The following is a 47,741-nucleotide window of genomic DNA, read 5'->3' on the forward strand; positions in this document are numbered from 1 at the left end:
ACCGGCACGGTCGCGGGTTCGGGCTTCTTGCGCGCGAGCGCAGCCCGGCGGGCGACGGCCAGACGGTCGGTGGTCGCGGCAGGCAGGTCGGCCGCGCGCTCGTCCAGCGCGCGGCGCACCTTCAGCGCGAATTCGTGTTCTCGATTTGCGGGAGAGGAGCTCATAGCGTGATTCCTTTGGCCTTGAGCGCGTGCGCCAGCGTGTGGGTGGCCCGTGAGCAGTGCGTCTTCACGCTGCCCTCGGAGCACCCCATTGCGGCGGCCGTCTCGGCGACATCCATATCTTCCCAATAACGCATCAGGAACGCTTCCCGTTGACGCGCCGGAAGCTTCTGGATTTCTTCGTCGATCAGGGCCAGAACCTGCTCTCGTTCGAGGCGGTGCTCGCTGCTCTCGACGCCCGCGTTGTCGTCCGCGGATTCGAGTGTTTCGAGGGGGTCGAAATCGTCGTCGTCGCTGTTGTTCAGCGACGAGAAGAGCGTGACCCACGTGTTGCGGACCTTCTGCCGGCGGAACCAGTCGTGGATCGCGTTCTGCAGGATCCGCTGAAAAAGCAGCGGCAGTTCTGCCGCCGGCCGGTCGCCGTACTTCTCCGCAAGCTTGATCATCGCGTCCTGCACGATGTCGAGCGACGCATCGTCGTCACGCACGGCGTACGCAGCCTGCTTGAACGCGCGCCTTTCGACGCCCGCCAGAAAGTCGGCGAGTTCCTTGTCTGATGCCATTCCGTGAAGGTATGCGCTGCGGGCCGCTGCGTGGTGTAAAAGGTCGAAAAATTTCGTAAAACCCGCGGATGCTATCAAATTTTCGCGCCGCTTGGCACCGGGTTGGGCGCCGTACGTTGCGCGCGAGCCGCGGCGGCGGGGTGCCGGACGGCGCGCATGATGCGCTGCGGGATATTTTGCTTGACGACCCAATCACGACCCGCTATCGTCAATGATTCGCAACATGAAGTGATGGTCTCATTTGAGGTTGGCCCAAGAAGCCAGCCCTTCAAACTGGACGCGCCGCTTGAACCCGAGCCACAAGCCCGGCAGAGAGCACCCGATCAATTTTTTGCCGAAAATTCGAAAGGTCAAAATGAACATGCCCAGCGCGGAATTCTCCACGTCGGAACCCCTTTCCCCTCCCGATAGCGACTCCATCGGCGGTACCGTGCTCATGAAGGCACTGGCCGATGAAAACGTCGAATTCATCTGGGGCTACCCCGGCGGCTCGGTACTCTACATCTACGACGAGCTTTACAAGCAGGACAAGATTCAGCACGTGCTGGTGCGCCATGAACAGGCGGCCGTGCACGCAGCCGATGCGTATGCGCGTTCCACCGGCAATGTCGGCGTCTGTCTCGTGACGTCGGGCCCCGGTGTCACCAATGCGGTGACCGGCATCGCCACGGCGTACATGGATTCGATCCCGATGGTCGTGATCAGCGGCCAGGTGCCCACGGCCGCGATCGGCCAGGATGCATTCCAGGAGTGCGACACCGTCGGCATCACGCGTCCGTGCGTGAAGCACAACTTCCTCGTGAAGGACGTGCGCGACCTCGCGGAAACCGTCAAGAAGGCGTTCTATATCGCCCGCACCGGCCGTCCGGGCCCGGTGCTGATCGACATCCCGAAGGACATCTCGAAGACGCCGTGCGAGTACGAGCCCGTCAAGAGCGTGTCGCTGCGTTCGTACAACCCGGTCACGAAGGGTCATTCGGGCCAGATCCGCAAGGCCGTGTCGCTGCTGCTGACGGCGAAGCGTCCGTACATCTACACGGGTGGCGGCATCATCCTCGCCGACGCGTCGCGTGAACTGAACCAGTTCGCGGACCTGCTCGGCTACCCGGTCACCAACACGCTGATGGGCCTCGGCGGCTATCGCGCGTCGGACAAGAAATTCCTCGGCATGCTCGGCATGCACGGCACCTACGAAGCGAACATGGCGATGCAGCACTGCGACGTGCTGATCGCGATCGGTGCCCGCTTCGACGACCGCGTGATCGGCGACCCGGCGCACTTCGCGTCGCGTCCGCGCAAGATCATCCACATCGACATCGACCCGTCGTCGATCTCGAAGCGCGTGAAGGTCGACATCCCGATCGTCGGCGACGTGAAGGAAGTGCTGAAGGAGCTGATCGAGCAACTGCAGACGGCCGAGCATGGCCCCGACACCGAGGCGCTCGCGCAATGGTGGAAGGACATCGAGGGCTGGCGCTCGAAGGACTGCCTGAAATACGACCGCGAAAGCGAGATCATCAAGCCGCAATACGTGGTGGAGAAGGCGTGGGAGCTGACGGACGGCAATGCGTTCGTGTGCTCGGACGTCGGCCAGCACCAGATGTGGGCGGCGCAGTTCTACCGTTTCAACAAGCCGCGTCGCTGGATCAACTCCGGCGGCCTCGGCACGATGGGCTTCGGCCTGCCGGCAGCGATGGGCGTCAAGATGGCGCACCCGGACGACGACGTGCTGTGCATCACGGGCGAAGGCTCGATCCAGATGTGCATCCAGGAACTGTCGACCTGCCTGCAGTACGACACGCCCGTGAAGATCATTTCGCTGAACAACCGCTATCTCGGCATGGTTCGCCAGTGGCAGCAGATCGAATACAGCAAGCGCTATTCGCATTCGTACATGGATGCGCTGCCTGATTTCGTGAAGCTTGCCGAAGCGTACGGCCATGTCGGCTTGCGGATCGAAAAGACCTCGGATGTGGAGCCGGCGCTGAAGGAAGCGCTGCGCCTGAAGGATCGCACCGTGTTTCTCGACTTCCAGACTGATCCGACCGAAAACGTCTGGCCGATGGTACAGGCCGGCAAGGGCATCACCGAGATGCTGCTCGGATCGGAAGATCTGTAACGGCGCGACGCGCGCCTGAGCCCGATGCGGCCGCCTTCAAAAAGGGCGGTGCGGCACGCGGCAGCGCGCGGCGCGAGTGAATCGACACGGACACATTCTGGAAGAAGCGAACATGAGACACATCATTTCCGTCCTGCTGGAGAACGAACCGGGCGCGCTGTCGCGCGTGGTCGGTCTGTTTTCCGCACGCGGCTACAACATCGAAACCTTGACGGTGGCGCCGACCGAAGACCAATCGCTGTCGCGGCTCACCATCGTTTCCATTGGCTCCGACGACGTGATCGAACAGATCACGAAGCATCTGAACCGCCTGATCGAGGTGGTGAAAGTGGTGGACCTGACCGACGGTGCACACATCGAACGCGAGCTGATGCTGATCAAGGTACGTGCAGTGGGCAAGGAGCGCGAAGAAATGAAGCGGATGGCGGACATTTTCCGCGGCCGCATCATCGACGTGACCGAAAAGACCTACACGATCGAATTGACGGGCGCGAGCGACAAGCTCGACGCATTCATCCAGGGGCTGGACGCGGGCGCGATCCTAGAGACCGTGCGCACCGGCAGCTCCGGCATCGGACGCGGCGAGCGCATCCTGAAGGTGTGATGCCAGACAGGCACGCCGGGTGCGCCGTCATGTCCCGGCCCGCAGTACTCCATCCGAACGAATTGTTGAATTTTTGAATTAGCGAAGGAACCATCATGAACGTTTTCTACGACAAAGACGCTGACCTCTCCCTCATCAAGGGCAAGCAAGTCACGATCATCGGCTACGGCTCGCAAGGCCATGCACATGCGCTGAACCTGAAGGACAGCGGCGTGAACGTGACGGTCGGCCTGCGCAAGGGCGGCGCGTCGTGGAGCAAGGCCGAAAACGCCGGCCTGTCGGTCAAGGAAGTCGCGGAAGCGGTGAAGAGCGCAGACGTCGTGATGATGCTGCTGCCGGACGAGCAGATCGCCGACGTGTACGCGAAGGAAGTCCACGCGAACATCAAGCAGGGCGCAGCGCTGGCATTCGCGCACGGCTTCAACGTCCACTACGGCGCGGTGATCCCGCGCGCCGACCTCGACGTGATCATGATCGCGCCGAAGGCACCGGGCCACACGGTTCGCGGCACGTACTCGCAAGGTGGCGGCGTGCCGCACCTGATCGCGGTTGCGCAGAACAAGTCGGGCGCGGCACGCGACATCGCGCTGTCGTACGCGGCAGCGAACGGCGGCGGCCGTGCGGGCATCATCGAAACCAACTTCCGTGAAGAAACCGAAACCGACCTGTTCGGCGAGCAGGCCGTGCTGTGCGGCGGTACCGTCGAGCTGATCAAGGCTGGCTTCGAGACGCTGGTCGAAGCAGGCTACGCGCCGGAAATGGCGTACTTCGAGTGCCTGCACGAACTGAAGCTGATCGTCGACCTGATCTACGAAGGCGGCATCGCGAACATGAACTACTCGATCTCGAACAACGCCGAGTACGGCGAGTACGTGACGGGCCCGCGCATCGTCACGGAAGAGACGAAGAAGGCGATGAAGCAGTGCCTGACCGACATCCAGACGGGCGAGTACGCGAAGAGCTTCATTCTCGAGAACAAGGCAGGCGCACCGACGCTGCAGTCGCGCCGCCGCCTGACGGCCGAGCACCAGATCGAGCAAGTGGGTGCGAAGCTGCGCGCGATGATGCCGTGGATCGCGAAGAACAAGCTCGTCGACCAGTCGAAGAACTAAGCACCGCGTGCTGTTCCGGCCCCTCGAATAGAGGGCCGGTACCAAAAAGCCGCCCGAAGGCAGCAGTGCCCCGGGCGGCTTTTGCTATCCTACGGGCTTTGCAATTCACCGAACACAGAACGAATCCATGAACTATCCTCATCCGATCATCGCGCGCGAAGGCTGGCCGTTCATCGCGATTGCAGCCGTCATCGCGCTGTTGATCCATGCTGTCGGGGGCTTCGGCTTCGCGTGGCCGTTCTGGCTGCTGCTCGTCTTCGTCGTCCAGTTCTTCCGCGATCCGCAGCGCCCGATCCCGGCGCAGCCGAACGCGGTGCTGTGCCCGGCGGACGGCCGCATCGTCGCGGTCGAGACTGCGCAAGACCCGTACGCGAATCGCGAAGCGCTGAAGATCAGTGTGTTCATGAATGTCTTCAACGTCCATTCGCAGCGTTCGCCGGTCGATGGCGCGATCTCCAAGGTCGAGTACTTCCCGGGCGCGTTCCTGAACGCGGCGATCGACAAGGCGTCGACCGAGAACGAGCGTAACGCGGTCGTGATCCAGACGGCGAGCGGCAAGACCGTGACCGCCGTGCAGATCGCCGGCCTCGTCGCACGCCGGATCCTCTGCTACGTGCGCGCTGGCGAACCGCTGTCGCGCGGCCAGCGCTACGGTTTCATCCGCTTCGGTTCGCGCGTCGACGTGTACCTGCCGCTCGGCAGCCGCGCGAAGGTGTCGATCGGCGAGAAGGTCTACGCGTCGTCGACGATCCTCGCCGAGCTCGAACAGTAAGCGGCGGGGCGCACGATGGCCGCATTCAAACCGCGTCGGCCGCGCAACGGCGCCGGCCAGACGCCACGCCCGTTCCGCCGCAACAAGGTGATGGCACCGGATTCGGTGCCCATCGAGAGCCGCCGCGCCGCGCGCCAGCGGTTCCTGAAGACGCGCGGCATCTACCTGCTGCCGAACGCATTCACGACCGCCGCGCTGTTCTGCGGCTTCTTCGCGGTCGTGCAGGCGATGAACGTGCGCTTCGAGATCGCCGCGATCGCGATTTTCGTCGCGATGGTGCTCGACGGGATGGACGGGCGCGTTGCCCGCATGACGCATACGCAGAGCGCGTTCGGCGAGCAGTTCGACAGCCTGTCGGACATGGTGTCGTTCGGCGTCGCGCCCGCGCTCGTGATGTACGAGTGGGTGCTGAAGGATCTCGGCCGCTGGGGCTGGCTTGCCGCGTTCGTCTATTGCTCGGGCGCCGCGCTGCGGCTCGCGCGTTTCAACACGAACATCGGCAGCGTCGACAAGCGTTTCTTCCAGGGGCTGCCGAGCCCGGCGGCCGCGGCGCTGATTGCCGGCTTCGTGTGGCTCGCCACCGACAACCGCGTGCCGATGAAGCTCGGCTGGCTGCCGTGGGTCGCGTTCGTGCTGACGATCTACGCGGGCGTGACGATGGTGTCCAACGCGCCGTTCTACAGCGGCAAGGCGCTGGACGTGCGGCACCGTGTGCCGTTCGCGGCGATCCTGCTGGTCGTCGTCGCGTTCGTGCTCGTGTCGTCCGATCCGCCGCTGATGCTGTTCTGCCTGTTCGTGCTGTACGGGCTGTCCGGCTATGTGTTCTGGGCCTACATGGCCATCCGCGGGCGCGCGAATCCGGCGCGCTCGTCGCAGCGCGATCACTGACGCGCATTTTTTGCCCGAAAACGGCGGCCTCCGGGCCGCCGTTTTTATTTGCCCCTTTTTCGAACCGGGCCGCCCGAGGCCCCGGGTGCCGTCCGATTGCGCACCCAACGGAATGCCGCTATAGTCGTCGGCATGACTGCATTTTCCCGCCTCTCCCTCCTTCTAGCCGGTGCGCCGCTACGCGCGCTAGCTTTGGCGCGCCTGCCGCGCTGACCGTTCTCGCCCCCCCGTCAAGCCTCGTCTGTTGTTGAGCGTCGCCAGCGGTGGCGCGATCTCGTTACGTTTGACTTCCGTATAAAGAGCCCTGGAGCCCCCCATGACAGACAAGCTGATCATTTTCGATACGACGTTGCGTGACGGCGAACAATCGCCCGGTGCGTCGATGACGAAGGAAGAGAAAATCCGCATCGCGAAGCACCTCGAGCGGATGAAGGTCGATGTGATCGAGGCCGGCTTCGCGGCCAGCTCGAACGGCGATTTCGACGCGATCCACACGATCGCCGGTCTCATCAAGGACAGCACGATCTGCTCGCTGGCGCGCGCCAACGACAAGGACATCCAGCGCGCGGCCGACGCGCTGAAGCCGGCCGAGAGCTTCCGGATCCACACGTTCATCGCGACGTCGCCGCTGCACATGGAGAAGAAGCTGCGGATGACGCCCGACCAGGTGTTCGAGCAGGCGCGCCTCGCGGTGCGTTTCGCGCGCAAGTTCACCGACAACGTCGAGTTCTCGCCGGAAGACGGCAGCCGCTCCGACATGGATTTCCTGTGCCGCGTGCTGGAAGCCGTGATCGCCGAAGGGGCGACGACGATCAACATCGCCGACACGGTCGGCTATGGCGTGCCGGAGCTGTACGGCAACCTCGTGAAGACGCTGCGCGAACGCATTCCGAATTCGGACAAGGCGATCTTCTCGGTGCATTGCCATAACGACCTCGGGATGGCGGTCGCAAACTCGCTCGCCGGCGTGAAGATCGGCGGCGCGCGTCAGATCGAGTGCACGATCAACGGTCTCGGCGAGCGCGCGGGCAACACGTCGCTCGAAGAAATCGTGATGGCCGTGAAGACGCGCAAGGACTACTTCGGTCTCGACGTCGGCATCGACACGTCGCAGATCGTGCCGACGTCGAAGCTCGTGTCGCAGATCACCGGTTTCGTCGTGCAGCCGAACAAGGCGGTGGTCGGTGCGAACGCATTCGCGCACGCGTCGGGCATCCACCAGGACGGCGTGCTGAAGGCGCGCGACACCTACGAGATCATGCGCGCGGAAGACGTGGGCTGGACCGCGAACAAGATCGTGCTCGGCAAGCTGTCGGGCCGTAACGCATTCAAGCAGCGCCTGCAGGAGCTCGGCGTGTCGCTCGACAGCGAGACCGAACTGAATGCCGCGTTCATGCGCTTCAAGGATCTGGCCGACCGCAAGGCCGAGATCTTCGACGAAGACATCATCGCGATCGTGTCCGAGGAATCGGCACTTGCGCACGAGCAGGAGCACTTCAAGTTCGTGTCGCTGTCGCAGCACTCGGAAACGGGCGAGCAGCCGCACGCGAAGGTCGTGTTCGGGGTCGAAGGCAAGGAAGTGACCGGCGAGGCACGCGGCAACGGTCCGGTCGATGCGACGTTCAACGCGATCGAGAGCGAAGTCGGCAGCGGTTCCGAGCTGCTGCTGTACTCGGTGAACGCGATCACGACCGGCACGCAGGCGCAGGGCGAAGTGACGGTCCGGTTGTCGAAGAGCGGGCGGATCGTCAATGGCGTCGGCACCGATCCGGACATCGTCGCTGCATCCGCGAAGGCCTACATCTCCGCACTGAACAAGCTGCATTCGAAGGACGACAAGGTCAATCCGCAGCGCTCGTAAGCGCCGCGTACTGCGCATCGCTGAAACGCCCCGTGCGGCCCCGTGCCGCCGGGGCGTTTTTTCATGCGCCGTTCATTCGGCGGCCGGCGCGCGGAACAGCCAGCGACGCGTGGCCGTGCGCGGCGCCGGGCTGCGCCGCCGGAACTCGACTGCGATGCCGCGTCGCGGTGCATCGGCGACGAACGCGTCGAGCAGTTCGAGCACGTCGTGGTCGATGTAGTCGGCGCGCGTCGCGTCGATGATTACCGCGGCCCGGTCGGGAATGTGCCGCAGGTGATGCTTGACCTGCACCTTGCCGAGGAACGACACATCCTTGCGGAACGACAGCAGGAAGTGGTCGTCGTGCTGCGCGAGCGTGACGGGGCTCTTCAGGTTCGCGACGGCGACCGCCAGCACGCTGCAGGCAAGGCCGAGCGCGATGCCGAACAGCAGGTCGATCGCAAGCACACCGGCAATCGTCGCGGCGAACGGCACGAACGCGGCTGGCCCCTGTTTCATCACCGAGCGGAACAGCGCCGGTTTCGCAAGCTTGAAGCCCGTGTGGATCAGGATCGCGGCCAGGCTCGCGAGCGGGATCAGGTTGATCAGGCCGGTGAGCGCGAACACGCTCGCGAGCAGCAGCATCCCGTGCACGATCGCCGACATCCGGCTTTGCGCGCCCGCATTGACGTTCACCGAGCTGCGCACGATCACCGACGTGATCGGCAATCCGCCGACCGCGCCCGCCACGAGATTGCCGACGCCTTGGGCCTTGAGCTCGCGGTCGGGCTGGGTCGGCCGGCGCTTCGGGTCGATCTGCTCGACTGCTTCGAGGCTCAGCAGCGTCTCGAGGCTTGCAACGACCGCAAGCGTGATTGCGACGCGCCACACGTCCGGATTCACGAGCTGCGCGAAGTTCGGGCCGAGCTCCGCATGCTTGAGCGACGCTGCGAAGGCCGCGAACGATCCGAGCTCGGGCAGCGTGACGCGATGGGCGGCACCTGGCGCAATCGACGGCGCGACGACGCCCAGCACGAGCGTGGCGCCGATACCCAGCACGACCACGGCGAGCGGAGCCGGCACCGAGCGCACCAGCGCGAAGCGGCGCAGCGCGGGCGTGTCCCACGCGACCAGCAGCGCGAGCGAGGCGAGCGCGATGGCCGTGGCGGCCCACGCGACCGGCAGGCCCGGCCAATTCGCAAACGATTGCGCGGCCGAGCCGCCGAGACCGAATGCGAACGGAATCTGCTTCACGATCAGCAGGAGGCCGATCGCGGCGAGCATGCCCTTGATGACGGGCGACGGCACATAGGCGGCGAAGCGGCCGGCGCGCAGCATGCCGAACCCGAACTGCAGTACGCCGGACAGCAGCACCGCGAGCAGGAACGCGGAGAAGCTGCCGAGTTGGGCAATCCCTTCGACGACGATCACGACGAGGCCGGCGGCCGGTCCGCTGACGGACAGCGACGAGCCGCTCAGCAGCGCGACGACGATACCGCCGACGATGCCGGACACGAGCCCGGCGAATGGCTCGACGCCGGATGCATTGGCGATGCCGAGACACAGCGGCAGCGCGACGAGGAAAACGACGACGCCGGCGACGATGTCGCGCGGCAGGGTGGACAGGCGCTCGTTCAGTTTCATGGTTGGGGCGATTTCATTAGCTTGGGGGCGGGGTAGATCAGCCGAGCGCACCGGCCGTCGCGGCCTGCATGGTTTCGACGTCGACGGGCGGGTTGGTGTAGCCGGAGTCGAGTTCCTGCAGGCGGCCGTCGGCGAGCGAGAAGATCCAGCCGTGCACGAGCGGTGGCCGTTCGCGGCCCCGCACGATCGGCGACACGCGCAGCAGCCGCACCTGTTCGAGTACGTTGAGCTCGGCGAGGCGGTCGGCGGCGGTCGTGTCGTCGAGTCCGTCCAGCGCGTCGCGATGGCGCCGCGCGAGCGCGCAGAGCGGCGCGATGCGGCGCGCGACGTGCGGCAGGTCGGACGGCGGCGGCAGCAGCGACGCGCGTACGCCGCCGCACCCGTAGTGCCCGCACACGATCACGTGGTCGACCTGCAGCACGCGTACCGCGTACTCGAGCACGCTGGCGGAATTGTCGTCGTCGGGATGGAACAGGTTCGCGATGTTGCGATGGACGAACAGCTCGCCGGGCGCGCAGTGCGTGATGGTTTCGGCCGGCACGCGGCTGTCGGCACAGCCGATCCACAGCACGCGCGGGTTCTGGCCGCGCGCGAGCGCGTCGAAGAAACCGGGTGTGTATTCGCGCGTTTCGCGGGCCCAGGCGATGTTGGCAACCAGCATGCTCTTGGGGCGATTCATGAGGACTCCTTTGTGATAAAGGCAAACGAATATCGGCAGAAATGACGCAACGGCATTCTTTCTAAATTGAAAGGTTTGGTTTCGACTGATATTAGGGGTATGCCCTAGCGCTTCGGGTGGGTTGAAACAATTTGTTTCAAATTGATTTGGCGTAGTGCATTGCGTGCACCAATTCGCCGCATGACATGCACTGTGCATGCCTGTTTCCGCGCAAAGGCCCGCATGACGGGGATGTCAGCGTGGTGCCATCGGTCTGTCATCGATCGGAAAAGATTTCCGTCGAATTTGCCGAATTAATAAGAAAGCGGAAAAAAGGAAATGGCCATTCACGCAATGATTCGTGAATGGCCATCGTGAAAATTGCGCGTAAATGCGTAATCGGTCAGAACAGGTTGCGGCGGTCGGGATCGTGCAGCGGGTCGGGCGTTTTCTGCGTGATGCGCAGGATGCCCTGCGGATCGAAGTAGAAGCTGTACATCATGTACCAGACGTTGTCCTCGAGATACCGATAGGTCCACACCTCGCGCTTCATCAGCGGGAAGTAGGACGTCTCGACGGGGCGTCCGAAGTTGACGAGCACATCGGTCTTCGTCCATTTGCCGATCTCTGCGCGATAGAACTCGTTCGGCTGCAGGACCTGGCGCACGTTGACGATCTTGTGGGCCGCGTCGACGTCGGCCGCGATGGTGATTTCGCCCATCGGCTGGGTCGGCCACATCAGGCGCTTGCCGCCGCCGGGCAGGTCGTAGATCTCGCGCGGCGGGCCCATGCGTGCGACGATCGCCGACTCGTCCTGGCCGGCCTGGTATTGCTGCCACGGTTGCGCGCAACCGGCCAGCAGCGCGGCGGCGCTGGCGAACAGCACCGGCAGGCGCGCGGAAATGCGAATGCGCATGGGGATTCTCCAGAACACGGAAACAAGTCCCGTTTTATCACGGACGGCGCACGGCCGCGCGCCGCGAGGAAAAAATCGGTGCGGATCGCCGGGCGCGCCGCGCTTGCGGGCGGCGGGCGCGCCGGCCTATGATCCGCGCTTCTCGGGCAGATTGAAGGGCAGGTGGCCGATGCAGGGGTGGAAGCGGTGTGCGCTCGCGTTGAGCGCGGGGTGGATGCTGGTGTCGTCCGCATTTGCGGGCGGCGAGCCGGTGCGGATCGCGCTGATCGAAGGGATGTCGGGCCCGTTCGCGAATGCGGGCGCGGCGGTCGAACGCAACCTGCGCTTCGGCGTCGAGCAGGTCAACGCGGCAGGCGGCGTGAAGCTGCGCGACGGCGCGCATCCGCTCGAACTGGTGGTGCTCGACAGCAAGGGCAGCCCCGAGGAGGCACTCGTGCAGTTGCGCGCGGCCGCGGACCGCCATATCGGGTTCGTCGCGCAGGGCAACAGCTCGGCCGTCGCGGCCGCGCTCGTCGCGGCGCTCGACAAGCTGAACGCGCGCGATCCGGACAACCGGATGCTGTTCCTCAACTATTCGGCCGACGATCCGGCGCTGACCGGCGCACGCTGCAGTTTCTGGCATTTTCGCTTCGATGCGCACGCTGGCATGCGGATGGCTGCGCTCGCGGACGTGATGGCGCGCGACCGTGCGCTCCGCAAGGTTTATCTGCTGAACCAGGACTACAGTTTCGGCCACGATGTCAGCACGCTCGCCCGGCAGGCGCTGGCCGCGCGGCGCCCGGACGTGACGATCGCCGGCGACGAATTCCACCCGATCGGGCGGATCAAGGACTTCTCGCCGTACATCGCGAAGATCCGCGCGAGCGGCGCCGACGCGGTCGTGACCGGCAACTGGGGCAACGACCTCACGCTGCTCGTGAAGGCGGCGCGCGAGCAGGGGCTGAATGCGAAGTTCTATACCTTCTACGGCAACAGCCTCGGCGCGCCGGCCGCGCTTGGCGATGCCGGTGTCGGGCGGGTCGTGGCCGTGGCGGACTGGCACCCGAACGCGGGCGGCGCGAAATCCGATGCGTTCTACCGCGCGTTCCGGAACCGTTTTCCGGCGGCCCAGGACGACTATCCGGTGCGACGGATGAGCCTGATGATCGAGATGCTGGCCGCCGCGATGAACCGCGCGGGTTCGGCCGACCCCGTCGCGGTCGCGCGTGCGCTCGAGGGCCTGTCGTTCGACGACGGCTTCCACGCGTCGAAGATGCGCGCGCAGGATCATCAGTTGATCCAGCCCCTTTACGTGATGGAGATGGACAAGGTCGGCACGCCGGGCGTGCGCTTCGACAACGAGGGTTCCGGCTACGGCTTCCGGACGGTGCTCGCGGTGCCGGCGCAGCGCACGGAGATGCTGTCCGCCTGCTCGATGACGCGCCCGTGACAGGAGGCGGTAAGAACGGCGCGGAGTTGTGCTACAATGCGCGCCGGTTGTAAGTCACGGCACGGCCATTCTTCCGTGTCCGCCTGTTCAGTTAGAAAGGAAATCACATGTCTGTTGCAGATATCAAGAAGTCGGAAGTTGTTGCTCAGTTCGCCCGCGGTACCAACGACACGGGGAGCCCCGAAGTCCAGGTCGCACTGCTGACCGCACGTATCGTCGAACTGACGGGTCACTTCAAGACCCACGCGAAGGATCACCACAGCCGCCGCGGCCTGCTGCGCATGGTGAGCCGCCGCCGCAAGCTGCTCGACTACCTCAAGGGCAAGGATGCCGACCGTTACCGCGCACTGATCGAGAAGCTGGGTCTGCGTAAGTAATCGAGGCGATTGCCGCCAGCAAGATGCCTGTGTCAGTCCGCTGATACAGGCATTTTGTTTTTGCGCGGTGCGTAGCGTCACACGCACCGCAGGCTGTCCGGCACGGTTGTGCAGGGCTGCCGCAACGACTGATACCGGGGCAGGATTTGTGTCATTCCAGCGCGTCGCTGCACGAGCGCCGCGCTGGAATGGCATAAAAAACACACCTTGCTCCGGGTGATTCGGTCGGGACGCCGCCGCGCGGGATGGCCGGCGCGGCGAATGAAATGCATGAATTCAAAGGAGCAACCATGTCCATGTTCAACAAGGTCGTGAAGGAATTCCAGTGGGGCCAGCACAAGGTGCGCCTCGAAACCGGTGAAGTCGCTCGCCAGGCAAGCGGCGCCGTGATCGTCGATGTCGAAGACACCGTCGTGCTGGCAACCGTCGTCGGCGCGAAGTCGGCGAAGCCGGGTCAGGATTTCTTCCCGCTGACCGTCGACTACCTCGAGAAGACCTACTCGGCCGGCAAGATCCCGGGCGGCTTCTTCCGTCGCGAAGGCCGTCCGTCGGAACACGAGACGCTGACGTCGCGCCTGATCGACCGTCCGCTGCGCCCGCTGTTCCCGGAAGGCTTCTACAACGAAGTCCAGGTCGTGATCCACGTGCTGTCCGTGAACCCGGAAATTCCGGCGGACATCCCCGCGCTGATCGGTGCATCGGCTGCGCTCGCCGTGTCGGGCCTGCCGTTCAACGGCCCGGTCGGTGCCGCACGCGTGGCCTACATCGACAACGCATACGTGCTGAACCCGACGCGTGACCAGATCAAGGCATCGAGCCTCGACCTCGTCGTCGCAGGTACGGAACGTGCCGTGCTGATGGTCGAATCGGAAGCCGATCAGCTGTCGGAAGACGTGATGCTGGGCGCCGTGGTGTTCGGCCACGAGCAAATGCAGGTCGCGATCGACGCGATCCACGAACTGGTGCGCGAAGGCGGCAAGCCCGAGTGGGACTGGCAGCCGGCCCCGAAGAACGAGCCGCTGATCGCGCGCGTGACCGAGCTGGCACAGAACGACCTGCTCGCGGCTTACCAGCTCCGCGACAAGCAGGCACGCTCGACGAAGCTGAAGGAAGTCTACGCGGCAACCTCGGCGAAGCTCGAGGAAGACGCATCGGCGGCCGGTACGGTCGCAGCGGACAAGGCTACCGTCGGCAACGTGCTGTTCGACATCGAAGCCAAGATCGTCCGTTCGCAGATCCTGAACGGCGAGCCGCGTATCGACGGCCGCGACACGCGCACCGTGCGCCCGATCGAAATCCGTACCGGCGTGCTGCCGCGTACCCACGGCTCGGCGCTGTTCACGCGCGGCGAGACGCAGGCGCTGGTCGTCGCGACGCTCGGCACAAAGGGTGACGAGCAGATCATCGACGCGCTCGAAGGCGAGTACCGCGAGCGCTTCATGCTCCACTACAACATGCCCCCGTTCGCGACCGGCGAAACGGGCCGCGTCGGCTCGCCGAAGCGCCGCGAAATCGGCCACGGCCGCCTCGCGAAGCGTGCACTGGTCAAGTGCCTGCCGAGCGCCGACGAATTCGGCTACTCGATCCGCGTCGTGTCGGAAATCACCGAATCGAACGGTTCGTCGTCGATGGCATCGGTGTGCGGCGGCTGCCTCGCGCTGATGGACGCCGGCGTGCCGATGAAGGCACACGTCGCGGGTATCGCGATGGGCCTGATCCTCGAAGGCAACAAGTTCGCGGTGCTGACCGACATCCTCGGCGACGAAGATCACCTCGGCGACATGGACTTCAAGGTGGCCGGCACGGAACAAGGCGTGACGGCACTGCAGATGGACATCAAGATCCAGGGCATCACGAAGGAAATCATGCAGGTCGCGCTCGCGCAGGCGAAGGAAGGCCGCATGCACATCCTCGGCAAGATGACGTCGGCAGTCTCGGGTGCGAACACGCAACTGTCGGAATTCGCGCCGCGCATGATCACGATCAAGATCAACCCGGAAAAGATCCGCGACGTGATCGGCAAGGGCGGTTCGGTGATCCGCGCGCTGACGGAAGAAACCGGCACGACCATCGACATCTCCGACGACGGCGTCGTGACGATCGCAAGCACGAACAGCGACGGCATGGCCGAAGCGAAGAAGCGCATCGAGAACATCACGGCCGAGATCGAAGTCGGCCAGGTGTACGAAGGCACGGTTCTGAAGCTGCTCGATTTCGGCGCGATCGTGAACCTGCTGCCGGGCAAGGATGGCCTGCTGCACATCTCGGAAATCGTCAACGAGCGTGTGAAGGACATCAACGACTACCTGAAGGAAGGCCAGCAAGTGAAGGTCAAGGTCATCCAGACGGACGAAAAGGGTCGTGTGCGTCTGTCGGCGAAGGCGCTGCTGAATGAAGCAGCGGCGGCGTCGCAGTCGGACACGCCGCCGCAGCAGTAAGCGGGCAGGCGGACCAACGGCCGGCAGTGCGAAAGCGTGCCGGCCGTTTTTTCTGTAGCATCGTTGTGCGGCGCAGCAGCGCCGGCCGGGCGCCCATGCCGCGCGTGGGCGCGCCATCCGATTCCGATCCTGATCCTGGAGCGACCATCACCATGAAAGCCATCGAAATCACCGAATTCGGTGCCCCCGACGTGCTGAAGCTTGCGGAGCGTCCGCGCCCCGAACCGAAGCGCGGCGAAGTGCTGATCAAGGTGGCGGCTTCCGGTGTGAACCGGCCCGACGTGTTCCAGCGCAAGGGCGCGTATGCGCCGCCGCCGGGTGCGTCGGACCTGCCGGGCCTCGAGGTTGCAGGCGAGATCGTCGGCGGCGACCTGTCGGACGCTGCGCTGAACCCGTTCGGCCTGAAGCTCGGCGATCGCGTGTGCGCGTTGCTTGCAGGCGGTGGCTATGCGGAGTACGCGGTCGCACCGCTGCCGCAATGCCTGCCGGTGCCCGACGGGCTCACCGATATCGAGGCCGCGTCGCTGCCCGAAACGTTTTTCACGGTGTGGAGCAACGTGTTCGACCGTGCGCAGCTCGGCGCGGGCGAGGGCGGCGAGCAGGAAACGCTGCTCGTGCAGGGCGGCTCGAGCGGCATCGGCGTGACAGCGATCCAGATCGCGCATGCGCTCGGCTTTCGCGTGTTCGCGACGGCCGGCACGGCCGACAAATGCCGCGCGTGCGAGGCGCTCGGCGCCGAACGCGCGATCAACTACAAGACGGAAGACTTCGTCGAAGTCGTGAAGTCGCTGACGCACGATCGCGGCGTCGACGTGATCCTCGACATGGTGGCGGGCTCGTACGTGCCGCGCGAACTGTCTGCGCTCGCGGATGGCGGTCGTCTCGTGCTGATCGCGCTGCTCGGCGGCGCGAAGGCCGACGTCAACTTGGGCGAGATCCTGCGCCGCCGGCTGACGATCACGGGGTCGACGCTGCGCCCGCGTCCGGTCGAGTTCAAGGCGCAGATCGCCGCCCAGCTGAAGTCGCGCGTGTGGCCGCTGCTTGCCGACGGCCGCATCAAGCCGGTGATCTATCGTGTATTGCCGGCTGCGGACGCCGCGCAGGCACACGCGCTGATGGAAAGCAGTGAGCACACCGGCAAGATCGTGCTCGATTGGGGTACGAACGCCTGACGGCCCGTGCGACCGGGCTTGACATGCGCGGTTTGACCGGTTCAAGCCGCGCGCAGTAAAATCGCCGGTTTGCTTCGCCAGATCAAACCTGACGGCCGGTTTCCGGCACGTTAATGACCAAGCGGTGACGAGACAGACACGATGTCGAAACAGAGAACTAAGCGTGTGATCGGCAACTGGAAGATGCACGGCCGGCTGGCCGGCAACCAGGCGTTGCTGAACGAAGTGGTGCAGGGCGCGGGCGCGGTGGCGGCCGAAACGTCGATCGGCGTATGCGTGCCGTTCCCGTATCTCGCGCAGGTTCAGGCGCAGCTCGACGGCGGCCGTGTCGCCTGGGGCGCGCAGGACGTGTCGGCGCACGAACAGGGCGCGTTCACCGGTGAAGTCGCGGCCGCGATGGTCGCGGAGTTCGGCGCACGCTATGCGATCGTCGGTCACTCGGAGCGCCGCGCGTATCACGGCGAACGCAACGAGACGGTCGCCGCGAAGACGCAGCGCGCGCTCGCAGCGGGGCTCACGCCGGTCGTGTGCGTCGGCGAGACGCTCGACGAGCGCGAGTCGGGTGCGACCGAGCAGGTGGTCGGTGCGCAGCTCGACGCAGTGCTGGCCGTGCTGACGGCTGACGAGGCGACGCGCATCGTCGTCGCATACGAGCCGGTCTGGGCGATCGGCACGGGCAAGAGCGCGACGTCGGCGCAGGCACAGGACGTGCACGCGTTCCTGCGTGCGCGTCTCGCGGCAAAGGGTGCGGCGGACGTGTCCGTGCTGTACGGCGGCAGCGTGAAGCCGGACAACGCGGAAGAGCTGTTTGCGCAGCCGGACATCGACGGCGGCCTGATCGGCGGCGCGTCGCTGAAGGCGGAAGATTTCCTGGCGATCTGCCGGGCCGCGCGTTGAGCGGTCCGGGATCGAATTGAACCATGACGGCGGCCGGTCGTTCCGGTCGCCTGATCCATTCGGGTGGGTGTGATGCTGTTATTCAAGACGCTGATTATTGTGGTGCAGGTGCTGTCTGCACTTGGTGTGATTGGACTCGTGCTGCTGCAGCACGGCAAGGGGGCCGACATGGGCGCTGCGTTCGGCAGCGGCGCGTCGGGCAGCCTGTTCGGTGCAACGGGCTCGGCGAACTTCCTGTCGCGTACGACGGGCATTCTCGCAACGATCTTCTTCGTCACGACGCTCGCGCTGACGTACCTCGGTTCGTACAAGTCGACGCCGTCGGCAGGCGTGCTGGGTGGGGTTGCGACCGCGCCGGCATCGGCACCTGCAGCATCGGCGCCGGCTGTCGCCGCATCCGCTGCCGCGGGTTCGGCTGCAAGTGCGCCGGGCCAGGACGTCCCGAAATAAAAAGTTAAATTTTTTGCGATTGTGCGTTGAACAATTCTGGAACTCGGGTTAGAATTTAATTCTTGAAGCGATTCGCGGGAAACAGGTAGTTACAACCCCGGTTGCATGCAGTGCCGACGTGGTGAAATTGGTAGACACGCTATCTTGAGGGGGTAGTGGCGAAAGCTGTGCGAGTTCGAGTCTCGCCGTCGGCACCAAAGTTACTCAATGCCAGCCGCTTCTAGTGGCTGGCATTTTTCATTTCTGGAGTGTGCTTGCGGTTGTCTTGCGATCGCATGCACTCCGAAATGATCCCTTCCGCCGGATAGTGGTATTCTCCGGACGCTCAGAACCAACCGATAGAGGATTGCCTTGAACCTCGCAGCCTATTACCCCGTCTTGTTGTTCCTCCTCGTGGGCACTGGTTTAGGTATAGCGCTGGTTAGCATCGGCAAGCTCCTTGGTCCCAACAAGCCGGACGTCGAGAAGAACGCACCGTACGAGTGCGGCTTCGAAGCCTTTGAAGACGCCCGGATGAAATTCGACGTCCGGTACTACCTCGTCGCCATCCTGTTCATCATCTTCGATCTCGAAACCGCATTCCTGTTTCCGTGGGGCGTCGCGCTCCGGGATATCGGCTGGCCGGGTTTCATCGCAATGATGATTTTTCTGCTCGAATTCCTGCTGGGCTTTGCCTATATCTGGAAGAAAGGCGGGCTCGACTGGGAGTGATGGGTTAATCGCCGGTTTGCATGGGCGGCCACGCTCGGTCGCTCGTCTGGAGTGGAAAGCAAATGAGTATCGAAGGGGTCTTGAAGGAAGGGTTTGTCACCACGACGGCTGACAAGCTGATCAACTGGACGCGTACCGGCTCGCTGTGGCCGATGACGTTCGGGCTCGCGTGTTGCGCCGTCGAAATGATGCATGCGGGCGCAGCCCGTTATGACCTGGACCGGTTCGGCGTCGTGTTTCGCCCGAGCCCGCGTCAATCGGACGTGATGATCGTCGCTGGCACGCTCTGCAACAAGATGGCACCCGCGCTGCGTCGCGTGTACGACCAGATGGCCGAGCCGCGCTGGGTGATCTCGATGGGATCGTGCGCGAACGGCGGTGGCTACTACCACTACTCGTACTCGGTGGTCCGCGGCTGCGACCGGATCGTGCCGGTCGACGTCTACGTGCCGGGCTGTCCGCCCACGGCCGAGGCGCTGGTCTACGGCGTGATCCAGCTTCAGGCGAAGATCCGCCGCACCAATACCATCGCCCGTCAATAAAGCCCCGAGCGTCCCCTCAATATGGCAAGCAAAATCGAGACCCTCAAGGCAAACCTCGAAGCCGCGCTCGGCGCGCGCGTGGTGAGCCTCACCGAAGCGATCGGTGAACTGACGCTCGTCGTAAAGGCGAGCGATTACCTCGAAGTCGCAAAGATGCTGCGCGACGATCCGAAGCTCCGTTTCGAGCAGTTGCTCGACCTGTGCGGCGTCGACTACCAGACCTTCGGCGACGGTGCCTACGACGGCCCGCGTTTCGCGGCCGTGTCGCACCTGCTGTCGGTCACGAACAACTGGCGCCTGCGCCTGCGCGCATTCGCGCCGGACGACGACCTGCCGATCGTGGCATCGCTGGTCGACATCTGGACCTCCGCGAACTGGTACGAGCGCGAAGCGTTCGACCTGTACGGCATCGTGTTCGAAGGCCACCCCGACCTGCGCCGCATCCTCACCGACTACGGCTTCATCGGCCATCCGTTCCGCAAGGACTTCCCGGTGTCGGGCTATGTCGAAATGCGTTACGACCCGGAAGAGAAGCGGGTCGTGTACCAGCCGGTGACGATCGAGCCGCGCGAAATCACGCCGCGCGTGATCCGCGAGGATCGCTATGGCGGTCTGAAACATTAAGGGGGCGTCATGGCAGAAATCAAGAACTACACGCTCAACTTCGGCCCGCAGCACCCGGCAGCGCACGGCGTGCTGCGCCTCGTGCTCGAGCTCGACGGCGAAGTCATCCAGCGTGCCGATCCGCACATCGGCCTGCTGCACCGCGCGACGGAAAAGCTCGCGGAATCCAAGACGTTCATCCAGTCCGTGCCGTACATGGACCGTCTCGACTACGTGTCGATGATGGTCAACGAGCACGGCTACGTGCTCGCGATCGAAAAGCTGCTCGGCATCGAAGTGCCTGAGCGCGCGCAGTACATCCGCGTGCTGTTCGACGAGATCACGCGCGTGCTGAACCACCTGATGTGGATCGGCGCACACGCACTCGACGTCGGCGCGATGGCCGTGTTCCTGTACGCATTCCGCGAACGCGAAGACCTGATGGACGTGTACGAAGCGGTGTCCGGCGCCCGGATGCACGCGGCGTACTACCGTCCGGGCGGCGTCTACCGCGACCTGCCTGACGCAATGCCGCAATACAAGGCGTCGAAGATTCGCAACGAGAAGGCGCTCGCGAAGATGAACGAAGCGCGCAGCGGCTCGGTGCTCGACTTCATCGACGACTTCTTCGCGCGCTTCCCGAAGTGCGTCGACGAATACGAAACGCTGCTCACCGACAACCGGATCTGGAAACAGCGTCTGGTCGGGATCGGCGTGGTCAGCCCGGAACGTGCGCTGCAGATGGGCCTGACGGGCCCGATGCTGCGCGGCTCGGGCATCGCCTGGGATCTGCGCAAGAAGCAGCCGTACGAAGTGTACGATCGCATGGATTTCGATGTGCCGGTCGGCGTGAACGGCGATTGCTACGACCGCTATCTGGTGCGCGTCGAAGAAATGCGCCAGTCGATCCGCATCGCGAAACAGTGTATTGAGTGGCTCCGCAAGAATCCGGGCCCGGTGATGACGGACAATCACAAGGTTGCACCGCCGTCGCGCGTCGGCATGAAGACCAACATGGAAGACTTGATTCACCACTTCAAGCTCTTCACCGAAGGTTTCCATGTGCCGGAAGGCGAAGCGTACGCGGCGGTCGAGCATCCGAAGGGTGAGTTCGGCATCTACCTCGTGTCGGATGGTGCGAACAAGCCGTATCGCCTCAAGATTCGCGCGCCGGGTTTCGCGCACCTGGCGTCGCTCGACGAAATGGCGCGCGGTCACATGATCGCCGACGCCGTCACGATCATCGGTACGCAGGACATCGTGTTCGGCGAAATCGATCGCTAATGGTTAGCGCCGCCCGCGCGAGCGGGCGGCGAGCAGCAAGTCACACGCGATGCGCGCTGAACCGGCGCGGCTTCGCAAGCTGTCAACAGAGTGAGCGCCAGGTCTGCCGTCCATGCACCCCAATGTGCGGCAGGTTGTTCGTTCGGTAGGAATTGAAAGAGTCGTGTCTGAAAATGATCTCAGCTGAAGGCCTGAAGGAAATCGATCGAGCGTTGACGAAGTATCCCGCCGATCAGAAACAGTCCGCCGTGATGTCGGCATTGGCCGTTGCTCAGGAAGAGCACGGCTGGCTGTCGCCCGAACTGATGCAGTTCGTCGCGGACTATCTCGGCATGCCGGCCGTTGCCGTGCAGGAAGTCGCGACGTTCTACACGATGTACGAGCTCAACCCGGTCGGCAAGCACAAGATCACGCTCTGCACGAACCTGCCGTGCCAGCTCGGCCCGGACGGTGGCGCGGAAGCGACTGCCGACTACCTGAAACAGAAGCTCGGCATCGGCTTCGGCGAGACCACGCCCGACGGCAAGTTCACGCTGAAGGAAGGCGAATGCATGGGCTCGTGCGGCGATGCGCCGGTGCTGCTGGTGAACAATCACAGAATGTGCAGCTTCATGAGCCGCGAGAAGATCGACCAGCTGCTTGAGGAGCTCTCGAAATGACGTCCCTCCACGACCGTCACATCAAACCGCTGATCCTCGCTGGTCTGAACGGCGAGAACTGGCATCTCGAAGACTACGTTGCGCGCGGCGGCTACAAGCAGCTGCGCCGCATTCTCGAAGAAAAGATTCCGCCCGAGCAGGTGATCGCCGACGTCAAGTCGTCGGGCCTGCGTGGCCGTGGCGGTGCGGGCTTCCCGACCGGCCTGAAGTGGAGCTTCATGCCGCGTCAGTTCCCGGGGCAGAAGTACCTCGTCTGCAACTCGGACGAAGGCGAGCCGGGCACGTTCAAGGATCGCGACATCCTGCGCTGGAACCCGCACGCGCTGATCGAAGGCATGGCCATCGGCGCGTACGCGATGGGCATCACCGTCGGCTACAACTACATCCACGGCGAAATCTTCGAAGTGTATCGACGCTTCGAAGCCGCGCTCGATGAAGCGCGCGCTGCCGGGTTCCTCGGCGACAACATCATGGGCTCGGAATTCTCGTTCCAGCTGCACGCGCACCACGGTTACGGCGCGTACATCTGCGGCGAAGAAACGGCACTGCTCGAGTCGCTCGAAGGCAAGAAGGGCCAGCCGCGCTTCAAACCGCCGTTCCCGGCGAGCTTCGGCGTGTACGGCAAGCCCACCACGATCAACAACACCGAGACGTTCGCCGCGGTGCCGTTCCTGCTGTCCATCGGGCCGCAGAATTACCTCGAGATCGGCAAGCCGAACAACGGCGGCACGAAGATTTTCTCGGTGTCGGGCGACGTCGAGCGTCCGGGCAACTATGAAGTGCCGCTCGGCACGCCGTTCGCGACGCTGATGGAGCTCGCCGGCGGGATGCGCGGCGGCAAGAAGATCAAGGCCGTGATTCCGGGCGGTTCGTCGGCGCCGGTGATCCCGGGCGACATCATGATGCAGACGGATCTCGACTACGATTCGATCGCGAAGGCGGGCTCGATGCTCGGTTCCGGCGCGGTGATCGTGATGGACGAGACGCGCTGCATGGTGCGCTCGCTGCTGCGCCTGTCGTACTTCTACTACGAAGAATCGTGCGGTCAGTGCACGCCGTGCCGTGAAGGCACCGGCTGGCTGTATCGCGTCGTGAATCGTATCGAGCACGGCGAAGGCCGCCAGGAAGATCTGGACCTGCTGAACTCGGTTGCCGAGAACATCATGGGCCGCACGATCTGTGCACTCGGCGATGCGGCGGCGATGCCGGTACGCGGGATGCTCAAGCACTACTGGGACGAATTCGCGTACCACGTCGAGCACAAGCACTGCATGGTCGGCGGCCACGCGCACGCGGCGGCAGCCTGAAGCGAACCCGGTTGCGGAATTTGAGCGCACGGTCGGGCGAAGGCGCGAACGGGCGGAAATAGGTTAAGGACCATTCACCATCATGGTTGAACTTGAAATAGACGGCAAGAAGGTCGAGGTGCCCGAAGGCAGCATGGTGATCCAGGCTGCGCACAAGGCGGACAAGTACATTCCTCACTTCTGCTATCACAAGAAACTGTCGGTTGCGGCCAACTGCCGGATGTGTCTCGTCGAAGTCGAGAAGATGCCGAAGGCCGTGCCTGCCTGCGCGACCCCCGTGTCGGCCGGCATGATCGTCCATACGCAATCCGACAAGGCCGTGAAGGCGCAGCAGTCGGTGATGGAATTCCTCCTCATCAACCACCCGCTCGACTGCCCGATCTGCGATCAGGGCGGCGAATGCCAGCTGCAGGATCTGGCGGTCGGTTACGGCAAGTCGTCGTCGCGTTACTCGGAAGAGAAGCGCGTGGTGTTCCACAAGAACGTGGGCCCGCTGATCTCGATGGAAGAAATGTCGCGTTGCATCCACTGCACGCGCTGCGTCCGCTTCGGCCAGGAAATCGCCGGCGTGATGGAGTTCGGCATGCTGGGCCGCGGCGAGCATTCGGAAATCACGACGTTCGTCGGCAAGACGGTCGATTCCGAAATGTCGGGCAACATGATCGACCTGTGCCCGGTCGGCGCGCTGACCAGCAAGCCGTTCCGCTACAGCGCCCGTACGTGGGAACTGTCGCGCCGCAAGTCGGTGAGCCCGCACGATTCCGTCGGCGCGAACCTCGTCGTGCAAGTGAAGAACAACCGCGTGATGCGCGTGCTGCCGTTCGAGAACGAAGCCATCAACGAATGCTGGATCTCGGACAAGGATCGCTTCTCGTATGAAGGCCTCAACAGCGAAGAGCGCCTGACGAAGCCGATGCTGAAGCAGGGCGGCCAGTGGATCGAAACCGACTGGCAGACCGCGCTCGAATACGTCGCGAAGGGCCTGAAGGGCATCGCCGCGGATCACGGCGCGAACGCGCTGGCGATGCTCGCGAGCGCGCACAGCACGGCCGAAGAGCTGTTCCTCGTGAAGCAGCTCGCCAACGAACTGAAGACGCCGAACGTCGACTTCCGTCTGCGTCAGCAGGATTTCTCGGCGCCGGTCCAGGGCGCACCGTGGCTCGGCATGCCGATCGCCGACCTGTCGAACGTGGATGCCGCGTTCGTCGTCGGTTCGTTCCTGCGCCGCGACCACCCGCTGTTCGCCTCGCGCCTGCGTCAGGCCGCGAAGAACGGCGCGAAGCTGCACTTCCTGCACGCAACCGGTGACGACGCACTGATTCCGACCGCGCAGCGCATCGTTGCAGCACCGTCGGCATGGCTCGACCAGTTGGCCGGTATCGCAGCGGCCGTCGCGCAACTGCGCGGCGTCGCGCTGCCCGACGCGCTGGCAGGCGTCACGGCATCGCCGGCCGCTCAGGCTGTCGCCCAGTCGCTCGCGAACGGCGAACGCCGCGCGGTGCTGCTCGGCAACGTCGCGGTCCGCCATCCGGAATTCGCCAAGCTGCACGCCGTCGCCAAGTGGATCGCCGACAACACCGGCGCCACGTTCGGCTTCCTGACGGAAGCGGCTAACACGGTCGGCGCGCACGTCGTCGGCGCACTGCCGGGCCAAGGCGGCCTGAACGCACGCGAAGCGTTCGAGCAGCCGCGCAAGGGCTACGTGCTGCTGAACGTCGAGCCGGAATTCGACACCGCCGATCCGGCGCAGGCACTCGCCGCGCTGAACCAGGCTGAGATGGTCGTCGTGATGTCGCCGTTCAAGCATGGCCTCGACTACGCCGACGTACTGCTGCCGGTTGCGCCGTTCACGGAAACGGCCGGTACGTACGTGAATGCGGAAGGCACCGTGCAGAGCTTCAACGGCGTGGTGCGCCCGCTCGGCGACACGCGTCCGGGCTGGAAGGTGCTGCGCGTGCTGGGCAGCGTGCTCGGCCTGCCGAACTTCGAATACGAGACCTCGGAAGAAGTGCGTCTCGCCGCGCTCGGCGACGCCGGCGTCGCGGGCCGCCTGTCGAACCAGACGTCGGTCGCGCCGGTGCGCGTCGCGGCGAATGCCGCGAACGGCGGTTTCGAGCGCCTGGCCGATGTGCCGATCTATCACGCCGACGCACTCGTGCGCCGCGCGGGTGCGCTGCACCTGACGACCGCCGCGAAGGCGGCGAATGCCGCAGCCCTGCCGGCCGCGCTGTTCGACAAGCTGGGCTTGAAGGAAGGCGACGCGGTGCGCGTGCGCCAGGGCGAGCGTGCGGTGCAGTTGCCGGCCGTGCGCGACGCGAATCTTGCGGAGACCGTCGTTCGCGTGTCGGCGGCAACGCCTGCCGGCGCAGCGCTCGGCAGCCTGTCCGGTGAACTGGTGGTGGAGAAGGCGTAAATGAGCTTGTTCGATACGATCAACGCGGGCGGGTCCCAGCTTCTCGGCTTCGCATGGCCGACGGTGTGGGCAATCGTGCGCATCCTCGTCGTCTCCGTCGTCATCCTGCTGTGCGTCGCGTACCTGATTCTGTGGGAACGCAAGCTGATCGGCTGGATGCACGTGCGTCTCGGCCCGAACCGCGTCGGCCCCGGCGGCTTGCTGCAGCCGATCGCCGACGTGCTGAAGCTGCTGCTGAAGGAAGTCATTCAGCCGAGCGCCGCCAGCCGCTGGCTGTACCTGATCGCGCCGGTGATGACCGTCGTGCCGGCGTTCGCCGTGTGGGCCGTGATCCCGTTCCAGGCCGAAGCGGTTCTCGCGAACGTCAACGCGGGCCTGCTGTACGCGATGGCGATCTCGTCGATCGGCGTGTACGCGGTGATTCTCGCGGGCTGGGCATCGAACTCGAAGTACGCGTTCCTCGGCGCGATGCGCGCCGCGGCACAGATGGTGTCGTACGAAATCTCGATGGGCTTCGCGCTGGTGCTGGTGCTGATGACGGCCGGCAGCCTGAACCTGTCGGAAATCGTCGGTTCGCAGCAGCACGGCTTCTTCGCCGGCCACGGCGTGAACTTCCTGTCGTGGAACTGGCTGCCGCTCCTGCCGGCGTTCGTCGTGTACTTCATCTCGGGCATCGCCGAAACGAACCGCCACCCGTTCGACGTGGTGGAAGGGGAGTCGGAAATCGTTGCCGGTCACATGATCGATTACTCGGGTATGGCGTTCGCGCTGTTCTTCCTCGCCGAGTACATCAACATGATCGTGATCTCGGCGCTGACCGCGACGCTGTTCCTCGGCGGCTGGGATGCACCGTTCGAATTCCTGTCGTTCATTCCGGGCATCTTCTGGCTGGTGCTGAAGATATTCGCGCTGCTGTCGGTGTTCATCTGGGTTCGCGCGACGTTCCCGCGTTTCCGTTACGACCAGATCATGCGCTTGGGCTGGAAGGTGTTCCTGCCCGTCACGGTGGTCTGGGTGGTCGTGGTCGGCTTCTGGATGATGTCGCCGCTCAACATCTGGGTGAAGTAATCGGACGAAATCATGAGCGCAATCCAACACTTCTTTAAGACCTTCTTCCTGACCGAGCTCCTGCAGGGGCTCGCGCTGACCGGCCGTTACACGTTCAAGCGCAAGGTCACCGTGCAGTTCCCGGAAGAAAAGACGCCGATTTCGCCGCGTTTCCGCGGGCTGCATGCGCTGCGCCGCTACGAAAACGGCGAAGAGCGCTGCATCGCGTGCAAGCTGTGCGAGGCCGTGTGCCCCGCGATGGCGATCACGATCGAATCGGAAACGCGCGCGGACAACACGCGCCGCACGACGCGCTACGACATCGACCTGACGAAGTGCATCTTCTGCGGTTTCTGCGAAGAGAGCTGCCCGGTCGATTCGATCGTCGAGACGCAGATTCTCGAGTACCACGGCGAAAAGCGCGGCGACCTGTATTTCACGAAGGAAATGCTGCTCGCGGTGGGCGATCGCTACGAGAAGGACATCGCCGCGGCGAAGGCTGCCGACGCGCCGTATCGTTGATTGTGTTTGCAGTGCCGGCCCGATGCACGGGCCGAGCCGCCGCGACGGGTGCGGCTCGCAAGAGCGTCCCGCAAGCCGCGCCTGACTATGGCCTAACGATGAACCGGTAATCATGGAATTCACGACCGTACTGTTCTACATCTTCGCGCTGCTCCTGGTGGTATCAGGGCTGAAGGTGATCACTTCGCGCAACCCGGTGGCGTCTGCGCTTTTCCTTGTGCTGGCGTTCTTCAACGCCGCCGCGATCTGGATGCTGCTGGAAGCGGAGTTCCTCGCGATCCTGCTGGTGCTGGTCTACGTGGGCGCGGTGATGGTGCTGTTCCTGTTCGTCGTGATGATGCTGGACATCAACATCGACTACCTGCGCCGCGACTTCAAGCGCTTCGTCCCGATGGCGACCGTGGTCGGCGCGATCATCGTGATCGAAACCGCGCTGATCCTGTGGCGCGGCTACGGCGACACGCAGACCGTGCACGCGATGGCGACGGGTGAGATGGCCAACTGGTCGAACACGCGCCTGATCGGCAAGGTGATCTACACCGACTACATCTTCGCGTTTGAAATCGCCGGCCTCGTGCTGCTGGTCGCGATCATTGCCGCGATCGGGCTGACCGAGCGCAAGGGCAAGGACAGCAAGCGCCAGCGCGTGTCGGATCAGGTCAAGGTGCGCCGCAACGACCGCGTGCGCCTCGTGAAGATGGAAGCGGAAAAGCCGCAGCCGGAAGCGGCGCAGAGCGAAGCCGGTTCGGGCACCAACGGCTAAGCGGAGGAAAAGAAAATCATGCTGACTCTTGCTCACTACCTCGTGCTCGGCGCGATCCTCTTTGCGATCGCGATCGTCGGGATCTTTCTGAACCGCCGCAACGTCATCATCATCCTGATGTCGATCGAACTGATGCTGCTGGCGGTGAATACCAACTTCGTCGCGTTTTCGCATTACCTCGGCGATGTGCACGGCCAGATCTTCGTGTTCTTCGTGCTGACCGTCGCCGCAGCGGAAGCCGCGATCGGCCTCGCGATTCTGGTGACCCTGTTCCGTAAGCTCGACACGATCAATGTCGAGGATCTCGATCAGCTCAAAGGTTAATTTCAGGCAACGCTGTTATGTCAACGACACTCAATGAAAACCTGCTGCTGGCGATTCCGCTCGCTCCGCTGGCCGGCTCGCTGATTGCGGGGCTGTTCGGGAACGCAGTCGGGCGCAAGGGCGCACACCGGATCACGATCCTCGGCGTAATGATCGCGTTCCTCCTGTCGGCGAAAGTCTTCTTCGACGTGATGGGCGGCGCAAGCTTCAACGCGACCGTCTACGAATGGATGAACGTCGGCTCGCTGAAGCTCGAAGTCGGCTTCCTCGTCGATTCGCTGACCGCGATGATGATGGTCGTCGTGACCTTCGTCTCGCTGATGGTGCACGTGTACACGATCGGCTACATGGCGGAAGAAGACGGCTACCAGCGTTTCTTCTCGTACATCTCGCTGTTCACGTTCTCGATGCTGATGCTCGTGATGAGCAACAACTTCCTGCAGCTGTTCTTCGGCTGGGAAGCGGTGGGTCTGGTGTCGTACCTGCTGATCGGCTTCTACTTCACGCGTGAGAGCGCGATCTACGCGAACATGAAGGCGTTCCTCGTGAACCGCGTGGGCGACTTCGGCTTCCTGCTCGGCATCGGCCTGCTGCTCGCATTCGCCGGCTCGATGAACTACGGCGAAGTGTTCGCAAAGCGCGCGGAACTCGCGAGCCTGCACTTCCCGGGCACCGACTGGGGCCTGCTGACCGTTGCCTGTATCTGCCTGTTCATCGGCGCGATGGGTAAGTCGGCACAGTTCCCGCTGCACGTGTGGCTGCCGGACTCGATGGAAGGCCCGACCCCGATCTCCGCGCTGATTCACGCGGCGACGATGGTGACCGCCGGCATCTTCATGGTGTCGCGCATGTCGCCGCTGTTCGAACTGTCGGATACCGCGCTGTCGTTCATCACGGTGATTGGCGCGATCACGGCGCTCTTCATGGGCTTCCTCGGCATCGTCCAGAACGACATCAAGCGCGTGGTTGCGTACTCGACGCTGTCGCAGCTCGGCTACATGACCGTCGCGCTCGGCGTGTCCGCTTACCCGGTCGCCGTGTTCCACCTGATGACGCACGCGTTCTTCAAGGCACTGCTGTTCCTTGGCGCAGGCTCGGTCATCATGGGCATGCACCACGACCAGGACATGCGCAACATGGGTGGCCTGCGCAAGTACATGCCGATCACGTGGATCACGTCGCTCGTCGGTTCGCTCGCGCTGATCGGCACGCCGTTCTTCTCGGGCTTCTACTCGAAGGACTCGATCATCGACGCGGTGAAGCTGTCGCACCTGCCGGGTTCGGGCTTCGCGTACTTCGCGGTCGTCGCGAGCGTGTTCGTCACGGCGCTGTACTCGTTCCGCATGTACTTCCTGGTGTTCCACGGCGAAGAGCGTTTCCGCAAGCCGAAGCATCCGGAATCGCCGATGGGCATGGCGGCTGCGCATGGCCACGACGACCACGGCCATGGCCACGGTCATGACGATCACGCGCACGAACCGCACGAGACCCCGTGGGTCGTGTGGGTGCCGCTGGTCTTGCTGGCGATCCCGTCGGTCATCATCGGCGCGTTCGCGATCAGCCCGATGCTGTTCGGCGACTTCTTCCAGCACGGCGTTGCATTCGACAAGGTGATCTTCATCGGCGAAAACCATCCGGCCCTGGCCGAGATGGCCGAAGAGTTCCACGGTTGGGTGGGCATGGGCCTGCACTCGGTGTCGGGCCTGCCGGTCTGGCTCGCGCTCGCCGGTGTCGTTGTCGCGTGGTTCCTGTACCTGAAGCGTCCGGAACTGCCGGCGTCGATCCGCCGCGCGTTCGGCCCGATCTACACGCTGCTGGACAACAAGTACTACATGGACAAGATCAACGAAGTGGTGTTCGCCCGTGGTTCGGTGGCGATCGGCCGCGGCCTGTGGAAGGAGGGTGACGTCGTGGTGATCGACGGCCTCGTCAACGGCAGCGCCCGGTTCATCGGCTGGTTCGCCGGCGTGATCCGCTTCCTCCAATCCGGTTACATCTATCACTACGCGTTCGCCATGATCATCGGCATGCTGGGGCTCCTGACCCTGTTTGTAACGCTCGGCGGCAAATAAGGCGGGGGACAACTTAATGCACGCTTTTCCGATTCTCAGTACCGCGATCTGGTTGCCGATCGTTTTCGGCCTCCTCGTGCTTGCGGTGGGTAACGACAAAAATCCGGGGACGGCCCGCTGGATCGCACTGATCGGTTCGCTGCTCGGTCTCGCGGTCACGATCCCGCTGATCACGGGCTTCGATTCGAGCACGGCTGCGCTGCAGTTCGTCGAGAAGTCGACCTGGATCGAACGCTTCGACATCGCGTATCACCTCGGCGTCGACGGCATCTCGATGTGGTTCGTCGTGCTGACCGCGCTGATCACGGTGATCGTCGTGATCGCCGCATGGGAAGTGATCACCGAGAACGTCGCGCAGTACCTCGCGGCATTCCTGATCCTGTCCGGGATCATGATCGGCGTATTCTCGGCGGCCGACGGCCTGCTGTTCTACGTGTTCTTCGAGGCGACCCTGATCCCGATGTACATCATCATCGGCGTGTGGGGTGGCCCGAACCGCGTGTATGCGGCATTCAAGTTCTTCCTGTACACGCTGGCCGGCTCGCTGCTGATGTTGGTCGCGCTGATCTACCTGTACACGGAAACGCATTCGTTCGACCTCGCGACGTGGCAGAACGCCAAGATCGCGATGACGCCGCAGATACTGCTGTTCATTGCCTTCTTCCTCGCGTTCGCGGTGAAGGTGCCGATGTGGCCGGTCCACACCTGGTTGCCGGACGCGCACGTGGAAGCGCCGACGGGCGGCTCGGTCGTGCTGGCTGCGATCATGCTGAAGCTCGGTGCGTACGGTTTCCTGCGCTTCTCGCTGCCGATCACGCCTGACGCGAGCCACTTCCTGGCTCCCGTCGTGATCACGCTGTCGCTGATCGCGGTGATCTACATCGGCCTCGTCGCGATGGTGCAGTCCGACATGAAGAAGCTGGTCGCGTATTCGTCGATCGCGCACATGGGCTTCGTCACGCTCGGCTTCTTCATCTTCAACCAGCTCGGCGTCGAAGGCGCGATCATCCAGATGATCTCGCACGGCTTCGTGTCGGGCGCGATGTTCCTGTGCATCGGCGTGCTGTACGACCGCGTGCACTCGCGCCAGATCGCCGATTACGGTGGCGTCGTGAACGTGATGCCGAAGTTCGCGGCATTCGCGATGCTGTTCTCGATGGCCAACTGCGGCCTGCCGGGCACGTCGGGTTTCGTCGGCGAGTTCATGGTGATTCTCGCTGCCGTCCAGTACAACTTCTGGATCGCATTCGGTGCGGCATTCACGCTGATCCTCGGCGCTGCCTACACGCTGTGGATGTACAAGCGCGTGTACTTCGGCGCGGTTGCGAACGATCACGTTGCCAAGCTGAAGGACATCGGCCGTCGCGAATTCCTGATGCTGGCTGTGCTCGCCGCGTTCACGATGCTGATGGGCCTGTATCCGAAGCCCTTCACCGACGTGATGCACGTTTCCGTGGAAAACCTCCTCTCCCATGTCGCGCAGTCGAAGCTGCCGCTGGCCCAGTAATCGCGAGCGGAGGAACTCAAGATCATGAACGCTCCTATGAATGTCCTGTTGCCTGACGCGCTGGTGATGGCCGCCATCGTCGTCGCATGGCTGAACGACACCTTTACCGGTGCTTCCGGCCGCCGCCTGACTTATCTGATCGCGGTCGTATCGTCGGTTGTCGCCGGCGTGTGGTTCGCGGTGCAGGCACTCGACCCGCAGCAGTACTACTTCTTCTCGAAGATGGTCGTTGTCGACTCGTTCGCGAGCACGATGAAGGCTGTCGTGTCGTTCGGTTTCGCGGTCTCGCTCGTCTATTCGCGCAAGTACCTCGAAGATCGCGACATGTTCCGCGGCGACGTGTTCCTGCTCGGCATGTTCTCGCTGCTCGGTCAGCTGGTCATGGTGTCGGGCAACAACTTCCTGACGCTGTACCTCGGTCTCGAACTGATGTCGCTGTCGCTGTACGCCGTCATCGCGCTGCGCCGCGACGCCGCGCAGTCGAGCGAAGCTGCGATGAAGTACTACGTCCTGGGCGCGCTCGCGTCGGGCTTCGTGCTGTACGGCATCTCGATGCTCTACGGTGCGACCGGCTCGCTCGAGCTGGGCGAGGTGTACAAGGCGGTCAGCGGCAACACCGACGCAGCCGTGCTGATGTTCGGCGTGGTCTTCATCGTCGCCGGTATTGCATTCAAGCTCGGCGCCGTGCCGTTCCACATGTGGGTGCCGGACGTCTACCAGGGCGCACCGACCGCGATGACGCTGTTCGTCGGCGGCGGCCCGAAGGTTGCCGCGTTCGCGTGGGGCCTCCGCTTCCTGGTGATGGGCCTGCTGCCGCTCGCACAGAACTGGCAGACCGCGCTCGTGATCCTGGCCGCACTGTCGCTGATCGTCGGCAACATCACGGGTATCGTCCAGCGCAACATCAAGCGGATGCTCGCGTACTCGGCGATCTCGAACATGGGCTTCGTGCTGCTCGGCCTGCTTGCGGGCATCGTGAAGGGCGACGCAACGGCACCGGCGAATGCATACAGCTCGGCGATGTTCTACGCGATCGTCTACCTGATCACGACGCTCGGCTCGTTCGGCGTGGTGATGCTGCTCGCACGCCGCGATTTCGAAGCCGAGACGATCGACGACTTCAAGGGCCTCAACAAGCGCAGCCCGGTGTTCGCGTTCGTGATGATGGTCATGATGTTCTCGCTGGCAGGTATTCCGCCGACCGTCGGCTTCTACGCGAAGCTCGCGGTGCTCGAGGCGACCGTCAACGCGGGTCTCACATGGCTGGCCGTGCTGGCCGTGATCACGTCGCTGTTCGGCGCGTTCTACTACCTGCGCATCGTGAAGCTGATGTACTTCGATGCACCGCAGGATACGACCCCGATCTCGGGCGATTTCTGCAAGCGCACGATCCTCGTGCTGAACGGCCTGGCGGTCGTGGTGCTCGGCCTGATCCCGAGCCCGCTGCTGACGGCCTGCCTGCAGGCAATTCGTCACACGCTGCCGCCGCTGTAATGTCGGCAGCCGGCTGGTTTATCGTGCTGTTGGCGCTCGTCTGCGCCAACCTGCCGTTCCTGAACCAACGCCTCTTCGCCGTCGTGCCGTTCGGCACGGCGAAGAAGAGCGGGTGGGTGCGGATCGGCGAGCTGATCGTGCTGTATTTCATCGTTGGCGCGCTGGGCTTCTGGCTCGAGTCGCGCGCCGGCAACCGCTTCGAACAGGGCTGGCAGTTCTACGCGATCACGTTCAGTCTTTTCATCGTGTTCGCGTTTCCCGGCTTCACGTTCCAGTATCTCGTCAAACGACGCTGACAAGGGCCGGTCCGCGCTAATAGCAAGCTTGCGAACGCGCCGTACCGGCCGTAATGCAAGGAGTGAGGAGCGCCGTTTGGCCGAGCCAAACAAGCGACGATCGACGCCGCAGTACGGCCGGCAAGGCGCGCTCCCCTGATTGAAAAAATACTGTAGTGGGGCTGGCCGCCAGAAGGGCCGATCGCGGCGTCATGCTCCTTGCGAATACGTCGAGTATTCGCTGCGTCGCAGTCCTTGCGCTCGGCCCTTCTGGCGGCCAGCGCAAGCTTGTTATTAGCGCGGACTGGCCCTTGGCCGTCGCGCTCATTCCCGGAGCCGCCGATGGCCGAACTACCCAATCACGACGCCGCACTGACCGAAACTTGCCTCGAAAGCGAGGCGATCTTCGAAGGCTCGTTCCTCAAGCTCAAGCGCGATACCGTCCGTCTGCCGGACGGCAAGAAAGCCACGCGCGAATACGTCCAGCATCCGGGCGCGGTGATGGTGATCCCGCTGTTCGACGACGGGCGCGTGCTGATGGAAAGCCAGTATCGCTACCCGATCGGCAAGGTGATGGCCGAATTCCCGGCCGGCAAGCTCGATCCGAACGAAGGCGCGCTCGCATGCGCGGTACGCGAACTGCGCGAAGAAACCGGCTACACGGCACGCGAATACGTGTTCCTCGCCCGGATTCACCCGATCATTTCCTATTCGACCGAATTCATCGACCTGTACCTGGCGCGCGGGCTGACGGCCGGCGAGCGCAAGCTCGACGAAGGCGAATTCCTCGAGACCTTCACCGCGACGCAGGCCGATCTGCAGGAGTGGGTGCGCACGGGCCAGATCTCCGACGTGAAGACGATCATCGGCACGATGTGGCTCGACAAGGTACTGTCCGGCACGTGGCCGCTTGGGCCCGTCCTGACGCCCTGAGCGCGGCGTCAGCGGCGGGTGGGGCGCCGCGTTACAATCCGGTGACGCGGTGCCGCCGCGTCGCGCCATCGAAATTTAGCACGATCGTTCACAAAACGGCTTTTTGCGCTACACTCCTCACACGCCCTGATTCAGCATGAAGGTCCTCGATTTACAGTGCCCGCACGGTCATCGGTTCGAAGGCTGGTTCGCTTCCGCCGATGAATTCGAAGCGCAGTTGTCCCGCAAGCTGGTCGAATGTCCGGTGTGTGGAACGACCGAGGTCAACCGTCTGCCGTCGGCGCCGCGCCTGAACTTGTCGGGCGCGACGCAGGCACAGCCGGCCGATCCGCGTGCGCTGCAGGCGCAGGTGATGCGTGCACTGCGCGAGGTGCTGGAGAAAACCGAGAATGTGGGCGAGCGCTTCGCCGAGGAAGCGCGGCGCATCCATTACAACGAGGCGCCGGCACGCAGCATTCGTGGCGTTACGACGCCCGAAGATGCGCAATCCTTGGCTGAAGAAGGCATCGACGTGATGCCGCTGCCGATTCCTGCCGCGCTGAAAGAACCGCTGCAATGACGTATGCAGTGAGTCCCTGCCCGGTCGGACGACGGCCGCGGCGAGGAGACACTGCGCATGGATCTGGATTATTCCCCCGCCGACGACGCGTTCCGCGTCGACGTCCGCGCCTGGCTTGAGGCCAACCTGCCTCACGCACTGCGCGCCAAAGTACTCGATCACAAACGACTCGACCGCGAGGATTTCGCGAGCTGGCACCGGATTCTCGGCCAGCGCGGCTGGTCTGCGCCCGCGTGGCCGGTTGAATACGGCGGCCCGGGCTGGAACGCGACGCAACGACACATCTGGGACGAGGAGTGCGCGCGGATCGGCGCGCCGACCGTGCTGCCGTTCGGTGTATCGATGGTCGCGCCCGTGTTGATGAAATACGGCAGCGAAGCGCAGAAACGTCATTATCTGCCGCGCATTCTCGATGGCACCGACTGGTGGTGTCAGGGCTACTCGGAGCCGGGTTCGGGATCCGACCTCGCCTCGTTGCGCACGCGCGCCGAGCGCCAGGGCGACCACTACGTCGTCAATGGCCAGAAGACCTGGACGACGCTAGGCCAGTACGCCGACATGATGTTCTGCCTCGTACGCACCGATCCGGCCGCGAAGAAACAGGAGGGCATCTCGTTCCTGCTGATCGACATGAAGACGCCCGGTATCACGGTGCGCCCGATCGTCATGCTCGACGAGGACCACGAGGTCAACGAGGTGTTCTTCGAGGACGTGAAGGTGCCGGTCGAGAATCTCGTCGGCGACGAGAACCGTGGCTGGACCTACGCGAAATACCTGCTTGGCCATGAGCGCACCGGTATCGCGCGCGTCGGCGCGTCGAAGCGCGAGCTCGCATTCCTGAAGCGTGTCGCGTCGAACCAGCGCAAGAACGGCAAGCCGTTGCTCGCCGATCCCGTGTTTGCCGCGAAGGTCGCGGCGCTCGAGGTCGAGCTGATGGCGCTCGAGGTGACGGTGCTGCGCGTCGTCAGCCGCGAGACGAGCGGTAAGGGGCCGGGCCCCGAGGCGTCGATGCTGAAGATCAAGGGCACGGAAGTGCAGCAGGCACTCACCGAGCTGATGGTCGATGCGATCGGCCCGCTCGCTGCACCGTTCGACGTACCGTTCCTCGACGGGCAGCGCGAGCACAGCATCGCGGGCGACGACGATGCGGCGCCGCTTGCCGCGTACTACTTCAATTACCGGAAGACGTCGATCTACGGCGGCTCGAACGAGATCCAGAAGAACATCATCGCGCAGATGATTCTGGGGCTGTGATCAGGGAACGGAGACAACCATGGATTTCAGCTTTACCGATGAGCAGCAGCAGTTTGCCGATGCGCTGCGCCGTTATCTCGGCGAGCAATACGGCTTCGAAGCGCGCCAGGCAATCGTGCACAGCGATGCGGGCGTGTCGGACACGCAATGGAGCGCGTTCGCCGAACTGGGGTTGACCGCGCTGCCCGTGCCGGACGCGCAGGGTGGCTTTGGCGGCGGCCCGGTCGACATGCTGGTCGTGATGCAGGAACTCGGCCGCGCGCTCGTGATCGAGCCGTACTGGGCAACGGCAGTGGGCGTCGAAGCCTTGCGTATCGCCGGCTCGAGCGCCGGTGAGGATGCGGTGCTGCTGGAGGCGATCGCGCAGGGGCAGAAGCGCGTGGCGGTTGCGTTCCACGAACCGCATGCGCGCTACGACCTGTTCGAACTCGACACGCATGCGCGTGAGCAGGGCGGCACGTACCGGCTGACCGGCACGAAGTCGGTCGTTCAGCATGGCGCACAGGCGGATGTGTGGATCGTGCCCGCACGCGTCGACGGCGGCGGCATCGGCCTCTTCGTCGTCGAACGGAACGCCGCAAACGCGAAGGTGGCCGACTACCGGACGATCGACGGTCAGCGTGCCGCGACGATCGGGTTCGACGAAACGCCGGCGCGACTGTTGACGGGTGGGGCGCGCGACGCTGCGGCCCTCGAGCAGGTTGCCGATTACGCGACGTTCCTGCTGTGCGCGGAAGCGGTCGGCGTACTCGACGAACTGAACCGCGCCACGGTCGAATACACGAAGACACGCGAACAGTTCGGCGTGCCGATCGCACGTTTCCAGGCGCTGCAGCACCGGATGGTCGACATGCTGATCCATGCCGAGCAGGCGCGCTCGCTGACCTACCTGGCTGCCGTACGCTACGCGAGCGGCGATGCCGATGCGCGGCGCAAGGCCGTGTCGGCCGCGAAAGCACGTGTCGGCGCCGCCGCGCGCTTCGTCGGCCAGCAGGCCGTTCAACTGCACGGCGGCATGGGCGTGACTAACGAGGTTGCCGCCGCGCACCTGTTCAAGCGGCTGACGATCATTGAGACGACGCTCGGCGACACCGATCATCATCTCGCCCGTATCGCGGCGCTGCCCGATTTCGCGCAGACCGACGAGGCATGACGGTGACGCGCGAGCGCGCCAGACAAGGAGACACCTAGTGGGCATCAGTTACGAAGACCTGGTGGTCGGCAGCACCACCGAAGTGGGCCGTTACACGTTCGAACCCGACGACATCAAGGCGTTCGCGCAACGCTACGACCCGCAGCCGTTCCATCTCGACGAAGAGGCCGGGAAAGCGTCGCATTTCGGCGGGCTCGTCGCGAGCGGCTGGCATACGTGTTCGGTGTTCATGAGCCTGCTCATCAAGAAGCTCGGGTCGGATTCGACGAGCATGGGCTCGCCCGGCATCGATTCGATCCGCTGGCTCAAGCCGGTGCGCGCCGGCGACACGATCACCATGTATCAGAAGGTGCACGACAAGCGCGTGTCGGAGAGCAAGCCCGACCGCGGCATCGTGTCGACGGAGTGGGTCGGCGTGAACAGCGCCGGTGAGACGGTGATCACCGTGCATACCAAGGTGATCTTCGGGCTGCGCCATCCGGGAGGCAAGCAGGCATGACCGACGTGACCTTGCCGCTGATCGCATCGGCACAGGCGCTGCAGGCGCGTGTTGGCGCAGAGCCGCTCGCGAGCGGCTGGCTCTCGATCGACCAGCGTCGTGTCGATGGCTTTGCCGATGCGACCGGCGATCATCAATGGATTCACGTCGATCCCGAACGCGCGCGACGCGAGTCGCCGTTCGGTGGCCCGATCGCGCACGGGTTCCTGACGCTGTCGCTGATTCCGGCGTTGATGGCCGACGCGCTGCGTTTCGAGCAGAAGATGGGCGTGAACTACGGACTGAACCGCGTGCGGTTCCTGAAGCCGGTGCCAGTCGGCGCGCGCGTGCGGGCGCTGTTTGCGGTAAACGAAACCGCCGAGGCCGCGCGGGACGGTGTGCAGGTGACGTGGTCGGTGACGATGCAGGTCGAGCGTCCCGATGCGCCGCTGCCTGTTTGTGCGGCGGAATTCATCACGCTGCATTACTTCTGAAGCGGGGAGCGGCATGCACGGATGCCGCTCCGCTTTTCACATGCGCGTCAGTGCTTCGCGTATTGCGTCGCGCCGAACAGCACCTCGCGCGCCTTGTCGTCCTGCAGCGCCTTGCGCATCGACGCAAGCACTTCGACACCGCGCTGCACGGCCGGTCGTGCAGCGATCGCGTCGTACCAGCGCTTTACGTTCGGCAATTCGTCGAGCACGATGCCCTGGTTCTGCCATGAGCGCGTCCACGGGAACGTCGCAATGTCCGCGATCGTGTACGTGTCGCCCGCGAGATACTTGGATTCGCCGAGACGTTTGTCCATCACGTTGTACAGGCGCTTCGCCTCGTTCGTGTAGCGGTTGACCGCATATTCGATCTTCTCCGGCGCATACAGGCGGAAGTGATGCGCCTGCCCGAGCATCGGGCCGACCCCGCCCATCTGGAACATCAGCCATTCGAGCGTCGCGTAGCGTGCGGCCGGATCGGTCGGCAGGAACTTGCCGGTCTTCTCCGCGAGGTAGATCAGGATCGCGCCGGATTCGAACAGCGAGATCGGCCGGCCGCCGGGGCCGTCCGGATCGACGATCGCGGGAATCTTGTTGTTCGGGCTGATCGTCAGGAATTCCGGCTTGAACTGGTCGCCCGCGCCGATATCGACCGGATGGACACGATAAGCGAGGCCCGTTTCCTCGAGCATGATGTGCACCTTGTGGCCGTTCGGGGTCGCCCAGCTATAGACGTCGATCATCGTGAACTCCTTTGTGGCATGCGCGAAAACGGCGCCGGCAGCGCCGCGACAGGCGGTCATTAGAGCATGGATCGATATGAGCTGCTGGCGACGGAAATGTGCGTGCCGATGCGCGTGCGCAGGCGCGAGTGCGCGTGTTGAGCGACACGGCGCCGAGGGCAATCACACGTCGTCCCGAGTCGTCTGGATGGGGGGGGCGCCGTGCCGCATCGGGTCGATGCGGTGGCGGTGCGTCGATTCAATAGCCGGCGCGGCGGCTCAGCGCTTGTAGCGGGGCGGGCGTTTCTCGAGAAATGCGGTGATGCCTTCGAGCCCGTCCGCATGATGCAGCGACGCGACGAAATGATCGCGCTCGGTGGCGAGATGCGCATCGAGCGGTTGCATCGTCGCGTCGTCGAGCAGCGACTTGATGCGCGTGAGTGCGTTCGGCGAGATGCCGGCGAGCGCATCGGCCCATGCCAGCGCATCGGTCAGTGCCGCGCCGGGCACGGCAAGCCGGTTGACGACGCCGAGCGTGTGCAGGCGTTCGGCTGCGACAGGCTTGCCTTCGAACAGGATCTCGGCCGCGAGCGCACGCGGCAGCGCGCGCGCGATGAACCACGAACCGCCTCCATCGGGCGTCAGGCCGACACGTGCATACGACATCACGAACTTCGCATCGTGCGCGGCGACGATCAGGTCGCACGCGAGCGCGAGCGAGAAGCCCGCGCCGGCGGCTGCGCCTTCTACCGCAGCGATCACCGGCTTCGTCGAAGCGTGGATCGCCGCTACCCATGCAGCGAGCTGATCGATGCTGTCGGCCTGGTAGGACGGATCCTTCGAGCGGTTGTCGAGCAGCCGGTTCAGGTTGCCACCCGCGCAGAAGAAGCGATCGGCGCCGGTGAGCACTACCGCGCGGATCCCGGGGTCGCGTTCGGCGGTGGCGAGCGCTTCGATACCGGCCGCGTACATGTCGGGATGCAGCGCATTGCGTGCGCCGGGATTGGATAGCGTGAGGACGAGCGTCGATTCGCTCTCGGGCGGACGCGAGGCCAGCAGTTCAGCACTCATGCGAGCGTGTCTCCATCGGATGGCGGGGCTGCGGCGGCGGGCGCATCGTGCGTGCTGATGCGGCCGATGCCGTAGCAGATGTATTGTTGTCGTGACGAACGCAAAACTTGCTTTAGACTAGCACGAACGTGCTTTTCAGCGCGATGAATCCCGATGCGGCCGGCATTGATGCGGCCGCGCTTCAGCAAGGAAGGAGACTCCGATGCTACAGCTGTGCGGTATTCCGTTGTCCAACTATTACAACAAGGTGAAGTTCGTCCTGCTCGAGCACGACATTCCGTTCGAAGAGTCGGTATGCGGTTTGCCGATCAGCGATCCGGCGCAGCTCGTCGATTCGCCGCTCGGCAAGATTCCGTTTCTGAAGACCGAAGAAGGCGCGCTGTTCGAGTCGCAGGTGATCATCGAGTACCTGGCCGCGCGCTATCCCGAGAAAGGCATTTTTCCGGCAAGCCCGTTCGCGAGCGCGAAAGTGCGCGAACTGATCGAGACGCTCGAGCTGTATCTCGAATGGATGGCGCGCGAGGTCTACACCGAAGCGTTTTTCGGCGGCAAGGTCAGCGACGGAATGAAGGCGCACGTCGAGAAGCGCCTGCCGCGCGCGATCGATGCGTTCAAGCAGATGACGCAGTTTTCGCCGTACGTGCTCGGCGAGTCGTTCGGCCTCGCGGACATCGCCGCCTGGGTCCATCTGCCGGTCATCGGCATGGCGACGAGGGCCATCTACGGTCGCGATTTCCTGCTCGATGCAGGCATCGACTGGAAGGCGCATGCGAAGACGGTGGGCGAGCGCCCTGCCGCGCAGCGCGTGGCGGCCGAGCGCAAGGCGTATATCGACGCGACGAGCGTCGCGCGCTCGTAAGCGCGATTCCCGCAGGGCGGCGTGCGGCCGCCCGTGCGGGCCTTACAGGCGGGCGAGCCGCTCGAGCGCGGACGCGAGCGTGCTTTCCTGCTTCGCGAAGCAGAATCGGACGACGCCCGATTCGTGCGGCTCGTGATAGAACGCCGACACCGGAATGGCGGCCACGCCAATCTCCGACGTGAGCCACTTCGAGAATTCCGCTTCCGGCAGGTCGCTGATCGCCGAATAATCGACGCACTGGAAGTACGTGCCCGTGCAGGGCAGCAACTTGAAGCGCGTGCGCTCGAGGCCTGCCCGGAAGAAGTCGCGCTTCTTCTGGTAGAAGTCGGCAAGCGTCAGGTACGGCGCCGGGTCGCGCAGATAGTCGGCGAGCCCGATCTGCATCGGCGTGTTCACCGTGAACACGTTGAACTGGTGGACCTTGCGGAATTCCGCGGTCAGCGCGGCAGGCGCTGCGACATAGCCGACCTTCCAGCCCGTCACGTGATAGGTCTTGCCGAAGCTCGACACGATGAAGCTGCGCGCGGCGAGTTCCGGATAGCGCGCGACGCTCTCGTGGCGCGCGCCGTCATAGACCATGTGCTCGTAGACCTCGTCGGACAGGATCAGCACGTTGGTGCCGCGCACGATCTCCTCGAGCTTGCGCATGTCCGCCTCGCGCCACACGGTACCCGTCGGGTTATGCGGCGTGTTGATCAGGATCATGCGCGTTTTCGGCGTGATTGCGGCCGCCAGACGGTCGAACGGGATCGCGTAGTCGGGCGCTTCCAGCGTGACGAACACGGGCTTGCCGCCCGCGAGTTCGATCGACGGCAGGTAGCTGTCGTAGGTGGGCTCGACGACGATCACTTCATCACCCGGATGCACCGTGCACATGATCGCGGTCAGCAATGCCTGCGTCGCGCCGGCCGTGACGGTGATTTCGGTGGCCGGATCGTAACGCCGGCCGTAGACCTGCGCGATCTTGTCTGCGATCGCGTCGCGCAGCGGCGCGACACCGGCCATCGGCGGATACTGGTTGTGCCCGTTGCGCATCGCCGTGGCAACCGCATCGACGATGCGCGGATCGCAGTCGAAATCCGGAAAGCCCTGGCCGAGGTTCACCGCGCCTTTTTCTGCGGCAAGCGCGCTCATGACCGAGAAGATCGTCGTGCCGACGTTCGGCAGGCGCGAGGGGAAAACGGGAGTCGTTGGCATGTCTGAAGGAGCGTTCATCGATACGGTCGAAATCGGGTGGTGGTGCGTGCGTCAGGCCGTCGTGGCGTCGAGCGCGCAGGCCTCGGCAAACGGTGCGGGTTGCGCGATCCGGAAGCCGAAGTCGCGTGCGGTGCGCTTCGCAAGCTTCAGCAGCGCGCGGTCTTTCGATACGAGCCACTCGGCCTGGGCGGCGCGGGCGAGTTCCAGAAACTTCTGGTCGTCGCGGTCCTTGCACTTCGGCAGGGGCGGCGCGTCGGCGTCGACTGCCGGCGGCTCGACGAGGCTCGCGAGGCGAGCGACGGTCGCGAGCGCAGCCGCCTTGTCAACGGCGCGCGCCTGGAACTGCGGATAATCAAGCACATACTCGAGTTCGGTCAGGCAGCGGCCGTCGATCACGGCAGCAAGCGTGCCGCGTTCGAGCGCGGCTCGGATCGGGCGCGTAGCGGGGTCGTCGAATACGAGGATGTCGATCCAGACGTTCGAGTCGAGCACGACGCGATGTGCGGCATGCGGGGCGAGAGAGCGGGTCATTCGTTACAATCGGTGGTTTTCGTCTGACCGCAAGGCACGGCGTGCCAGCGAGCCTCTATGATAATCGTTCTCTCTCCAGCCAAATCCCTCGACTACGATACGCCCGCACACGTCCAGTCTTACACGAAGCCTGCATTCGTCGACGACGCGTCCGAGTTGATCGACGGCCTGCGCAAGCTTTCGCCGCAGGACATCGCGACGCTGATGGATATCTCCGATCCGCTCGCGCGCCTGAATTTCCAGCGCTACGCGGACTGGTCGACGACCTTTACGCCGGCCAACGCGAAGCAGGCCGTGCTCGCGTTCAACGGCGACGTATATGAAGGATTCGACGCCAAATCGCTGTCGTCCACCGATCTCGACTATGCGCAACAGCACGTGCGCGTGCTGTCGGGCCTGTACGGGCTGTTGCGTCCGCTCGACCTGCTGCAGCCGTACCGGCTCGAGATGGGTACGCGCTTCGCGAATGCGCGCGGCAAGGATCTGTACGCGTTCTGGGGCGACCGCATCACGCGGGCGCTGAACGAGCAACTCGAAACGCGCAGCGGCGCGGCGCGTGTGCTGGTCAACTGTGCGTCGACCGAATATTTCAAGTCGGTCAAACCGAAACTGCTGGCCGCGCCCGTCATCACGCCGGTATTCGAGGACTGGAAGGGCGGCCGCTACAAGATCATCAGCTTCCATGCGAAGCGTGCGCGCGGCCTGATGGCACGCTTTATCGTCGAGAACCGCATTACCGACCCGAAGGCGCTGAAGGATTTCGCGACGGAAGGCTATGCGTTCGATGCGGCCGCGTCGAACGATTCGACTTACGTATATCGCCGGCGAGTCGGCGAGTGACCCAGCCGGCCGTTCACGAGACGGCCGGCGCATGCATGAGGCCGGGCAAGCGCTACACCGCCTGTTCCGGTCGCCCAAGGAGAGACAGATGGCCCTTTCGATCACCAGCAAATTCGACGCAGGCGCAATCGACGTCGTGTCCTGCGACAGTCCCGACGCGATTCGGCTGCGCGTGCGCGGCGACACCCGCTCGGAATTTGCGCAATGGTTTTACTACCGTTTGACGGGCGCGCGCGGCGAGCGCTGCGTGATGACGTTCGAGAATGCTGCCGAATGTGCGTATCCGTCGGGCTGGCGCAATTACAGCGCGGTGGCGAGCTATGACCGGGTCGACTGGTTCCGCGTGCCGACGACGTTCGACGGCAAGACGATGACCATCGATCACACGCCGGAATTCGACAGCATCTACTACGCGTATTTCGAACCGTACTCGGAAGAGCGTCACGCGGCGTTTCTCGGCGCGGTCCAGCAGTTGCCGCAGGCGAGCGTCGTCGAACTCGGCCGCACGGTCGAAGGTCGCCCGATGTCGCTGCTGACGCTTGGTACGCCGGAAACCGACGGCATGCCGAAGAAGAAGGTGTGGATCATCGCGCGCCAGCATCCTGGGGAGTCGATGGCCGAATGGTTCGTCGAAGGCCTCGTCAAGCGGTTGGCCGGATGGGGCGACTGGGCCGGCGATCCGGTCGCGCGCAAGCTCTACGATCGCGTGACGTTCCACATCGTCCCGAACATGAACCCGGACGGCAGCGTGCATGGCAACCTGCGCACCAATGCGGCAGGTGCGAACCTGAACCGCGAGTGGATGGCGCCCGATGCCGAGCGCAGCCCCGAGGTGCTGGCCGTACGCGATGCGATCCATGCGATCGGCTGCGACATGTTCTTCGACATTCACGGCGACGAGGATCTGCCGTACGTGTTCGTTGCCGGGTCCGAGATGCTGCCGAGCTTCACCGAGCAGCAGGGCAAGGAGCAGACCGCGTTCATCGACGCGTTCAAGGTCGCCAGCCCTGACTTCCAGACGGAGCATGGCTATGCCGCGAGCAAGTACAAGGAGGACGCGCTCAAGCTCGCGTCGAAGTACATCGGCCACCAGTTCGGCTGTCTGTCGCTGACGCTCGAGATGCCGTTCAAGGACAACGCGAACCTGCCCGACGAACGAGTCGGCTGGAACGGCGAGCGCAGCGCGGCGCTTGGCGCAGCGATGCTGGCGGCGATCCTGGTGCACGTCGACACGTTCGCGTAAGCGTAGCGTCGCTACATGAAAAAAGCCGGGGCATCTCAGGATGCCCCGGCTTTTTCGCTTCTGTCGGTGTCGCTTCGCCGTATCAGGACTTCTTCGCGGCTTTCTTCACGACCTTCTTCTGGCCGCTCGATTTTTTCGTTGCGACGGCCTTCTTGCTGCCGGTGCGGCCCGATGCCTTTGCCTTGCCCTTGCCTCGGTGCGACTTGCCCTTGAATTTCTTCGTCGAGGACGAGGAGCGCTCGACGCGCGGCTTTAGCGGCGGAACCGGGTCGTTCCAGCTGAACGCGAGCATTTGCTGACCGACATAGCCGCATCGGAACTTCAGCGGCGTCGGGTCGCTGCCGTCGCTATGGATGCCGAGGCCGTCGACCGTGACGATATTGTCGACCTTCACGCGCTGCTTGCCTTGGTCGAACGAGTCGTTCCATGGCGTGAGCGTCGCGTTGCCGCTGTCGAATGCGTTCGGCGCGAAGTCGACGCGGTCGAAGGCCGACGACGTGCTGGCGATGAAGCTGCCGTGCGCTGCACAATCGGCGGCGAGCGGATCGGCATGCATTTCGTTGACGAATTTGTTGATCAGTTCGGAGCGCTGGTCGAGCAGATCGGCGAATGCCGGTGTCGGAAGCGCAAGCGACAAGCCCGCAATACAGGCTGCCAGCTTGCCGAGCGCCCGGAAAATCCGGAGCGACGCAGGAGAGCTGTCCATCTGGTTATTGGTGAGGAGCGAATGAGACATCGGGCACGTATAGATGCCCGATGAAGAACCGGAGTTCAATCTTAGCGTAAAAAAGTTGTGCGGCAGTAGATGTCGCATTCTGCCGCACTGCGCGAGGGGCTGCCGGCACGGGATGACGGTGCCGCCGCCAGAGGGCAATTCAGGCGCGCGGGCCGCCGAGACGATAGCGCCGGACGTCGAAGGTCGTGACCCAGGCGGGGCGATAGACGGCGATGAGTGCCGTCGCCATGCCGGTGAACCACGCTTCGCCGAGTGCGAGCAGCGCGGTGTTCAGCAGATAGCCGGCGGGAATCACGACGGGCACGCCATCCGCGAGCGCGAGCTGGACCCCGGCCGCAGCAGCGGCGACCGCGATGATCGCGATGGCCGGTGACAGGAACCCCTGACCGGTAATGAACGACGCGAGATTGTGTGGCAACCATGCGAGTGCGGCGCGCTGCAGCAATGCCGACACGGCGACCGGCAGCGCGCCGTAGATCAGATAGGTCAGGCCAATGCCCTGCCAGGGCGCGTCGAAGATGATCGCGGCGACCGCCGTGACGGCGCCCATCGCGATCAGTGCGAGTGTCCAGTCGAACAATGTGACGAGCAGCGTCGCGCCGAGCAGATGCATGACGATGCCATCTTCGAGCCACGCATTCGAGGCCCAGAGGACCGCAATGGCGGTGACGAGCGCGAGCCACACGTGCTGGAGCGTGGCGTCCTGCAGGCGTACGAATGGACGATTCCAGATCGCGAGCGCGAGCAGGGCCACGGCGGCGATCCAGCCACCGATGCCAACCCAGAGCGGAAGCGGTGTGAAAAGAAAACCCATGCGTCCATATTACTCGTTGAGCATCAAAGGTGGGAATCCGCACACGCCGACCGTCGCAATATCGAGACTGTTTGCCTAGCGTTCCCGCCGGAACCGCGCCGGTGGCTCGGCGGCGATCGGCAGGTCCTGTGCGCTGTCGATCGAGGCAGGCAACGGGTACGGGCGGTCATTCCGTTGCGTACGCAGCGGCACCGGGCCGTGTTCGCCGATGGGCGGCTTGCGCGCGCGACTGCGGTTCGCCAGCAGTACCTCGAGGTGGGGCGACAGCCAGCCGTTGTAGATCGCCACCGCGGCGGCGCGGTTGGCGGCACCAAGCTGCTGGAAGATGCTGGCGAGATGGATCTTGACGGTGCCTTCGCTGATGCCGAGTGTGCGGGCGATCATCTTGTTGGTGCTGCCCATGTGGACGAAGCGCATGATCTGCGCTTGCCGCGGCGACAAGAGGCCGCTGGGCGGCCGGCGGGGAAGTGACCCGGCGAGTGTCTGGAAATGGGCATCGTAGCGCGCCGCAGCAGTAGAGGGCAGCAGGCGGAGCGCGATCGGCGGGATGTAGTGCCCGCCCAGCAGCACGATCTCGAGCGCACGCACGATCAGGTGTGGACGCGTGGAATGCGGGATCACGCCGGCAACACCGTAGTTGAAGAAGCGCTGGATGGCTTCGGGTGACGTTTCGTCGACCAGGACGGCGACGGGTGTCGGCGAGCAAGCGTTGCAGATCGCCTGAAGCTCGCTGAGCCGGCCGACGTCGAGCCAGTCGATCGCGACGAGGTCGAAACGCTGGTTACGCAGCAGCCTGCGCGCCTGGAAACTGTCGGGCGCATCGTTGATGCCGGCGTGGCGGTCGATCTGTCGCAACAGGGCCTTCAGTCCGTCACGCCGCTCGGCGTCTGAATTGAGCATCAGGAACCGCATATTCAACCTCCATAATGTGAGCCATTGATCTGCCGTCTGGCATGCCTTGGGTCTGATGATGACAAAGACCTTACACGATGTCTGCTTGGCTGAAAGGCTTAGGAAAAGTATGAAATTTCGGGCGGCGGGAGGGCAGACAAGTAAAAAGCCGCTCCGGCGGGAACCGTGAGCGGCTTCAGGTGGGCAGGCCATCAGGGCCTGCTGTGCTGCGGGTCAGTGGAAATGCGGCTGGGCGGGTGACGCGTCTTCCGGCATTTCTGCGTGGACGATTTCGCCGAGCGGATCCGCGTAAAGCGGCACGCCGCAGTCATCGCAGTATTCGGGTTCGAAGCGGCCCGCGTGCCGCCGGACGTCGGTTACGCCGCATTCCTTCAGCAGGCTCACG

50 protein-coding genes and 1 tRNA gene are annotated in these 47,741 nt (G+C 64.1%); 37 read left to right on the plus strand and 14 right to left on the minus strand.

Features of this window, described 5'->3' with window-relative positions; translation table 11 throughout:
- Positions 1-164 (minus strand): DUF3619 family protein (locus tag G3O00_RS11915; protein ID WP_206143064.1); only part of this gene is annotated, 164 nt, incomplete at its 3' end.
- On the minus strand, positions 161-724 hold the full coding sequence (locus G3O00_RS11920; RefSeq protein ID WP_011352714.1) for an RNA polymerase sigma factor: 564 nt from the start codon (positions 722-724) through the stop codon (positions 161-163). The genes G3O00_RS11915 and G3O00_RS11920, both read right to left, overlap by 4 nt.
- A 355-nt stretch (positions 725-1,079) precedes the next feature.
- Between G3O00_RS11920 and G3O00_RS11925 the strand changes: the two genes are divergently transcribed.
- The 6 genes from G3O00_RS11925 (at position 1,080) to G3O00_RS11950 (ending at position 8,080) form a co-directional block, all read left to right on the plus strand.
- Positions 1,080-2,843: an acetolactate synthase 3 catalytic subunit gene (locus tag G3O00_RS11925; RefSeq protein WP_011352713.1), complete on the plus strand. Its 1,764-nt coding sequence runs from the start codon at positions 1,080-1,082 to the stop codon at positions 2,841-2,843.
- Positions 2,844-2,955: 112 nt separating this feature from the next.
- Positions 2,956-3,447, plus strand: a complete 492-nt coding sequence (ilvN, locus tag G3O00_RS11930) for an acetolactate synthase small subunit (protein ID WP_011352712.1) — start codon at positions 2,956-2,958, stop codon at positions 3,445-3,447.
- Positions 3,448-3,542: 95 nt separating this feature from the next.
- A complete protein-coding gene (ilvC, locus tag G3O00_RS11935) occupies positions 3,543-4,559 on the plus strand; it encodes a ketol-acid reductoisomerase (RefSeq protein WP_011352711.1) in 1,017 nt (338 codons plus the stop codon).
- 127 nt (positions 4,560-4,686) lie between these two features.
- Positions 4,687-5,331 carry a phosphatidylserine decarboxylase gene (locus tag G3O00_RS11940; protein WP_011352710.1) on the plus strand — a complete coding sequence of 215 codons (645 nt, stop codon included), beginning with the start codon at positions 4,687-4,689 and terminating at the stop codon, positions 5,329-5,331.
- A 15-nt stretch (positions 5,332-5,346) separates the two neighbouring features.
- Positions 5,347-6,219: a CDP-diacylglycerol--serine O-phosphatidyltransferase gene (gene pssA, locus G3O00_RS11945; protein ID WP_011352709.1), complete on the plus strand. Its 873-nt coding sequence runs from the start codon at positions 5,347-5,349 to the stop codon at positions 6,217-6,219.
- Between the two features lie 316 nt (positions 6,220-6,535).
- A complete protein-coding gene (locus G3O00_RS11950) occupies positions 6,536-8,080 on the plus strand; it encodes a 2-isopropylmalate synthase (RefSeq protein ID WP_174935240.1) in 1,545 nt (514 codons plus the stop codon).
- Positions 8,081-8,152: 72 nt separating this feature from the next.
- Here the strand turns inward: G3O00_RS11950 and G3O00_RS11955 are convergent, their stop codons facing one another.
- From G3O00_RS11955 to G3O00_RS11965, 3 genes are all read right to left on the minus strand, one after another.
- Positions 8,153-9,703 (minus strand): SulP family inorganic anion transporter, encoded by a 1,551-nt coding sequence (locus G3O00_RS11955; RefSeq protein WP_206143050.1) that lies wholly within the window; start codon positions 9,701-9,703, stop codon positions 8,153-8,155.
- Between the two features lie 37 nt (positions 9,704-9,740).
- The gene (locus G3O00_RS11960; RefSeq protein WP_206143051.1) at positions 9,741-10,382 is read right to left on the minus strand and encodes a carbonic anhydrase; all 642 of its coding nucleotides are present in this window, start codon (positions 10,380-10,382) and stop codon (positions 9,741-9,743) included.
- A 382-nt stretch (positions 10,383-10,764) separates the two neighbouring features.
- Entirely contained in the window at positions 10,765-11,277 is a 513-nt protein-coding gene (locus G3O00_RS11965) for a hypothetical protein (protein WP_011352705.1), read from the minus strand.
- A gap of 169 nt (positions 11,278-11,446) precedes the next feature.
- On the opposite strand from G3O00_RS11965, the gene G3O00_RS11970 reads away from it, so the two are divergent.
- The 28 genes from G3O00_RS11970 to G3O00_RS12105 all read left to right on the plus strand — a co-directional run bounded on the left by G3O00_RS11970 (position 11,447) and on the right by G3O00_RS12105 (position 38,434).
- Positions 11,447-12,706 (plus strand): branched-chain amino acid ABC transporter substrate-binding protein, encoded by a 1,260-nt coding sequence (locus G3O00_RS11970; protein WP_206143052.1) that lies wholly within the window; start codon positions 11,447-11,449, stop codon positions 12,704-12,706.
- A gap of 107 nt (positions 12,707-12,813) precedes the next feature.
- Complete coding sequence (rpsO, locus tag G3O00_RS11975; RefSeq protein WP_006398792.1) at positions 12,814-13,083, plus strand: 30S ribosomal protein S15; 270 nt, start codon at positions 12,814-12,816, stop codon at positions 13,081-13,083.
- Positions 13,084-13,373: 290 nt separating this feature from the next.
- Positions 13,374-15,521 carry a polyribonucleotide nucleotidyltransferase gene (gene pnp / locus G3O00_RS11980; protein ID WP_011352703.1) on the plus strand — a complete coding sequence of 716 codons (2,148 nt, stop codon included), beginning with the start codon at positions 13,374-13,376 and terminating at the stop codon, positions 15,519-15,521.
- A gap of 152 nt (positions 15,522-15,673) precedes the next feature.
- On the plus strand, positions 15,674-16,693 hold the full coding sequence (locus G3O00_RS11985) for an NAD(P)H-quinone oxidoreductase (protein ID WP_174935234.1): 1,020 nt from the start codon (positions 15,674-15,676) through the stop codon (positions 16,691-16,693).
- Between the two features lie 141 nt (positions 16,694-16,834).
- Positions 16,835-17,590, plus strand: coding sequence for a triose-phosphate isomerase (tpiA, locus tag G3O00_RS11990; protein ID WP_011352701.1), 756 nt, complete (start codon positions 16,835-16,837; stop codon positions 17,588-17,590).
- Between the two features lie 72 nt (positions 17,591-17,662).
- Entirely contained in the window at positions 17,663-18,040 is a 378-nt protein-coding gene (gene secG / locus G3O00_RS11995) for a preprotein translocase subunit SecG (protein WP_206143053.1), read from the plus strand.
- A gap of 112 nt (positions 18,041-18,152) precedes the next feature.
- A tRNA-Leu gene (locus G3O00_RS12000) sits at positions 18,153-18,237 on the plus strand.
- A 154-nt stretch (positions 18,238-18,391) separates the two neighbouring features.
- Complete coding sequence (locus G3O00_RS12005) at positions 18,392-18,751, plus strand: NADH-quinone oxidoreductase subunit A (RefSeq protein ID WP_006398798.1); 360 nt, start codon at positions 18,392-18,394, stop codon at positions 18,749-18,751.
- A gap of 62 nt (positions 18,752-18,813) precedes the next feature.
- Complete coding sequence (locus tag G3O00_RS12010) at positions 18,814-19,293, plus strand: NADH-quinone oxidoreductase subunit B (protein ID WP_006398799.1); 480 nt, start codon at positions 18,814-18,816, stop codon at positions 19,291-19,293.
- A gap of 21 nt (positions 19,294-19,314) precedes the next feature.
- On the plus strand, positions 19,315-19,917 hold the full coding sequence (locus G3O00_RS12015) for an NADH-quinone oxidoreductase subunit C (protein ID WP_011352699.1): 603 nt from the start codon (positions 19,315-19,317) through the stop codon (positions 19,915-19,917).
- 9 nt (positions 19,918-19,926) lie between these two features.
- Entirely contained in the window at positions 19,927-21,180 is a 1,254-nt protein-coding gene (locus tag G3O00_RS12020) for an NADH-quinone oxidoreductase subunit D (protein ID WP_011352698.1), read from the plus strand.
- A gap of 173 nt (positions 21,181-21,353) precedes the next feature.
- Complete coding sequence (gene nuoE, locus G3O00_RS12025) at positions 21,354-21,839, plus strand: NADH-quinone oxidoreductase subunit NuoE (RefSeq protein WP_006750460.1); 486 nt, start codon at positions 21,354-21,356, stop codon at positions 21,837-21,839.
- Positions 21,836-23,146 carry an NADH-quinone oxidoreductase subunit NuoF gene (gene nuoF, locus G3O00_RS12030; RefSeq protein WP_206143054.1) on the plus strand — a complete coding sequence of 437 codons (1,311 nt, stop codon included), beginning with the start codon at positions 21,836-21,838 and terminating at the stop codon, positions 23,144-23,146. The genes nuoE and nuoF overlap by 4 nt, the downstream gene beginning before the upstream one ends.
- Positions 23,147-23,228: 82 nt before the next feature.
- Entirely contained in the window at positions 23,229-25,559 is a 2,331-nt protein-coding gene (nuoG, locus tag G3O00_RS12035; protein WP_174935232.1) for an NADH-quinone oxidoreductase subunit NuoG, read from the plus strand.
- Positions 25,560-26,627: an NADH-quinone oxidoreductase subunit NuoH gene (gene nuoH, locus G3O00_RS12040; protein ID WP_011352696.1), complete on the plus strand. Its 1,068-nt coding sequence runs from the start codon at positions 25,560-25,562 to the stop codon at positions 26,625-26,627.
- Positions 26,628-26,639: 12 nt separating this feature from the next.
- Positions 26,640-27,128 (plus strand): NADH-quinone oxidoreductase subunit NuoI, encoded by a 489-nt coding sequence (nuoI, locus tag G3O00_RS12045; protein ID WP_011352695.1) that lies wholly within the window; start codon positions 26,640-26,642, stop codon positions 27,126-27,128.
- 112 nt (positions 27,129-27,240) lie between these two features.
- Positions 27,241-27,891: an NADH-quinone oxidoreductase subunit J gene (locus tag G3O00_RS12050; protein ID WP_011352694.1), complete on the plus strand. Its 651-nt coding sequence runs from the start codon at positions 27,241-27,243 to the stop codon at positions 27,889-27,891.
- A gap of 18 nt (positions 27,892-27,909) precedes the next feature.
- On the plus strand, positions 27,910-28,215 hold the full coding sequence (gene nuoK / locus G3O00_RS12055; protein WP_006478272.1) for an NADH-quinone oxidoreductase subunit NuoK: 306 nt from the start codon (positions 27,910-27,912) through the stop codon (positions 28,213-28,215).
- A gap of 17 nt (positions 28,216-28,232) precedes the next feature.
- A complete protein-coding gene (nuoL, locus tag G3O00_RS12060) occupies positions 28,233-30,287 on the plus strand; it encodes an NADH-quinone oxidoreductase subunit L (RefSeq protein WP_011352693.1) in 2,055 nt (684 codons plus the stop codon).
- Positions 30,288-30,303: 16 nt separating this feature from the next.
- Positions 30,304-31,794 carry an NADH-quinone oxidoreductase subunit M gene (locus G3O00_RS12065; protein WP_011352692.1) on the plus strand — a complete coding sequence of 497 codons (1,491 nt, stop codon included), beginning with the start codon at positions 30,304-30,306 and terminating at the stop codon, positions 31,792-31,794.
- Positions 31,795-31,830: 36 nt separating this feature from the next.
- Positions 31,831-33,288: an NADH-quinone oxidoreductase subunit NuoN gene (nuoN, locus tag G3O00_RS12070; protein ID WP_174935312.1), complete on the plus strand. Its 1,458-nt coding sequence runs from the start codon at positions 31,831-31,833 to the stop codon at positions 33,286-33,288.
- The gene (locus tag G3O00_RS12075; protein WP_011352690.1) at positions 33,288-33,584 is read left to right on the plus strand and encodes a DUF2818 family protein; all 297 of its coding nucleotides are present in this window, start codon (positions 33,288-33,290) and stop codon (positions 33,582-33,584) included. The genes nuoN and G3O00_RS12075 overlap by 1 nt, the downstream gene beginning before the upstream one ends.
- Positions 33,585-33,905: 321 nt before the next feature.
- Positions 33,906-34,496, plus strand: coding sequence for an NUDIX hydrolase (locus G3O00_RS12080; RefSeq protein WP_011352689.1), 591 nt, complete (start codon positions 33,906-33,908; stop codon positions 34,494-34,496).
- Between the two features lie 136 nt (positions 34,497-34,632).
- On the plus strand, positions 34,633-35,055 hold the full coding sequence (locus G3O00_RS12085) for a DUF1178 family protein (protein ID WP_043188814.1): 423 nt from the start codon (positions 34,633-34,635) through the stop codon (positions 35,053-35,055).
- Between the two features lie 57 nt (positions 35,056-35,112).
- Entirely contained in the window at positions 35,113-36,309 is a 1,197-nt protein-coding gene (locus tag G3O00_RS12090) for an acyl-CoA dehydrogenase family protein (RefSeq protein WP_011352687.1), read from the plus strand.
- 19 nt (positions 36,310-36,328) lie between these two features.
- Complete coding sequence (locus G3O00_RS12095; protein ID WP_206143055.1) at positions 36,329-37,462, plus strand: acyl-CoA dehydrogenase; 1,134 nt, start codon at positions 36,329-36,331, stop codon at positions 37,460-37,462.
- A 37-nt stretch (positions 37,463-37,499) separates the two neighbouring features.
- Positions 37,500-37,961, plus strand: coding sequence for a MaoC family dehydratase (locus tag G3O00_RS12100; RefSeq protein WP_011352685.1), 462 nt, complete (start codon positions 37,500-37,502; stop codon positions 37,959-37,961).
- A complete protein-coding gene (locus G3O00_RS12105; RefSeq protein WP_206143056.1) occupies positions 37,958-38,434 on the plus strand; it encodes a MaoC family dehydratase in 477 nt (158 codons plus the stop codon). The genes G3O00_RS12100 and G3O00_RS12105 overlap by 4 nt, the downstream gene beginning before the upstream one ends.
- A gap of 47 nt (positions 38,435-38,481) precedes the next feature.
- On the opposite strand, the gene G3O00_RS12110 is transcribed toward G3O00_RS12105, so the two are convergent.
- The 3 genes from G3O00_RS12110 to G3O00_RS12120 form a co-directional block, all read right to left on the minus strand.
- Complete coding sequence (locus G3O00_RS12110) at positions 38,482-39,174, minus strand: glutathione binding-like protein (RefSeq protein WP_206143057.1); 693 nt, start codon at positions 39,172-39,174, stop codon at positions 38,482-38,484.
- 258 nt (positions 39,175-39,432) lie between these two features.
- Positions 39,433-40,224 (minus strand): enoyl-CoA hydratase, encoded by a 792-nt coding sequence (locus G3O00_RS12115; RefSeq protein ID WP_011352682.1) that lies wholly within the window; start codon positions 40,222-40,224, stop codon positions 39,433-39,435.
- Positions 40,221-40,412: a hypothetical protein gene (locus G3O00_RS12120; RefSeq protein WP_206143058.1), complete on the minus strand. Its 192-nt coding sequence runs from the start codon at positions 40,410-40,412 to the stop codon at positions 40,221-40,223. The genes G3O00_RS12115 and G3O00_RS12120 overlap by 4 nt, the downstream gene beginning before the upstream one ends.
- A 14-nt stretch (positions 40,413-40,426) precedes the next feature.
- On the opposite strand from G3O00_RS12120, the gene G3O00_RS12125 reads away from it, so the two are divergent.
- Complete coding sequence (locus G3O00_RS12125) at positions 40,427-41,083, plus strand: glutathione S-transferase (RefSeq protein ID WP_206143059.1); 657 nt, start codon at positions 40,427-40,429, stop codon at positions 41,081-41,083.
- Between the two features lie 42 nt (positions 41,084-41,125).
- On the opposite strand, the gene G3O00_RS12130 is transcribed toward G3O00_RS12125, so the two are convergent.
- Positions 41,126-42,298, minus strand: a complete 1,173-nt coding sequence (locus tag G3O00_RS12130; RefSeq protein ID WP_206143060.1) for a pyridoxal phosphate-dependent aminotransferase — start codon at positions 42,296-42,298, stop codon at positions 41,126-41,128.
- Between the two features lie 33 nt (positions 42,299-42,331).
- Complete coding sequence (locus G3O00_RS12135) at positions 42,332-42,811, minus strand: putative toxin-antitoxin system toxin component, PIN family (RefSeq protein ID WP_206143061.1); 480 nt, start codon at positions 42,809-42,811, stop codon at positions 42,332-42,334.
- Positions 42,812-42,868: 57 nt separating this feature from the next.
- Between G3O00_RS12135 and yaaA the strand changes: the two genes are divergently transcribed.
- Both yaaA and G3O00_RS12145 read left to right on the plus strand, forming a co-directional pair.
- Positions 42,869-43,651 carry a peroxide stress protein YaaA gene (gene yaaA / locus G3O00_RS12140; protein WP_206143062.1) on the plus strand — a complete coding sequence of 261 codons (783 nt, stop codon included), beginning with the start codon at positions 42,869-42,871 and terminating at the stop codon, positions 43,649-43,651.
- Between the two features lie 88 nt (positions 43,652-43,739).
- Positions 43,740-44,894 (plus strand): M14-type cytosolic carboxypeptidase, encoded by a 1,155-nt coding sequence (locus tag G3O00_RS12145; RefSeq protein ID WP_206143063.1) that lies wholly within the window; start codon positions 43,740-43,742, stop codon positions 44,892-44,894.
- A gap of 82 nt (positions 44,895-44,976) precedes the next feature.
- On the opposite strand, the gene G3O00_RS12150 is transcribed toward G3O00_RS12145, so the two are convergent.
- From G3O00_RS12150 to G3O00_RS12165, 4 genes are all read right to left on the minus strand, one after another.
- Positions 44,977-45,630 carry a hypothetical protein gene (locus G3O00_RS12150; protein ID WP_174935309.1) on the minus strand — a complete coding sequence of 218 codons (654 nt, stop codon included), beginning with the start codon at positions 45,628-45,630 and terminating at the stop codon, positions 44,977-44,979.
- A gap of 139 nt (positions 45,631-45,769) precedes the next feature.
- Positions 45,770-46,444 (minus strand): energy-coupling factor ABC transporter permease, encoded by a 675-nt coding sequence (locus G3O00_RS12155; RefSeq protein WP_011352675.1) that lies wholly within the window; start codon positions 46,442-46,444, stop codon positions 45,770-45,772.
- Between the two features lie 75 nt (positions 46,445-46,519).
- On the minus strand, positions 46,520-47,356 hold the full coding sequence (locus G3O00_RS12160; protein WP_011352674.1) for a response regulator transcription factor: 837 nt from the start codon (positions 47,354-47,356) through the stop codon (positions 46,520-46,522).
- 213 nt (positions 47,357-47,569) lie between these two features.
- A partial coding sequence (locus G3O00_RS12165; protein WP_206143065.1) for a DUF2863 family protein occupies positions 47,570-47,741 on the minus strand: 172 nt, incomplete at its 5' end.

Origin of the sequence: Burkholderia sp. Ac-20384, from assembly GCF_017104605.1 — a bacterium.
GTDB classification, from domain to species: domain Bacteria; phylum Pseudomonadota; class Gammaproteobacteria; order Burkholderiales; family Burkholderiaceae; genus Burkholderia; species Burkholderia lata.

What these genes read in the sequence shown, in the direction of transcription:
- G3O00_RS12090 (WP_011352687.1), top strand. Translation starts at nt 35,113, where the DNA reads ATGGATCTGGATTATTCCCCCGCCGACGACGCGTTCCGCGTCGACGTC.
- nuoN (WP_174935312.1), top strand. Translation starts at nt 31,831, where the DNA reads ATGAATGTCCTGTTGCCTGACGCGCTGGTGATGGCCGCCATCGTCGTC.
- G3O00_RS12085 (WP_043188814.1), top strand. Translation starts at nt 34,633, where the DNA reads ATGAAGGTCCTCGATTTACAGTGCCCGCACGGTCATCGGTTCGAAGGC.
- G3O00_RS12155 (WP_011352675.1), bottom strand. Translation starts at nt 46,444, where the DNA reads ATGGGTTTTCTTTTCACACCGCTTCCGCTCTGGGTTGGCATCGGTGGC.
- G3O00_RS11985 (WP_174935234.1), top strand. Translation starts at nt 15,674, where the DNA reads ATGAAAGCCATCGAAATCACCGAATTCGGTGCCCCCGACGTGCTGAAG.
- G3O00_RS12110 (WP_206143057.1), bottom strand. Translation starts at nt 39,174, where the DNA reads ATGATCGACGTCTATAGCTGGGCGACCCCGAACGGCCACAAGGTGCAC.
- G3O00_RS12080 (WP_011352689.1), top strand. Translation starts at nt 33,906, where the DNA reads ATGGCCGAACTACCCAATCACGACGCCGCACTGACCGAAACTTGCCTC.
- nuoI (WP_011352695.1), top strand. Translation starts at nt 26,640, where the DNA reads ATGAGCGCAATCCAACACTTCTTTAAGACCTTCTTCCTGACCGAGCTC.
- pnp (WP_011352703.1), top strand. Translation starts at nt 13,374, where the DNA reads ATGTCCATGTTCAACAAGGTCGTGAAGGAATTCCAGTGGGGCCAGCAC.
- G3O00_RS11940 (WP_011352710.1), top strand. Translation starts at nt 4,687, where the DNA reads ATGAACTATCCTCATCCGATCATCGCGCGCGAAGGCTGGCCGTTCATC.
- ilvN (WP_011352712.1), top strand. Translation starts at nt 2,956, where the DNA reads ATGAGACACATCATTTCCGTCCTGCTGGAGAACGAACCGGGCGCGCTG.
- G3O00_RS11970 (WP_206143052.1), top strand. Translation starts at nt 11,447, where the DNA reads ATGCAGGGGTGGAAGCGGTGTGCGCTCGCGTTGAGCGCGGGGTGGATG.
- G3O00_RS12135 (WP_206143061.1), bottom strand. Translation starts at nt 42,811, where the DNA reads ATGACCCGCTCTCTCGCCCCGCATGCCGCACATCGCGTCGTGCTCGAC.
- G3O00_RS12010 (WP_006398799.1), top strand. Translation starts at nt 18,814, where the DNA reads ATGAGTATCGAAGGGGTCTTGAAGGAAGGGTTTGTCACCACGACGGCT.
- pssA (WP_011352709.1), top strand. Translation starts at nt 5,347, where the DNA reads ATGGCCGCATTCAAACCGCGTCGGCCGCGCAACGGCGCCGGCCAGACG.
- G3O00_RS12020 (WP_011352698.1), top strand. Translation starts at nt 19,927, where the DNA reads ATGGCAGAAATCAAGAACTACACGCTCAACTTCGGCCCGCAGCACCCG.
- tpiA (WP_011352701.1), top strand. Translation starts at nt 16,835, where the DNA reads ATGTCGAAACAGAGAACTAAGCGTGTGATCGGCAACTGGAAGATGCAC.
- G3O00_RS12095 (WP_206143055.1), top strand. Translation starts at nt 36,329, where the DNA reads ATGGATTTCAGCTTTACCGATGAGCAGCAGCAGTTTGCCGATGCGCTG.
- G3O00_RS11965 (WP_011352705.1), bottom strand. Translation starts at nt 11,277, where the DNA reads ATGCGCATTCGCATTTCCGCGCGCCTGCCGGTGCTGTTCGCCAGCGCC.
- yaaA (WP_206143062.1), top strand. Translation starts at nt 42,869, where the DNA reads ATGATAATCGTTCTCTCTCCAGCCAAATCCCTCGACTACGATACGCCC.
- G3O00_RS12105 (WP_206143056.1), top strand. Translation starts at nt 37,958, where the DNA reads ATGACCGACGTGACCTTGCCGCTGATCGCATCGGCACAGGCGCTGCAG.
- G3O00_RS12130 (WP_206143060.1), bottom strand. Translation starts at nt 42,298, where the DNA reads ATGAACGCTCCTTCAGACATGCCAACGACTCCCGTTTTCCCCTCGCGC.
- G3O00_RS11960 (WP_206143051.1), bottom strand. Translation starts at nt 10,382, where the DNA reads ATGAATCGCCCCAAGAGCATGCTGGTTGCCAACATCGCCTGGGCCCGC.
- G3O00_RS12065 (WP_011352692.1), top strand. Translation starts at nt 30,304, where the DNA reads ATGCACGCTTTTCCGATTCTCAGTACCGCGATCTGGTTGCCGATCGTT.
- G3O00_RS11950 (WP_174935240.1), top strand. Translation starts at nt 6,536, where the DNA reads ATGACAGACAAGCTGATCATTTTCGATACGACGTTGCGTGACGGCGAA.
- G3O00_RS12150 (WP_174935309.1), bottom strand. Translation starts at nt 45,630, where the DNA reads ATGTCTCATTCGCTCCTCACCAATAACCAGATGGACAGCTCTCCTGCG.
- G3O00_RS12145 (WP_206143063.1), top strand. Translation starts at nt 43,740, where the DNA reads ATGGCCCTTTCGATCACCAGCAAATTCGACGCAGGCGCAATCGACGTC.
- G3O00_RS12015 (WP_011352699.1), top strand. Translation starts at nt 19,315, where the DNA reads ATGGCAAGCAAAATCGAGACCCTCAAGGCAAACCTCGAAGCCGCGCTC.
- nuoL (WP_011352693.1), top strand. Translation starts at nt 28,233, where the DNA reads ATGTCAACGACACTCAATGAAAACCTGCTGCTGGCGATTCCGCTCGCT.
- secG (WP_206143053.1), top strand. Translation starts at nt 17,663, where the DNA reads ATGCTGTTATTCAAGACGCTGATTATTGTGGTGCAGGTGCTGTCTGCA.
- rpsO (WP_006398792.1), top strand. Translation starts at nt 12,814, where the DNA reads ATGTCTGTTGCAGATATCAAGAAGTCGGAAGTTGTTGCTCAGTTCGCC.
- nuoG (WP_174935232.1), top strand. Translation starts at nt 23,229, where the DNA reads ATGGTTGAACTTGAAATAGACGGCAAGAAGGTCGAGGTGCCCGAAGGC.
- ilvC (WP_011352711.1), top strand. Translation starts at nt 3,543, where the DNA reads ATGAACGTTTTCTACGACAAAGACGCTGACCTCTCCCTCATCAAGGGC.
- nuoF (WP_206143054.1), top strand. Translation starts at nt 21,836, where the DNA reads ATGACGTCCCTCCACGACCGTCACATCAAACCGCTGATCCTCGCTGGT.
- G3O00_RS12160 (WP_011352674.1), bottom strand. Translation starts at nt 47,356, where the DNA reads ATGCGGTTCCTGATGCTCAATTCAGACGCCGAGCGGCGTGACGGACTG.
- nuoK (WP_006478272.1), top strand. Translation starts at nt 27,910, where the DNA reads ATGCTGACTCTTGCTCACTACCTCGTGCTCGGCGCGATCCTCTTTGCG.
- G3O00_RS11955 (WP_206143050.1), bottom strand. Translation starts at nt 9,703, where the DNA reads ATGAAACTGAACGAGCGCCTGTCCACCCTGCCGCGCGACATCGTCGCC.
- G3O00_RS12115 (WP_011352682.1), bottom strand. Translation starts at nt 40,224, where the DNA reads ATGAGTGCTGAACTGCTGGCCTCGCGTCCGCCCGAGAGCGAATCGACG.
- G3O00_RS11925 (WP_011352713.1), top strand. Translation starts at nt 1,080, where the DNA reads ATGAACATGCCCAGCGCGGAATTCTCCACGTCGGAACCCCTTTCCCCT.
- G3O00_RS11920 (WP_011352714.1), bottom strand. Translation starts at nt 724, where the DNA reads ATGGCATCAGACAAGGAACTCGCCGACTTTCTGGCGGGCGTCGAAAGG.
- G3O00_RS12050 (WP_011352694.1), top strand. Translation starts at nt 27,241, where the DNA reads ATGGAATTCACGACCGTACTGTTCTACATCTTCGCGCTGCTCCTGGTG.
- G3O00_RS12125 (WP_206143059.1), top strand. Translation starts at nt 40,427, where the DNA reads ATGCTACAGCTGTGCGGTATTCCGTTGTCCAACTATTACAACAAGGTG.
- G3O00_RS12075 (WP_011352690.1), top strand. Translation starts at nt 33,288, where the DNA reads ATGTCGGCAGCCGGCTGGTTTATCGTGCTGTTGGCGCTCGTCTGCGCC.
- nuoH (WP_011352696.1), top strand. Translation starts at nt 25,560, where the DNA reads ATGAGCTTGTTCGATACGATCAACGCGGGCGGGTCCCAGCTTCTCGGC.
- nuoE (WP_006750460.1), top strand. Translation starts at nt 21,354, where the DNA reads ATGATCTCAGCTGAAGGCCTGAAGGAAATCGATCGAGCGTTGACGAAG.